Origin of the sequence: Rhizobium sp. K102, from assembly GCF_022385315.1 — a bacterium.
GTDB classification, from domain to species: Bacteria; Pseudomonadota; Alphaproteobacteria; order Rhizobiales; family Rhizobiaceae; genus Rhizobium; species Rhizobium croatiense.
Genome location: NZ_CP092436.1, coordinates 5,001 through 62,671, shown reverse-complemented (window position 1 = coordinate 62,671; position 57,671 = coordinate 5,001). Strand labels below are relative to the sequence as shown.

The 57,671-nt window shown below is 58.7% G+C and carries 46 protein-coding genes, 1 tRNA gene, 2 rRNA genes and 4 pseudogenes (2 of these 53 cut by a window edge); 26 read left to right on the top strand and 27 right to left on the bottom strand.

Annotated elements, in window-relative coordinates:
- The 3 genes from MHI61_RS06305 to MHI61_RS06295 form a co-directional block, all read right to left on the bottom strand.
- Nucleotides 1-382, bottom strand: the 5' portion of a protein-coding gene (locus MHI61_RS06305; protein ID WP_239791349.1) for a fumarylacetoacetate hydrolase family protein. The gene continues 314 nt to the left of window position 1, outside the view; the window shows 382 of its 696 coding nt (coding positions 1-382); the start codon lies at nt 380-382; the stop codon falls past the left edge of the window.
- Between the two features lie 78 nt (nt 383-460).
- A complete protein-coding gene (locus tag MHI61_RS06300) occupies nt 461-1,186 on the bottom strand; it encodes an alpha/beta hydrolase (protein WP_239791348.1) in 726 nt (241 codons plus the stop codon).
- Nucleotides 1,187-1,212: 26 nt separating this feature from the next.
- A complete protein-coding gene (locus MHI61_RS06295; protein ID WP_239792792.1) occupies nt 1,213-3,966 on the bottom strand; it encodes a benzoate-CoA ligase family protein in 2,754 nt (917 codons plus the stop codon).
- A 100-nt stretch (nt 3,967-4,066) separates the two neighbouring features.
- Here MHI61_RS06295 and MHI61_RS06290 point away from each other — a divergent pair, with 100 nt between their 5' ends.
- Complete coding sequence (locus MHI61_RS06290) at nt 4,067-4,462, top strand: acyl-CoA thioesterase (protein WP_239791347.1); 396 nt, start codon at nt 4,067-4,069, stop codon at nt 4,460-4,462.
- Nucleotides 4,455-5,255 (top strand): IclR family transcriptional regulator, encoded by an 801-nt coding sequence (locus tag MHI61_RS06285; protein WP_239791346.1) that lies wholly within the window; start codon nt 4,455-4,457, stop codon nt 5,253-5,255. Before MHI61_RS06290 ends, MHI61_RS06285 begins: the two co-directional genes overlap by 8 nt.
- Before the next feature lie 989 nt (nt 5,256-6,244).
- Here MHI61_RS06285 and MHI61_RS06280 read toward each other — a convergent pair.
- The gene (locus tag MHI61_RS06280) at nt 6,245-7,159 is read right to left on the bottom strand and encodes a LysR family transcriptional regulator (RefSeq protein WP_239791345.1); all 915 of its coding nucleotides are present in this window, start codon (nt 7,157-7,159) and stop codon (nt 6,245-6,247) included.
- Between the two features lie 139 nt (nt 7,160-7,298).
- Here MHI61_RS06280 and MHI61_RS06275 point away from each other — a divergent pair, with 139 nt between their 5' ends.
- The 3 genes and pseudogenes from MHI61_RS06275 to MHI61_RS06265 all read left to right on the top strand — a co-directional run bounded on the left by MHI61_RS06275 (nt 7,299) and on the right by MHI61_RS06265 (nt 9,456).
- A complete protein-coding gene (locus MHI61_RS06275) occupies nt 7,299-8,372 on the top strand; it encodes a tartrate dehydrogenase (protein ID WP_239791344.1) in 1,074 nt (357 codons plus the stop codon).
- A 205-nt stretch (nt 8,373-8,577) separates the two neighbouring features.
- Nucleotides 8,578-8,694 (top strand): annotated as a pseudogene (locus MHI61_RS06270) (winged helix-turn-helix transcriptional regulator); the annotation flags it as partial.
- A gap of 195 nt (nt 8,695-8,889) precedes the next feature.
- Nucleotides 8,890-9,456, top strand: a complete 567-nt coding sequence (locus MHI61_RS06265; RefSeq protein WP_239791343.1) for an Lrp/AsnC family transcriptional regulator — start codon at nt 8,890-8,892, stop codon at nt 9,454-9,456.
- Nucleotides 9,457-9,655: 199 nt separating this feature from the next.
- Here MHI61_RS06265 and MHI61_RS06260 read toward each other — a convergent pair whose 3' ends face one another.
- Nucleotides 9,656-10,492: a GNAT family N-acetyltransferase gene (locus MHI61_RS06260; RefSeq protein ID WP_239791342.1), complete on the bottom strand. Its 837-nt coding sequence runs from the start codon at nt 10,490-10,492 to the stop codon at nt 9,656-9,658.
- A gap of 505 nt (nt 10,493-10,997) precedes the next feature.
- Nucleotides 10,998-12,187 (bottom strand): annotated as a pseudogene (locus MHI61_RS06255) (FAD-binding oxidoreductase).
- Between the two features lie 787 nt (nt 12,188-12,974).
- Here MHI61_RS06255 and MHI61_RS06250 point away from each other — a divergent pair.
- Nucleotides 12,975-13,850 (top strand): GNAT family N-acetyltransferase, encoded by an 876-nt coding sequence (locus MHI61_RS06250; protein WP_239791341.1) that lies wholly within the window; start codon nt 12,975-12,977, stop codon nt 13,848-13,850.
- 397 nt (nt 13,851-14,247) lie between these two features.
- Here MHI61_RS06250 and acs read toward each other — a convergent pair whose 3' ends face one another.
- The 6 genes from acs to MHI61_RS06220 all read right to left on the bottom strand — a co-directional run bounded on the left by acs (nt 14,248) and on the right by MHI61_RS06220 (nt 23,205).
- On the bottom strand, nt 14,248-16,227 hold the full coding sequence (acs, locus tag MHI61_RS06245) for an acetate--CoA ligase (protein WP_239791340.1): 1,980 nt from the start codon (nt 16,225-16,227) through the stop codon (nt 14,248-14,250).
- Nucleotides 16,228-16,379: 152 nt separating this feature from the next.
- On the bottom strand, nt 16,380-17,714 hold the full coding sequence (locus MHI61_RS06240) for an FAD-binding oxidoreductase (RefSeq protein WP_239791339.1): 1,335 nt from the start codon (nt 17,712-17,714) through the stop codon (nt 16,380-16,382).
- A 188-nt stretch (nt 17,715-17,902) separates the two neighbouring features.
- On the bottom strand, nt 17,903-18,781 hold the full coding sequence (locus tag MHI61_RS06235; RefSeq protein WP_239792791.1) for an ABC transporter permease: 879 nt from the start codon (nt 18,779-18,781) through the stop codon (nt 17,903-17,905).
- 32 nt (nt 18,782-18,813) lie between these two features.
- Complete coding sequence (locus MHI61_RS06230; RefSeq protein ID WP_239791338.1) at nt 18,814-19,764, bottom strand: ABC transporter permease; 951 nt, start codon at nt 19,762-19,764, stop codon at nt 18,814-18,816.
- Between the two features lie 68 nt (nt 19,765-19,832).
- Nucleotides 19,833-21,503 (bottom strand): peptide ABC transporter substrate-binding protein, encoded by a 1,671-nt coding sequence (locus MHI61_RS06225; protein WP_239791337.1) that lies wholly within the window; start codon nt 21,501-21,503, stop codon nt 19,833-19,835.
- Between the two features lie 58 nt (nt 21,504-21,561).
- Nucleotides 21,562-23,205, bottom strand: a complete 1,644-nt coding sequence (locus MHI61_RS06220; RefSeq protein ID WP_239791336.1) for an ABC transporter ATP-binding protein — start codon at nt 23,203-23,205, stop codon at nt 21,562-21,564.
- A gap of 215 nt (nt 23,206-23,420) precedes the next feature.
- Between MHI61_RS06220 and MHI61_RS06215 the strand changes: the two genes are divergently transcribed.
- Nucleotides 23,421-24,089 (top strand): FCD domain-containing protein, encoded by a 669-nt coding sequence (locus tag MHI61_RS06215; protein ID WP_183925617.1) that lies wholly within the window; start codon nt 23,421-23,423, stop codon nt 24,087-24,089.
- Between the two features lie 135 nt (nt 24,090-24,224).
- Here MHI61_RS06215 and MHI61_RS06210 read toward each other — a convergent pair whose 3' ends face one another.
- Complete coding sequence (locus MHI61_RS06210; protein ID WP_239791335.1) at nt 24,225-25,133, bottom strand: LysR substrate-binding domain-containing protein; 909 nt, start codon at nt 25,131-25,133, stop codon at nt 24,225-24,227.
- Between the two features lie 70 nt (nt 25,134-25,203).
- On the opposite strand from MHI61_RS06210, the gene MHI61_RS06205 reads away from it, so the two are divergent.
- The 6 genes from MHI61_RS06205 to MHI61_RS06180 all read left to right on the top strand — a co-directional run bounded on the left by MHI61_RS06205 (nt 25,204) and on the right by MHI61_RS06180 (nt 31,150).
- Nucleotides 25,204-26,415, top strand: a complete 1,212-nt coding sequence (locus tag MHI61_RS06205) for a four-carbon acid sugar kinase family protein (protein WP_239791334.1) — start codon at nt 25,204-25,206, stop codon at nt 26,413-26,415.
- A complete protein-coding gene (gene pdxA / locus MHI61_RS06200) occupies nt 26,412-27,386 on the top strand; it encodes a 4-hydroxythreonine-4-phosphate dehydrogenase PdxA (RefSeq protein ID WP_275593081.1) in 975 nt (324 codons plus the stop codon). Before MHI61_RS06205 ends, pdxA begins: the two co-directional genes overlap by 4 nt.
- A gap of 11 nt (nt 27,387-27,397) precedes the next feature.
- On the top strand, nt 27,398-28,126 hold the full coding sequence (locus MHI61_RS06195) for a 4-hydroxythreonine-4-phosphate dehydrogenase (RefSeq protein WP_239791332.1): 729 nt from the start codon (nt 27,398-27,400) through the stop codon (nt 28,124-28,126).
- A 78-nt stretch (nt 28,127-28,204) separates the two neighbouring features.
- Nucleotides 28,205-29,383 carry a DSD1 family PLP-dependent enzyme gene (locus tag MHI61_RS06190; RefSeq protein ID WP_239791331.1) on the top strand — a complete coding sequence of 393 codons (1,179 nt, stop codon included), beginning with the start codon at nt 28,205-28,207 and terminating at the stop codon, nt 29,381-29,383.
- Nucleotides 29,383-29,808 (top strand): RidA family protein, encoded by a 426-nt coding sequence (locus MHI61_RS06185; protein ID WP_239791330.1) that lies wholly within the window; start codon nt 29,383-29,385, stop codon nt 29,806-29,808. The genes MHI61_RS06190 and MHI61_RS06185 overlap by 1 nt, the downstream gene beginning before the upstream one ends.
- A gap of 19 nt (nt 29,809-29,827) precedes the next feature.
- Nucleotides 29,828-31,150, top strand: coding sequence for an FAD-binding oxidoreductase (locus MHI61_RS06180; RefSeq protein WP_239791329.1), 1,323 nt, complete (start codon nt 29,828-29,830; stop codon nt 31,148-31,150).
- Nucleotides 31,151-31,236: 86 nt separating this feature from the next.
- Here MHI61_RS06180 and MHI61_RS06175 read toward each other — a convergent pair.
- The 5 genes and pseudogenes from MHI61_RS06175 to MHI61_RS06160 form a co-directional block, all read right to left on the bottom strand.
- Nucleotides 31,237-31,720 (bottom strand): annotated as a pseudogene (locus MHI61_RS06175) (Lrp/AsnC family transcriptional regulator).
- Nucleotides 31,721-31,779: 59 nt separating this feature from the next.
- Nucleotides 31,780-32,388 carry an aminotransferase class III-fold pyridoxal phosphate-dependent enzyme gene (locus tag MHI61_RS32610; protein ID WP_275593080.1) on the bottom strand — a complete coding sequence of 203 codons (609 nt, stop codon included), beginning with the start codon at nt 32,386-32,388 and terminating at the stop codon, nt 31,780-31,782.
- On the bottom strand, nt 32,354-32,962 hold the full coding sequence (locus tag MHI61_RS32605; protein ID WP_275593079.1) for an aminotransferase class III-fold pyridoxal phosphate-dependent enzyme: 609 nt from the start codon (nt 32,960-32,962) through the stop codon (nt 32,354-32,356). The genes MHI61_RS32610 and MHI61_RS32605 overlap by 35 nt, the downstream gene beginning before the upstream one ends.
- 252 nt (nt 32,963-33,214) lie before the next feature.
- On the bottom strand, nt 33,215-34,312 hold the full coding sequence (locus MHI61_RS06165) for a phosphotransferase (RefSeq protein WP_239791328.1): 1,098 nt from the start codon (nt 34,310-34,312) through the stop codon (nt 33,215-33,217).
- Nucleotides 34,313-34,605: 293 nt separating this feature from the next.
- On the bottom strand, nt 34,606-35,274 hold the full coding sequence (locus tag MHI61_RS06160) for a haloacid dehalogenase type II (RefSeq protein ID WP_239791327.1): 669 nt from the start codon (nt 35,272-35,274) through the stop codon (nt 34,606-34,608).
- 406 nt (nt 35,275-35,680) lie between these two features.
- Here MHI61_RS06160 and MHI61_RS06155 point away from each other — a divergent pair, with 406 nt between their 5' ends.
- The 3 genes from MHI61_RS06155 (at nt 35,681) to MHI61_RS06145 (ending at nt 38,114) form a co-directional block, all read left to right on the top strand.
- On the top strand, nt 35,681-36,676 hold the full coding sequence (locus tag MHI61_RS06155; protein ID WP_239791326.1) for an ornithine cyclodeaminase family protein: 996 nt from the start codon (nt 35,681-35,683) through the stop codon (nt 36,674-36,676).
- A complete protein-coding gene (locus tag MHI61_RS06150; protein ID WP_239791325.1) occupies nt 36,673-37,650 on the top strand; it encodes a threonine/serine dehydratase in 978 nt (325 codons plus the stop codon). Before MHI61_RS06155 ends, MHI61_RS06150 begins: the two co-directional genes overlap by 4 nt.
- Nucleotides 37,651-37,832: 182 nt before the next feature.
- Nucleotides 37,833-38,114: a hypothetical protein gene (locus tag MHI61_RS06145; protein ID WP_345774861.1), complete on the top strand. Its 282-nt coding sequence runs from the start codon at nt 37,833-37,835 to the stop codon at nt 38,112-38,114.
- Nucleotides 38,115-38,558: 444 nt separating this feature from the next.
- Here the strand turns inward: MHI61_RS06145 and MHI61_RS06140 are convergent, their stop codons facing one another.
- Nucleotides 38,559-39,248, bottom strand: coding sequence for a haloacid dehalogenase type II (locus tag MHI61_RS06140; RefSeq protein WP_239791324.1), 690 nt, complete (start codon nt 39,246-39,248; stop codon nt 38,559-38,561).
- A 526-nt stretch (nt 39,249-39,774) separates the two neighbouring features.
- Between MHI61_RS06140 and MHI61_RS06135 the strand changes: the two genes are divergently transcribed.
- The 3 genes from MHI61_RS06135 (at nt 39,775) to MHI61_RS06125 (ending at nt 43,016) form a co-directional block, all read left to right on the top strand.
- Nucleotides 39,775-40,851 carry a phosphotransferase gene (locus tag MHI61_RS06135; RefSeq protein WP_239791323.1) on the top strand — a complete coding sequence of 359 codons (1,077 nt, stop codon included), beginning with the start codon at nt 39,775-39,777 and terminating at the stop codon, nt 40,849-40,851.
- 8 nt (nt 40,852-40,859) lie between these two features.
- Complete coding sequence (locus MHI61_RS06130) at nt 40,860-42,230, top strand: aspartate aminotransferase family protein (RefSeq protein ID WP_239791322.1); 1,371 nt, start codon at nt 40,860-40,862, stop codon at nt 42,228-42,230.
- A gap of 255 nt (nt 42,231-42,485) precedes the next feature.
- The gene (locus MHI61_RS06125) at nt 42,486-43,016 is read left to right on the top strand and encodes a GntR family transcriptional regulator (protein ID WP_239791321.1); all 531 of its coding nucleotides are present in this window, start codon (nt 42,486-42,488) and stop codon (nt 43,014-43,016) included.
- Nucleotides 43,017-43,056: 40 nt separating this feature from the next.
- Here the strand turns inward: MHI61_RS06125 and MHI61_RS06120 are convergent, their stop codons facing one another.
- From MHI61_RS06120 to MHI61_RS06110, 3 genes are all read right to left on the bottom strand, one after another.
- Nucleotides 43,057-43,905 carry a GNAT family N-acetyltransferase gene (locus tag MHI61_RS06120; RefSeq protein ID WP_239791320.1) on the bottom strand — a complete coding sequence of 283 codons (849 nt, stop codon included), beginning with the start codon at nt 43,903-43,905 and terminating at the stop codon, nt 43,057-43,059.
- A 145-nt stretch (nt 43,906-44,050) separates the two neighbouring features.
- On the bottom strand, nt 44,051-44,404 hold the full coding sequence (locus MHI61_RS06115; protein WP_239791319.1) for a cupin domain-containing protein: 354 nt from the start codon (nt 44,402-44,404) through the stop codon (nt 44,051-44,053).
- Between the two features lie 38 nt (nt 44,405-44,442).
- Nucleotides 44,443-45,951, bottom strand: coding sequence for an NAD-dependent succinate-semialdehyde dehydrogenase (locus MHI61_RS06110; RefSeq protein WP_239791318.1), 1,509 nt, complete (start codon nt 45,949-45,951; stop codon nt 44,443-44,445).
- Nucleotides 45,952-46,438: 487 nt separating this feature from the next.
- On the opposite strand from MHI61_RS06110, the gene MHI61_RS06105 reads away from it, so the two are divergent.
- From MHI61_RS06105 to MHI61_RS06080, 6 genes are read left to right on the top strand one after another with little or no spacing between them, the layout of a single operon-like run.
- Nucleotides 46,439-47,500 carry a homoserine dehydrogenase gene (locus MHI61_RS06105; RefSeq protein WP_239791317.1) on the top strand — a complete coding sequence of 354 codons (1,062 nt, stop codon included), beginning with the start codon at nt 46,439-46,441 and terminating at the stop codon, nt 47,498-47,500.
- Nucleotides 47,500-48,912 (top strand): aldehyde dehydrogenase family protein, encoded by a 1,413-nt coding sequence (locus MHI61_RS06100; protein ID WP_239791316.1) that lies wholly within the window; start codon nt 47,500-47,502, stop codon nt 48,910-48,912. Before MHI61_RS06105 ends, MHI61_RS06100 begins: the two co-directional genes overlap by 1 nt.
- 50 nt (nt 48,913-48,962) lie before the next feature.
- Nucleotides 48,963-49,841 carry a 4-hydroxy-tetrahydrodipicolinate synthase gene (gene dapA, locus MHI61_RS06095; RefSeq protein WP_239791315.1) on the top strand — a complete coding sequence of 293 codons (879 nt, stop codon included), beginning with the start codon at nt 48,963-48,965 and terminating at the stop codon, nt 49,839-49,841.
- Between the two features lie 11 nt (nt 49,842-49,852).
- Nucleotides 49,853-51,253, top strand: coding sequence for an aspartate ammonia-lyase (locus MHI61_RS06090; protein WP_239791314.1), 1,401 nt, complete (start codon nt 49,853-49,855; stop codon nt 51,251-51,253).
- A gap of 27 nt (nt 51,254-51,280) precedes the next feature.
- A complete protein-coding gene (locus MHI61_RS06085) occupies nt 51,281-52,066 on the top strand; it encodes a homoserine kinase (protein WP_239791313.1) in 786 nt (261 codons plus the stop codon).
- 16 nt (nt 52,067-52,082) lie between these two features.
- Nucleotides 52,083-52,526, top strand: coding sequence for an Lrp/AsnC family transcriptional regulator (locus MHI61_RS06080; protein WP_184315367.1), 444 nt, complete (start codon nt 52,083-52,085; stop codon nt 52,524-52,526).
- Between the two features lie 35 nt (nt 52,527-52,561).
- On the opposite strand, the pseudogene MHI61_RS06075 reads toward MHI61_RS06080, so the two are convergent.
- Nucleotides 52,562-52,708 (bottom strand): annotated as a pseudogene (locus MHI61_RS06075) (NAD(P)-dependent oxidoreductase); the annotation flags it as partial.
- A gap of 126 nt (nt 52,709-52,834) precedes the next feature.
- Here MHI61_RS06075 and MHI61_RS06070 point away from each other — a divergent pair.
- Nucleotides 52,835-53,764 (top strand): LysR family transcriptional regulator, encoded by a 930-nt coding sequence (locus MHI61_RS06070; RefSeq protein WP_239791312.1) that lies wholly within the window; start codon nt 52,835-52,837, stop codon nt 53,762-53,764.
- Here MHI61_RS06070 and MHI61_RS06065 read toward each other — a convergent pair.
- The 4 genes from MHI61_RS06065 to MHI61_RS06050 form a co-directional block, all read right to left on the bottom strand.
- The gene (locus MHI61_RS06065; RefSeq protein ID WP_239791311.1) at nt 53,758-55,182 is read right to left on the bottom strand and encodes an aldehyde dehydrogenase family protein; all 1,425 of its coding nucleotides are present in this window, start codon (nt 55,180-55,182) and stop codon (nt 53,758-53,760) included. The two genes, MHI61_RS06070 and MHI61_RS06065, sit on opposite strands and share 7 nt — an antisense overlap.
- A 1,222-nt stretch (nt 55,183-56,404) precedes the next feature.
- Nucleotides 56,405-56,481 (bottom strand) — tRNA-Met (locus MHI61_RS06060).
- 98 nt (nt 56,482-56,579) lie between these two features.
- Nucleotides 56,580-56,694 (bottom strand): 5S ribosomal RNA (gene rrf / locus MHI61_RS06055).
- Between the two features lie 207 nt (nt 56,695-56,901).
- Nucleotides 56,902-57,671, bottom strand: a 23S ribosomal RNA gene (locus MHI61_RS06050) (it continues 2,028 nt past the right edge of the window).

Below are 57,671 nucleotides of genomic sequence, written 5' to 3'. Positions count from 1 at the left end.
CCCAGGGCCGGCCCACGTCACGCGCGGCCAATTGTAGGTCGCGCCGCGTCAGATCATTGCCGACAGCATAGCCCCAGATGTGATCGAGCGCGTCCGCCTCCGCTATGGTGCATCCACCCTTGCCGATCGCCACGACCAGTTCGGCCTCGTAGTGGAAATTCTCGGTCTGGGGCGGATAGGCCACGGTTTCACCGGAATCGACCACGGCATCCGCCGGCTTGCTGAAGAAGAATGGCGGCTCCCGGTCAGGGTCCTTGCCCATTTCGCGCGCATGTGCCGCATAATTGCGGCCGACGCAGAATATCCTGCGTACCGGAAATCTAGCATCCGATCCGGCGACGGCGACGGTGGGGGTGGCAGGAGCGGGTAGGACCAGGGTCATCTATCTTTCCTTGTTGGTTGTAGTTCTGGCTGCGCGGTGATCCGCGGAGCGTTTGGGCTTTCGCCTAAGTTTGCGGCTTCAATCCCGCCCGGCTTCCATGATCTTCTCGCCGAGCAGCGCGGGCGCCGTTACATGCGTCGAATGACTGCCGGGCATGCTGATCAGACGGTAGAGCCCGAGCTTTTCCGAAAGACGCGGATGGAAGGGTAGCGACTGCGGCAGCGACGTATCTTCCGTGCAGTGCAGGAAGGACTTGCCGATCATGAGCTCCGCCGGGTTTTTCGAGAGCCTGATCCTGTCGTTCATCGTGTTGAAGGGCTGGGCGTTGAGGCTGTTGAAGAGCGACCGCGCCTGCTCCTCCGTTCCGTCGTTGATGAAGGTTTCACGCAGGATCGGATAGGGAAACAAAACTTCGCCGGTCTCGCCGGCAAGCTGCGGAAACAGCGCCTGATAATGCGGCGGGCACATATCGATCAGGCTTTCGCCATTGTTGGGCACGAAGGCGCTGAAATAGACGAGACGACGCACACGTCCCGGACCCAACCGGTCGGCTGCCCCGGTGATGGCCATGCCGCCCCAGCTGTGGCCGACCAGAACCGCGTCCTGAATGTCGTTTTCCTCGAAGAACGCCACGAGGGAGTCGATCGCATCGTCCAGTGTCACGGCCTTGCGGTCGTCTCCCGGCCGGTTGCCCTTCAGCGTCGGGCAGTGGACGGTATGCCCGGCTGCGCGAATGGGCGCGGCGCAAGCTTCAAAATGGCTGCCATCATGACATGCGCCATGGACAAGTACATAAGTTCCCATGGTTTCCCCTCCTCTGGTCATGCGCTTCAAAGTCCGATTGCAGTATCTTGCCGCACCGGCATCGCGGCCAGTGCCTGGCGATCGATCTTCCCCGTTCCGGTCTTCGGCAGGTCGGCGACATAATCCACGATGCGCGGATATTTGTAGGGCTGCAGCCGCGTCTTCACATAGGCGCGCAACGCATCCGACTGCACTTCAGTCGCGGCGCGCCCCTCCCTCAGCCTGATTACGGCCCGCAGCGTCATTCGGCGGTCCTCGAGTTGATGGGCCATGACCGCGCATTCATGGACATCGGGATGCTCGTTGAGACAGCGTTCAACCTCAAGCGGCCAGACCCATTGGCCCGAAACCTTGATAAGCTCGTCGGCGCGGCCCTGGAAATAATAGTAACCGTCAACCTCGATGAAGCGGTCGCCGGTATAGATCCAGTCGCCCCGCATCGTCTCCTTCGTCTTGTCGGACCGATTCCAGTAAGACGGAGCGGAAGAATCGCCTCGCACGAACATGACACCTTCCTCTCCGGGCTCCGGCACCCTGCCATCCGGCGTCTCCAGCCGGATTTCGTAACCCGGCACCCGCGCGCCGGCCGAACCGATGCGGTGATCGGAAAGGCTGTTCGAGAGGTAGATGTGAAGCAGTTCGGTCGACCCCAGTCCCTCGGTCGGACCATGGCCAGTCAGACTTTTCCAGGCGTCGTAAATATCCTGCGACAGGATTTCCGCCGCCGACATCGATTGCCGGAGCGAACTCAGATCGCGCGACCCGACATTTTCCGTCCGCGCCAGCGCCGTATAAAGCGTCGGCAATCCGAAGAGCACCGTCGGCCGGTATTTTTCGATCATGTCGAGCACCGCATCGGGCCTCGGCTGGCCCGGCATCAGAAGCGTCGTCGCGCCGATGGAAAACGGGAACGTGAGAGCGTTGCCGAAACCATAGGCAAAGAAGATCTTCGGGACGGAGAAGCAAATGTCATCCTCGGCCAGCTTGAGCGCGTGCTTGCCAAAGGAAGCCTGCGTATAGGCCATGTCATGGTGGAGGTGGACGATCCCCTTGGGCCGCCCCGTCGAACCCGAGGAATACATCCAGAAGGCCATGTCCTCTGGCCCGGTATCGGCGCAATCGAGCGTGTCGGGCTGCCCAGCAAGAAAGTCCGCCGCCGCGATGCGCCCTTCGCCATCCGCCGCGCCATTGACGATCACCACCCGCTCGAGCGTCGTGCCGCGTAGCGCCTCGCCCTCAAAGCGCCTCGCAAGCGCTGCTTCGCACAGCGCGATCTTCGCGCCCGTGTCCTGAAGGAAGAAATTCAGCACATCGGCCGTGGTCTGGGTGTTGAGCAGGACCGGCACGAAGCCAGCGCGGACTGCTCCGAAGAAGGCAGCCGGATAGACAGGCGTGTCGTCGAGGAAGAACGGAATCCGGTCGCCACGCTTAAGCCCAGCGGCGATGAAGGCATTCCCCCAGCGTGCCGCCTCGGTCGCCAACTCGGCATAGGTCAGCGATCCCGCCGGGCCGATCAGCGCAAGCTTGTCCGGATTGCGGAAGAGATTGTCCCAGAGGATTGAAGAACAATTCGGATGGTCCTCCCGCCTGAAGCCAACCTCCGTAGCACCCGCATTATCGTGGCCGACGGGATCGGCGATATTGCCGCCGCCCTTCTCCGCATCGTATCTTGCCATGAAGCCGGGAGCCATCCGGCGCAGCCTGTCCATATCGACACGGCCCGAGCGCATCAGATAGTCGAGCCCGAAATCGACCGGCGACAGATCCATCTTGGCGGCAAAATTCTCATACCATGTGGCGGACGTGTTGGCGGCATCGACGATCTTCCTAGCGATCGGTTGGCGCTCCGCCTGATAGGCAGTCAATGCCTGTTCGACATCGTCGTGAGACGAGAGTGCCCGGACAAGCGCGATGGCATCCTCCATGGCAAGCCGCGTGCCGGAGCCGATGGAGAAGTGGGCGGTATGAGCGGCATCCCCGAGAAGCACGTGACGACCGACTACCCAGTTTTCGCACCAGAGACGAGGAAACTGCCGCCACGTGGACTTATTGGTGATCAGCGGCGCGCCATCAAGAAGATCGGCGAAGATCGACTCGCAGACCCGCGCGCTCTCGGCCTCGTCCATGGCCGCAAAGCCATAGGCCTGGAATGTGGCGTCGTCGCATTCGACAATGAAAGTACTGCGATCAGGCTGGTAGCGGTAGTGATGCGCATTGAACGCACCCCTCTGCATTTTCACGAAAGTCTGGGTCAGGGTGTCGAAAGGCCGTTCCGTGCCGAACCAGGCAAAATGATTGCTGAAATGCTCGATCGTCGGCGCAAAGTCCGCCTGGTTGGACCGCCGCACGAGCGAGTTCAGCCCGTCGGCGCCGATGATCAGGTCGGCCTGCACTTCGTCCAGCGATTCGATCAGATGCGAAAAACGGATTTCGACGCCGAGGGCTTCTGCGCGCTTGCGCAGGACCTCGATCAGTTCCAGCCGCCCGATGGCCGAGAAACCGACGCCATCGAGGACGGCCTGCCCACCGGGAAGGTTCAAGGTCATGTTGCGCCAGCGCTCCATGGCGGGCGTGATGAGATCATGCGTTTCCGGATCATCCGCCCTCAGGAAATCCAGCGCTTGATCGGAAAAGACTACACCGAATCCGAAGGTCGCACCTTTGGGATTCTGTTCCGTCACGCGCAGGCGCAGATGCGGCATGGCACGCCGCAAGAGGATTGCGGTGTAGAGCCCCGCAGGGCCTCCCCCGAGTATCTCCACGCTGGACAGTTGCGACATGTTTCCTCCCAAGTCACTCGACAGTTCCCGGTCCTGATGATAGATATTTTTCCACACAGTGCAACTAGTTTCATATGGTGCAAAATTGAGAGCCACACATGTGCTCGAATATTCGGTGAGTTTTGGCGACTGCGATCCGGCGGGGATCGTTTTCTACCCCCGGACCTACGCTTGGTTTGATCGCGCCTTCCACGACTGGTTGCGTAACTTTGGGGGCCATGGAAAAATCTGCCAAACCCTCGGCGCGGTCGGCATCGGCCTCCTGGAAGCAAAGGCACAGTTCCGCAGGCCTATGCGCGACGGCGACCGGCTTCGCATCGCGCTTTCGATCGAGGAGTGGGGCCGCAAAACCCTGCGGCTCGGCTATGAGATCACGGTAGCAGGCGAGGTCGCGGCTGTGGGCGGCGAGCTCCGGGGCCTGTTCAAGCCGGCGGGCGATGCTATTGTCGCCAGCGAAATAGAGGTACTGCGCAAATTACTGGGTGAAGATGGATAAGGACGACGAAAGCGATCGCCAGTCCGGCGGCATCCAGTCGCTGGACGCGGCGTTGAAGCTCTTGAGCGCGATGGGCGGCTATCTGCGTCCGATGTCGCTGTCGGAACTGGCGCGCGACTGCGGCATGCCACCGAGCAAGGTGCACCGCTATCTGACGTCATTCCTAAACGCGGGCCTGGTCGTCCAGGCTGGCAAGTCCGGCAAATACGATCTCGGTGAAGGCGCGATCGCGCTCGGTCTTGCGGCGCTCGCCCGGCATGACTTCGTCAATCGTGCGTCCGACGCTCTTCCGGAGCTCTGCCTCGAATCCGGCCTGACCGTGCTTCTGTCGGTCTGGGGCACGCATGGTGCGACCGTCGTCCGCTGGGAGCGAGCCGCCACGCCCACGGTCACGTCGATGGGCCTCGGCACCATCCTGCCGCTTCTTAACTCCGCGACCGGACGGGCCTTTCTCACCTGGGCTCCGCCGGCGCCGCTTCAGGCGATCCGCGAAGCGGAACTACGCGCCGCACGCAAGGCATCATCCACCGTGAACAGCCAATTGCGAACGGAGCAGGACATCGAGAGAATGACCGAGACGGTCCGAATGCGTGGATTCTCATCAGTGGAAGGACGCTTCATCCCCGGCCTCGTTGCGATTGCCGCACCCATCCTCGATTGGCAGGGTAGAGCCCAATGCGTGATCACCCTCATAGGCACGGACCCCGCAGTGACGGAGCCGGGTTCCGATGCTGTGCGGAAGCTCATAGGATTCTGCGAGAAGCTATCCTTTTCGCCGATAATCACCGGCTAACGCCGCCCCAAATACGCCTTCCGGGCCGTGACGGCGATCCAGACCCCTGGCGCCGGCACACATCGTCGAAGGCGGTCTGTCGGCAGAACGACTGCTTGCCCAATTGCAGTCTCCAAATGACGGTTATGAAGCAACCCCGCGATACTCCAAGACCTGGGAAGAACCGGCGAACCGTGACGGCAGAAGCCTATATGCTCCTCTATTGCACGCGGCATTTACCACAATATGAAACGGCGGATCGACGTTTCTGCAGATGTGCAGCCATTCTCTCGTTCATCCCGCTGCCTGCACACCATGACCCGCCGGCAGGCGTCACGCCATCGCGCAACTGAAGGCCGTGACGAGCTGAGCTATTCTCGTGTCAGCCACCCCGGGCTCCAGACACACAAAAGCCCCGGCCGCTTTCGCGATCCGGGGCTTCTGATTTATTGGTGTGAAGTTTTAGGCAAATACGACAAAGCCCGCCGGTGGCGGGTGTATGTATGCTGGTTTGGTCTATGCGTATTTGGTTGCGGGTGCCTGAATGCGCGGAGACTTGTAACATCCACCGCTTTGCCGGATAGGAACAGAAGCCTCCGCAAAAATCGCTAAATACGCGGAAATCAACCTGTTGCGGCGATTCTGAGCGAAAAGCATATTTATGGAACCAGCGCAGTTTTTCGGAGCTAGATCGTCGACGACGGCCGGATCGGCAAGCGTCCAGATGTCGCCGAGAGGGCCGAAAACGTCCTCGGCAATCTCGTGCAGGATGCCCCGCATGATCTGGAGCGGATCTTCCGCAGACGGGGGGCAAACTCGGAACAACCCAGCGCCGATAGCGAAGCTCCCGCGTATTCAATAGATTCGGTCGGGAGAACGACCGCCTTGGATCTAAAGGGTCGCCGACTCTCCGGCGCCAAACACCTTCCTCCGGAATCGCATCACGATAGCGTCTGCTTTTCGTCCTACCTTCAAGGCATTAGACAAAGCTAATGTCGACAACAATTCGATCATGCCTGTGCGGAATATCTCGCGAGATTCTGCCTTAGGAGATCAAGCAGAGCATCTCTTTCTGGATCTCGAACTGCTTTCATCCAGGCAGCCGCCAACGGCAGTGTCTGCACCGGCTGACCGGTCCCGTTGTCCACGGGCAGAAAGCGGACGCCAGCTGAAGCAAGCGATGTCGTCCACCTTGGGACGACGGCGAGACCCAACCCGGCCGCGACCATACTGACGATCGTTTGTTTTTCATCAGCGACCTGGGCAATGTGTGGGTGCAGGCCTGCCGCCGCAAACATATTCAGCGTCAAATCATAGCTGTGGGGTCTGGATCGTCTGTCCGGTACGATCAGCGGCGCGTCCGCCAGATCAAGGGTGGAGACGCTCATATTGTCGGCGAGTGCGTGCGCGGCTGGCACTGCCACGACGGGTGTTTCGGAAAACAGATCCTCGACTGCAAGGTTTCGGCTCATTTCAGAGCGCGGCCTGATGAACGCCAGGTCCAGTCCGCCGGCCAAGAGCTTCGGCACAAGCCGAATGGATTTGTCCTCTATCAGTTGGGTTTTGACGTCGGGGGCGATTGCTCGGAAGTCCTGGATCAGCGTGGGGAGGAGGCCGGCGGCCGCGCTGTCGATTGCGCCTATGCGCAAGACATGACTGCGTTGCCGCTGGTTCGCGCGAAACCGTTGTTCAAGCTCATTCAGCCGGGCCAGAAGCGGCCTGACCTCTTCCAAGAGAGCGACCCCGTCCTCGGTCAGCGAGACGCTTCGGGTCGTGCGGTACAGCAACTGGCTCCCGACCGACTCTTCGAGCAAGCGGACGTGGCGTCCAAGCGATGCGGGAAGCAATCCTATCCTTTGAGCCGCCCGGCCGAAATGAAGCTCTTCCGCAACGGCAATGAAGCAGCGCAACTGTTCAAGCTCCATGTGCCATCTCCCATTATATCGATATTTTATATAATTTTTTGATGATTGAGTAAACCGAGCTCCAGGACCTACGCTTTGGTTGAGTGCAGAGAGCCTTTCCTTCCTGCGGTGAATGCAACGGCGCTACTGGAGAAGATTGATGCGTGAATACTCTATTGCAGCCATCCCCGCGGACGGGATAGGCCCCGAGGTCATTGCTGCCGGACGGAGCGTACTCGCAACTCTGGAAGAACGTCTGGGCGACGTGAAATTCACCATCGAAAACTTCGACTGGGGTTCCGACTATTACAAGAAACACGGCGTGATGATGCCCTGCGACGGGCTTGAGCGGTTGAAGAAGTTCGACGCAATCTATTTCGGCGCCGTCGGAGCGCCGGATGTTCCTGACCACATTACCCTCTGGGGGCTCAGGCTGCCGATCTGCCAGGGCTTCGACCAATATGCCAATGTCCGGCCGACCAAGATCCTTCCAGGTATCACCCCTCCGCTACGCAATTGCGGCGTCGGCGATCTCGACTGGGTGATCGTCCGCGAGAATTCCGAAGGCGAGTATTCCGGCAATGGCGGCCGTGCCCATCGCGGCCTGCCGGAGGAAGTTGGAACCGAAGTCGCTATCTTCACGCGCGTCGGCGTCACTCGCATCATGCGCTATGCTTTCAAGCTGGCGCAGGCGCGGCCGCGCAAGTTGCTGACGGTGGTGACCAAATCAAATGCCCAGCGCCACGGCATGGTCATGTGGGACGAGATCGCCGCCGAGGTGGCTGAAGAATTTCCTGACGTCACCTGGGACAAGATGCTGGTCGATGCCATGACCGTCAGGATGACGCTGAGGCCGCAGAGCCTTGATACCATTGTCGCGACCAATCTGCACGCGGACATCCTCTCCGATCTGGCCGGCGCGCTCGCCGGCAGCATCGGAGTTGCCCCCACGGCCAATATCGATCCGCAGCGCCGCTTCCCCTCGATGTTCGAACCGATCCACGGCTCGGCATTCGACATTACCGGCAAAGCCATTGCTAACCCTGTCGCCTCCTTCTGGACTGCGGCCCAGATGTTGGAGCATCTCGGCGAGCAGGAGGCTGCGGCCCGCCTCATGCGCGCTGTCGAGACGGTCACCGGCGCGGGCATCCTCACCCCGGATGTCGGCGGGACGGCCACCACCAAGGAAGTCACGGACGCCGTCTGCGACGCGATCCACTCCTCCAACACCTAAAGGAGGAACGAACCGTGACTTCGGACGATCAGAAGGCGCGAGGGGCATTGCGTCGGGTATTTGACGTTGCCATCGCCAGCCCCGATCCAGCCAAGATCGTCCCGCGGCATCTGCCACTTCTACCACAGGGGCGTCGCATCGTCGTCGACGCTGGAAAGGACGCCGATGACATTCGCGCCATTCTCATTAGCGGAGGCCAAAGGCCATGAAACTCAACCGCACCGACATCAAGATCCTTCATGAACTGCAGAAGAATGGACGCATCACCAATGTCGAGCTCTCCGAACTAGTCAACCTGTCGCCCAGTCCATGTCTTATACGGTCTGTTTCAGCTATAAGTCACAGGATCGGCGACGGCAGCATAAAATGCCGTCCCTGCGATTTGCCGCAGTTGTTCGTTCCTCTCAAAACCTCGAAACGCAATCGACATGTTGATCCAACGTGTTAGTCTGACGGTCCGAGACACGGCGGCACACCATGCTGCGCCTCTTTGCAGCTCGACAGGCGGAGTGACGCGATGAAACTCGACCGGATCGATATAAAGATTTTACATGAGTTGCAGAAGAATGGGCGCGTGACCAACGTAGAACTCGCCGAGCTCGTCAACCTTTCCCCGAGCCCCTGCCTGATGCGAGTGAAAAAGTTGCAGTCGGAAGGTTTTATCGAAGGCTATTCCGCGCAGATCAACGTCGCCAAGCTCGGCCAGACGCTAACGGTTTTCACCGAGATTACCCTGAAGAACCACCGGCAGGTCGACTTCGCCCGTTTCCTGGCGACGGTCGAAAAGGTTGACCAGGTCATTGAATGCCATCTCGTCTCCGGTGGCTATGACTATCTCTTGAAATTCGTTACAGCCGGGATCAGCGAGTATCAGACGATCATGGAGCGACTCTCCGATATGGAGATCGGCATCGACAAATATTTCAGTTTCGTGGTGCTGAAATCGCCCATCGTCAAAGCCCATATGCCGTTAACGAGTTCTGTTTCCTCTGTAGGTTGGCCACGCGCTTTCAATGCCACGGGGGCAGATCCTTGCCGAAATAAGCTCTCCGACCGTTCAGAATGGCGTAGAGCAATCCTCTGACCTCACGGTTGTCGGCTATGTAAACGCGAGCGGAGGTGCTCAGCCTTTCAATGCTGCGCGCACATCGGAACCGGCCAGAGTGTCTTCGAGCCTCTGCGGCTGCGCTCGATGATCGCGATGTCATCGTCGTGCAGCAGAGTGGCGGCGCGCAACCGAGGACACCATTGGCGAAGGCCCGGATGCCCAAGCCACTGCCGGATCACCCGAGCGCCTGGTTGGTGAGAGCAAAGATGGTGGGACCGGAAACTCCAATCGCGATTGGCGGTTTCATCATGGCAATGGCACCGCTCACATGAGGGAGGCCCTGCTCGGAGAGCCATTGGGAAAGGCCGGCCGCGGCAGCGGTGGTATCGACCCTGAGGAACTTGCCGGGCCGCGCGGCAATAAAATAGGAGATGAGTGCCTTGGCGTCGTCGAGGTTCGCGGCGATGACAGGACCGATAACCTCGCCACGGCCAAAAGTGCGAAGGAAGGAGAAACCGGTGACCTTGCCGTCATGGCGTACCACAGCTAATTCACCGGTTTTCGCAAGATATGAAATCAGATCGCTGCGATCAGCTCCGAAAGCCTTTCGATCGAGTTCTTCGATGACAGCGACATCGGTCAGCGTTGCGGCCATCGCGGCCGGTGGCGCGGCTACTCTCACTGCAATGCCCTGGTGCTGCAAAATACGGCCGGTCTCACGGAAACCAAACTTTTCGTAAAGCGGAAGACCTTCAGCCGTCGCCACGAGCCGCAACGACCGCTCACCGGCAATGCCTATTGCGGCCTCCATTAGTCTGCGGCCGAGGCCGCGCCCCCGCATGGCCTCGTCGACAATGACCATATTGATCGTAGCGCAGTCTTCCCGATACCGCGTAACTAGGACGGTGCCGACCACCCGGCCGTCCTCGATGGCGACGACGCCCTCACTTAATGCAAGCGCCATCTGCCAATCCTCGGGGCGATGGGGCCAGCCTGCCTGCCGGGAGAGGTTCACGGCGGCACTCAGATGTTCGGGGCTAAAAGCGGCAATATCGATCTGACTTGTCTGCACGACACTTCCTCGGATTTCTTGTGTAAATTGTGAATGAGTGTGAGTAGGCAAATCGACTAAAGGCTGCACTCTCAGTGATATCTTATCGTTTTCCCCCCATCGTCCGCGGCATCTTATGCTGGCCCCGAATGACCCACGCGTCCGCTATCAGCTTCTTGCTCGGTGCCTACCTGGGCACACTCGCGCCCGAGGCCGGATTGTTTAAAACACCAAAGGAGGCCACCTCGGTGAGATCGCGCCGGTGTTAAGTCCGGCCAAGCCGAATTCGAGCGCTGCGCGTCAACACGCCAGGCTCAGCTTTCGGCGTAGACGTGAGCGGCGCGACCAAGAGGCTGGGTCGCCATTAGATCTTCTAATTTGGACGGATCAGCGCTGGCGCTGGTGATGCCGAATTGCGCGACGATGCCCCCTCGCCAGGGTTCATCGCATCGAAGCTGCCACAGAACGTCCCTGGCGCGCCGGCACCAGCCCGGCAGAAAGGCGCTATACGCCGTGCGAAAATCGGTCAGGGCATCAAGTCCTTCATTCGGTAATAGGTGCCCACAATAGGCAGGAACCAGGGATTCCCGGCATTCAGCGGAACCGCGGGCCAGGCGAAACCGTCAAGCGGGTTGGCGTCCTTGCGCCCCATGGCCATATCGGCAAGCGCGTTACCCATGAAAGTCGACAACTGGGCTCCGTGGCCGGAATAACCCATGCTGTAAATCACCCCTTCGGCGCTGCCCGCCCGAGGATAACGATCCTGCGTGCAACCGACGAGCCCGCCCCAGCAGTAGTCGATCTCGACATTTGCGAGCTGCGGGAATATGCCAACCATCTGCTGGCGTAGAAGCTGACCGGAGCTGACGTTGGTTTTCTGATTCGATACCGCCGAAAATCTGGCCCGCCCTCCGAACAGCATGCGGTTGTCGGGTGTGAGGCGGAAATAATTGGCGATGTTGAGGGAGTTCGTGAAGTTGCGGTTGCCCGGAACCGCCGCGGCAATCTCCTGCGGGGTGAGCGGCCGTGTCACAATGATGAAGGAAGCGATCGGCATGAGCCTTCGTCGGAAATAGTTGAAGGTGCTCGGCGTATAGGCGTCTGTCGCCAGAATGACCTGGCGCGCGGTTAGCGTGCCTGTGGGCGTGTTGAGCCGCCAGCCATTCCCCACGCGTTCGCGCGCGGTGACGGGGTTACGTTCCCAGATCTCGGCACCATGGCGGTGAGCCGCCTGCGCCAGGCCGTTGGCGTAGCGTCCCATGTGCATCATCGCGGATTTCGGAGAGAGAATTCCGCCATGGAAGGCATCCGATATCACCTCCTTGCGAAGGTCCTCACGCGTCAGCCATTCGGCTGACGGGTCGACCTCCCGGCGGATTTCTGCGCACATCGATTGGAGCTTGGCCACGTGGGACGGCTTTGAGGCCAGCTTGATTTTGCCGCCCCGGCGGAAGTCGCACGCGATCTTTTCATCCTCGATGATCCGCTCAATCATGTCGATCGAGTCATCATAGGCTCGCCACAAGCGGCGTGCCCGGTCTTCCCGAGATGCCGTTTTGCGGCGCCGAAACTTGCGAAATGGCCGCTGTTGAGGTGCCCTCCATTGCGACCGGACGCACCATACCCGACGTGCTCCGCTTCCAGCAGGGCGACCTTCACCCCGGATTGCGCCAGTTTGCGCGCAGCGCTCAGGCCCGTGAAGCCCGCACCGATCACCGCCACCTCGAAATCTCCCGAGACCGGGCCAGCGGTGCCGCTTGCAAATGGGATGGAAGTTTCATGCCAGTAGGAAGCAAATCTCATCACCCCAAGCCCTTATGCTCGTCTGATCGAATGCAACAAGTATAGGCCTGCTTGCGCTCAATAGTGCGGGGCGATCGGCTGCGTTCCGCAATTATTGGCTTTCTTATGAGGGGCAAACCACAGGATATTCTGTTTGGTGCCATGCGCCCTAGGTGCCGCAGATTTGAACGTGCTCGCTGCCTTCCGCCGCGCCCATCGCGATGATCGCTCAGTCATAAACGCAAACATGGATCTTGCGCACCGTTTCGATGGAGCATCCGAGTTCCACTCTGCGTCGGCGGCAGGAACGACGTGCCAGGTGAGTAGGTAGGCCCGATTGTCGCGCAGATTGAAGCAGCCCCTTCCGGCCCGGGATAGAGCGTCACCTGGCCCGCCATCCGGCGACAATTTACCGATCCAAATCCGCGATAGCTCCGCTGGAGGATTCACGACGGAGGAAATGCGACCAGTCTGGCGAGAATATCTTTGGCGTTCTTGCGCGAACATGGAGGCGGCTCGGATGACACCACTCTAAGCGGAGCTGAGTGCTATTCCTGCCAAATCGCGGCTTTGTTAGGTAAGAAATTGCGGATAATGCCTAAAAGCAAACCGAACCTGCCGCTCTCTGTATGTAAATATTCTAACAAGATTGCAACCTAAGCCGGGATCAGAGACACTGCCAGCGCGGTGGGCGATCCGGAGAACGGAGCGGATAGCTGAAATGCAAAAATCGGTGCGCCTGAAATCGTTCGAACTAGTCGCCCAGGATATCCAAAGCGTTGACGTAAGCCTGCTTCATGCCTTGTCGACTGGCGTGGGCTGGCCGCACCGTCTCAAGGATTGGGAGTTCCTGCGCCGCGCCGGCCGGGGCATCGTCGCCGTGGATGGAATTGGACGCGTCTTCGGAAGTGCAATGTGGTTTCCTCATGGAGAGGATTTTGCCACCATCGGGCTCGTGATCACATCGCCTCGCACGCAGGCTGAAGGAAACGGCCGCTGGTTGATGCAACAAGTGTTCGAGCAGTGCGGCGACCGCAATCTAGCTCTGAACTCGACCGATGCGGCTTATAAACTCTATCTATCGCTCGGTTTCACAAAGGAAGCGACGGTTTACCAGTATCAGGGAGACGTCGCTTCCACGCTTCCCGCGCTGCCAGCTTTGAATGGCGAGTTGAGTGCGCTGTCGATCGATAGGATAGAGGAGATTACCGCTCTGGACACATCTGCCTTCGGGACGAACCGAGAGCGATTGCTTGCCCTTCTTGCAGAAGGTGCTGCAATTTGCGTGCTTCGGCGCGGCGGCGAACCTGTCGGCTATTCCATGTGTCGCGAGTTCGGGCGCGGTCACGTGGTCGGCCCTATCGTGGCAAGCAATGATCACGATGCGATGCATCTCGCGGCCGTGCATCTTAAAGATCTGGCTGGTCAATTTGCCCGCGTCGATACACGGGAGAAAGGTCCATTTGCGGACTTTCTTCAACAAAGCCGGCTGGCTATATCCGAGACCGTTACGACCATGTCTAAAGGCCGTCGCTTCCTGAATCGACAAGCGAACGAACCGGCGGTATATGGCCTCGCTGGCCATGCCTTGAGTTAGGCCAGACGAGCGAAAATCCAAAGCTGCGACCATCTAGCACGATGGTATCCCGCTGATTTGCCGCGCGAGACACGCAGACTATCGTGCAGTCAGCTGCCTCTCTCCGGCGGGCGGTCAGCAAGATATCACAATGATTGATCCGGCCCCATAGCAATTTGACCTTGCAAGTCCCGCAGTTTCCTTCCTGGCAGTATCTGTAGACGTTTAACCGTGGTCCTCCAGCACCTGCGTGAGGGTTTTGTCGGCGGGCGCAAAAAGGTTTTGCCCGACTGGGCGAGTTTCGACCTTGAAGGCAATATCACCCACACGTCACTGGCTCCAAAACGGTCCGAACAGACAGTTACGCCGAAAATGAACGTCGTGCGCCTCTTCGCATCATGTCGGGCGAGTGGCATAATTAGGAGCCATCGGTGCGTGATGGCCGAGCCGTTTCCCTATTCTGCCGGTTGGCGATCAGATCGTCGACCACGGCCGGATCGGCAAGTGTCGACGTATCGCCGAGCGCGCCGAAATCGTCTTCGGCGATCTTGCGCAGGATGCGGCGCATGATCTTGCCCGAGCGGGTCTTCGGCAGGCCGGGCGCAAACTGGATCTTGTCCGGCGCGGCGATCGGCCCGATTTCGGCGCGCACATGTTTGACCAGATCCTGGCGTAGCGTGTCCGTCCCTTCGTGGCCGGCCATCAGCGTCACATAGCAATAAATGCCCTGGCCCTTGATCGAATGCGGATAGCCGACGACCGCCGCTTCCGAAACCAGATTGTGCGAGACCAGCGCCGATTCCACCTCCGCCGTGCCGAGCCGGTGGCCGGAGACGTTGAGCACGTCGTCGACGCGGCCGGTGATCCAGTAATAGCCGTCCTCGTCGCGCCGGCAGCCATCGCCGGTGAAGTACTTGCCCTTGTAGGTCGAGAAATAGGTCTGGATGAAGCGCTCGTGATCGCCGTAGACGGTGCGCATCTGGCCCGGCCAGCTGTCGGTGATGCAGAGATTGCCATCGGCGGCCCCTTCCAGCACCTTGCCCTCATTGTCGACCAGCTCAGGCTTGACGCCGAAGAACGGCGTCGTCGCCGAACCGGGTTTCAGGTCGGTCGCACCGGGCAGCGGCGTGATCATGTGGCCGCCAGTTTCCGTCTGCCACCAGGTATCGATCACAGGGCAGCGTTTGTCGCCGACGACATTGTAGTACCACTCCCAGGCCTCCGGATTGATCGGTTCGCCGACCGTGCCGAGCAGGCGCAGCGACGAGCGCGACGAGCGCGTGACGAATTCATCGCCGGCGCCCATCAGCGAGCGGATCGCCGTCGGCGCGGTGTAGAAGATATTGACCTTGTGTTTGTCGATGACTTCCCAGAAACGCCCCTGATCCGGGAAGTTCGGCACGCCTTCGAACATCAGCGTCGTCGCGCAGTTCGAAAGCGGCCCATAGACGATATAGGAATGGCCGGTGACCCAGCCGACATCGGCGGTGCACCAGTAGATGTCGCCATGATGATAGTCGAAGACATATTCATGCGTCATCGAGGCGTAGACGAGATAGCCGCCCGTCGTGTGCAGCACGCCCTTCGGCTTGCCGGTCGAGCCGGACGTATAGAGAATGAACAGCGGATCTTCCGCCTTCATCTTCACCGGCGGGCATTCGGCCTTCACCGTGGCGACTTCCTGGTGATACCAGAGGTCGCGGCCCGGCGCCCAGCCAGTCTTGCCGCCGGTGCGGCGCACGACCAGCACTTTGCTGACATTGACGTGCTGACGGGCGGCGATGTGGATCGCCGTATCGGTATTGTCCTTCAGCGGCACCGGCTTGCCGCCGCGCAGACCTTCGTCGCAGGTGATGACGAAGGTGGATTCGCAGTCGACGATGCGCCCGGCCAGCGCCTCGGGCGAGAAACCGCCGAAGACGACCGAATGCACCGCACCGATGCGGGCGCAGGCGAGCATCGCATAAGCCGCTTCCGGGATCATCGGCATATAGATGGTGACGCGATCGCCCTTCTTGACGCCGTGCTTCTTTAGGACGTTCGCCATCCGGCAGACGTGCTCGTAGAGCTCGTTATAGGTGATCTTCTTGTCGATATAGGGATTGTCGCCTTCCCAGATGATCGCCACCTGGTCGCCATTCGTCTTCAGATGGCGGTCGATGCAATTGTAGGAAACGTTGGTCTGGCCGTCCTCGAACCACTTGATCGAGACCTTGCCGGTAAAGGAGGTGTTCTTGACCTTGGTATAGGGCTTGAACCAGTCGATCCGCTTGCCGTGTTTGCCCCAGAACTTGTCCGGATCCTCGACGCTCTCCTCGTACCATTTTTCGTATCTTTCGCGGTCGATGAAGGCGCCCGCCCGAATGGCGCGAGGAACGGCATAAGCTTCGATAGCCACGGTTTAAGCTCCTTGATATCGGCTCCGGTAAGTGGATTTCCGTCCGGTCGACGCGAATCCCGAAGCCGTTCCGTCTGAATTCCATTGTCCGTTTGAGGCCCGTCTACGGGCACACTGACAGTAGGCCCTTGGACTGCAACCAACTTGGACCGCTACATCATTTCCGGCCGCCTGATTGCGGAACCATCAAGGAACCGGCTCAGCCTGTAGGGCGAGATGTCCGTGATCGGGGTCTCGTTCATCACGATTTCGCTGACCAGACGACCTGCCCCGGGCCCGATAGCAAAGCCATGACCGCTGAACCCCGCGGCAATCACGTAGCCGGGCAATCGTTCCACTCTTGAAATCACCGGAACGAGATCCGGCGACGTATCGATGAGCCCTCCCCAGGCGCGCTCGACCCCGATTCCCTTGAGCGCTGGGTATTCGCTTTCAAGGTTCCTCAATGCGAGCGTCACGAGCTCCCCGTCGGGCGCAGGATCCAGAATGCGGTTTTTTTCGAATGGTGAGATTTCATCGTTCTCCCAGCTGCTGAGAGCATCGGGCCCATTCCAGAAGCTGCTGTTCAGACGGTACTTCAGCTTTTTGCCGATCTTGCTGCGGTACATCTGATAGAATTTGAACGCATATCGCATCCCTCGCGGCGTGATGTCGAGCGTACCACGTCCCGGGACGGCAATCGTGTAGGCGCCGTCTGTCCGACGTCGCAACACGAAGTTTGAAGCCGAAAGACATCCTGCTTGAATGATTTCGGGCGCCCGGGTCGTCTTGATTGCGGTCCCGGCGATGTTTGCGACGGGTAGCTCTATGCCATATCGATGAGAAAAGCGGGACGCCCATGCTCCGCCAGCGCAAACAACAGTACTGGCTTTCACGAGCCCTCGCTCTGTCCACACGCCTGCCACCCGGCCATTGACAATGTCGAGGCCCCGAACGGCGCAGTTTTGATGGAGCGACACGCCCTTTTCCTTCGCGGCCTCGGCGATGGCAGGGACAGCAAGACTGGGCTCGGCTCGCCCATCCGTCGGAGACCACACACCTCCAACCCAGGAGGACGTGCCGCCCGAAGCCCGCTCATTTGCTTCGGAAGCACTGAGGATTTGGCTATGAAATCCTTGAACGCGTGCAGCCTGGCCCCATTTTTCCCAACGAGCGACATCGGCTTCGTTTTTGGTGCAGTAAAGTATCCCGGTTCGACGAAAGCCAAGATCACGGCCTATTTCCGCGCCCAATTCCTCCCAGCGCCGCAGACTGTACATGGCTAGCGCAAGTTCATACAGGTCGCGGTTCTGCTGGCGAACCCATCCCCAGTTGCGGCTCGACTGCTCGCCACCGACGATGCCTTTTTCGAGCAGGGCGACTGATACCCCTTTACGGGCGAGCTCATAGGCCGTGCAGGTACCCACGATCCCTGCCCCGATAACGACGACGTCGACCTCGGTTGGAAAAGAGGCGCTATCACTTACTTTTTGAACCTGGACCGGCATAGTCACTATTCCTTTGGCACCGTGCTCCAGTCATCGCCGACAGGAACGATAAAGCTCAACAATCAGTCGTCGCGAAATACGGAACATTCCAGATACTCGGGGCGGCGATGGCCCCTCCTCTGTTCCGCCGATATCACGTGCGCGTCAGTGGCGGATGTCTCTTTTGGTGGCACCCGACATGCTGTTTCTCAACTGTGATCACCGCGAACATCAAGCGCATCGCGCAACCCGTCGCCGATGAAGTTGAAGCTTGTTACAGCGATCGTTATGGCCGCGCCGGGAATGATCGCCAGCCACGGCGCCGTCCCAAGATATTGCTGTGCGCCGTTCAGCATATTGCCCCAACTGGGCAGCGGCGGCTGAATTCCATAGCCGAGGAAGCTGATATAGGCTTCCATCAGGATCGCCCGGGCGACAGTCAGGGTGGCCGCCACGATGATCGGACCCATCGCGTTGGGAAGGATCTCGCGGAACATGATATGCGTTGCGCTCAGTCCCAGCATGCGGCCGGCAAGCACGAATTCACGCTCGCGCAGCGAGCGGACCTCCGCCTCGACAATGCGGGCAACTTCCATCCAGCTCGTCGCAGCAATGACCACGGTAATCATGATCGGGCTTGGCTTCAGCGCAGCGGCAAGAGCAAGCACGAGGAAGATGGACGGGAAGGAAAGGAAGCCATCCACGGCACGCATCAGCACCGTGCCGACGAGGCCACCCCGATATCCCGCCACAACGCCGACAAAGGTTCCGATCAGTGTCGACAACAGCATCGCCGAGAAACCGACCAGGAGCGAAATACGGCCCGCCATGAACAACCGGGCCGCCAGGTCTCGTCCCAGCGGGTCGGTGCCCAGATAATGTTGGCCGGTCAGCGGCGGCGCGAAGCGGGCGCGCAGATCAATATAGAGTGAATCGTACGGCAACAGATGGGGGCCCAAGACGCATGCCAGCGTCAGGAGAGAGATCATCACTATGCCGATGAGGGCCAGATGGTGGTTCATGAAACGATGCGCAGTTCGGCTGTTCCACCAGCGCTCCCGGCGCGAATTTGCAGCAATGGCAGTCATGATGGCTGACTCCTGATGAGCGTTCATGGCGCTTAACTCAGACGGATGCGGGGGTCTATGATGGCGACAACGATGTCGGCGGCGAGGTTGCTCACCACGACAAGGATTGCCGAGAACATGAGCAATCCCATCACCACCGGGTAGTCACTATAGCCGAGGCTGTCGAGGAACAGGCGCCCCATGCCCGGCCAGGTAAACACCGTCTCGGTGACCAAAGCACCCGTTAGGACACTGGGAAGCTGCATCCCAAGGAGCGTGATCATCGGTAGGAGTGCATTGCCGATAACATGTTTCATCAGGATGCGGCGCTCACTTAGTCCTTTGGCGCGGGCTGTCTTGATGAATTCCTGATTGATAACGTCGAGAGTAGCCGTTCGCATATAGCGGCTCCAGATGGCGACATGCACGAGCGCGAGCACGATGCTGGGCAGAATAAGATGGTGGAGATAGTTCAGAACGGACTCGTCGCCGATCGTGTACATGTTGCCGGCTGGCAGCCAGCCAAGTCTGAGCGAGAATACGTAAATGCCGATCAGGCCGAACCAGAAAGTCGGGATCGAAAGGGCCACCATCGCACCGACCGTCGCCATGTAGTCGAAAATCGAATAACGCTTTGTGGCGCCGCGGACACCGATCCACGTGCCGATAGCGATCGCGATAACCGTGGACGATCCCATCAGCAACAGCGTTGCCATGAGGTGCCGTCCAATCACCTCGAGAACTGGCGCCCCGTCGCGGAAGGAGTGGCCCCAGTCTCCTCTTAGAAGGCGCCAGGCCCAATCCAGATACTGGATCCACAGAGGACGGTTCAGGCCTAACTGCTCCGTAAGTCGGTTCAAGTCATCCTGCGTCATACTCGCATCGAGCCCAAATTGCGCCAGAGGCCCGCCGGGAATGAGGTTGAGCACCGCGAAGCCAATGACGGAAACGATCAGAAGCAGTACTAGGCTCTGAGCGAAGCGGTTAAGTAGGAAGCTACGCATTCAGCTCTCCCTGTGATAGCGCCTATAGGGGTCGCAGCCGCGGCGCGCGGCGGCGACGTGAGGTTTACTCAGCTCTTCCAGTGCCAGCCGGCGGCATGCCATGATGCCGTGCGCGTGTTTGTATTCGGTTCCCAGCCTTCAAGGCCTTCCTTTGTGCCAACCACATAGGTGGCGGCAAACAGGGGAAGAAAAGGAAGGTCCTGACGCACGATTTCCTGAATACGAAAATAGATTTCGCGACGCGCTTCCCGATCGAACGTTTGGGCACCCTTCTTGAGCAGCGCATCCACCTCCGGATTCGAATACTGGCCGACGTTCGATCCCTTTCCACCCTTCGCGGCAATCGCGCTGCTCGCAAGACGGTTGGTGGCGTCGGGGTCCGCGGCAATCAGATGCGTGACGCCCGAGATTGCCGTGTCGAACTGTGACTTTAGCCAGAATTCGCCAAACATGACGGCAGCCGGCAAATTCGAGATGGTCATCTGGACGCCAATTTCCGCGAATGTCTGCTGCAGGAACTGCTGCACCTGCTCGCGGAGATTGTTGCCTGATGTCGTCGAGTTGTTGAACGCAAGCCTTACCCCATTCTTCTCACGTATTCCGTCCGACCCCGGTACCCAGCCGGCGTCGTCGAGGAGCTTACGTGCGGCGTCGAGATTGAATTCCTGCGTCGGAAGGTTCGGATTGAAATAGTACGACTTCTTTGGCATGAAGGTTTCGGTCGTTGTGACCACGCCAAAATAGAGCGCGTCGATGATCGCCTTTCTGTCCATTGCGGCATAGAGTGCCTGGCGCACCGCCAATTCCTTGAACTGCGGCCGCTCGAGATTGAGATAGAACGACTCGACGGAGGAACCGGGCACCAGGCTCACCACGCGGCCCTGCAGTTTGCTGGCTTCCTCGTAGTGGTCGGGCGTGATGTAGGCTTGGTCTGTGAGGTCGATGTCACCGCTCTTGAACTGGGTGTAGAGCACCACCTGGTCAGGAATGTACTTGAATACGACCTGTTCGACATACGGGCCATCTCCAAAATAATCCGGGTTGGCCGCCAGTTCGAGATGGTCGCCGGCGACTCGCTGGCTCCACTTGAAGGCGCCGGTGCCAACGGGCGCCTGATTGAAGGCTGCTGCATTCGGATCAGCTTCCTTCTCGAGAAGATGTTTTGGCACGATGAAGGTTTCGGTGAGAAACGACAGGTAAGGAGCGAAAACCTGCTCCATGCGCCAGGTGATTTCCGTTGGGGAGACCACCTTGATATCACGCACAAGCGAATGGCCGCCTGTGCGCCAGGCGCGGAACTTCGGATTTGTGATCAGTTCAAGGGTGAACTTCACATCCTCGGCCGTAAAGGGCTTGCCATCATGCCAGCGAACATCGTCACGCAGACGGACGCGCCAATTCAGGCCATCCTCGGAGATGCCGCCGTTCTTCTGCGTGGGCACTTCTGCCGCAAGATTGGGCTGGACCTCGCCGTTGGGATCCATGCGAAATAGGGCGTCGAAGAGCGAGAAGTGTACCGCATCGTCCACTTCGATATGTGCCATGAGCGGATTGAAAACGGTCGGCTCCTGCGAAAGCCCGACCACGACGCGACCCGCAGGTTTCTTGTCGGCGGCCCGGGCAATGTCTGGCTTGCCGATCAGGTTAGCAGCGGCAAAGCACGCGATGCCGCCTGCTGCCATCAGGCGCAGTGCGTCGCGCCGAGAATAGTTCGTTTTGGTTGTGGATTCTTCCGTCATTTTTATTCCCTCTCTTTTGCTCATTAGGAAGCTACTGCCAGGAGCTAATTGAACTTTCTCAAGCGTCTCTCCGTCGTTCTCCCGGGATTGCAGCCACAAGTTCACGCGTGTAGTCGGATTGCGGTTTCAGGAAGATTTGTGACGGGGGGCCGCGCTCGACGACCCGGCCCTTTTGCATCACGGCAATTTCGTCGCAGATCTGGCTGGCGACACGAAGATCATGGGTAATGAAGACCATTGATACGCCCGTCTCGCGCTGGATCTGGTCAAGCAGCTTGAGGATCTGGGCCTGGATCGACACGTCAAGTGCGGAGACAGCTTCGTCGGCAATCAGCAGCTTAGGCTTGAACATCAGCGCCCGGGCGATGCCGATGCGCTGGCGCTGACCACCCGAGAATTCGTGCGGGTAGCGGCCGAAGGCGCCAGCATCGAGACCGACGTGGGAAAGCAAAGCGCGGGCCTCTTCGCGCGCCTGTGCGTAGGGCATACCATGTGCGACAGGCCCGACGGTCAGTATCTGACCGATAGTGGAGCGCGGATTGAGCGAGGCAAAGGGGTCTTGAAAGATCATCTGAATTCGAGGGCGCAACGGCCGGAACTCGGACTCCGTGAGCTTGACGATGTCCCTGCCCTCAAACAGGATCTGACCGCTGTCGCTGTCCTGAAGCTTGATCAGGAGCCGTCCCAACGATGATTTTCCGGAGCCGCTCTCACCGACAATGCCAAGGGTGCGGCCTGCAGCCAAGGTGAATGAGGCCTCCTGCACCGCAGGCACGATACGCTGGCTGCCGAACAGCGCGCTGCCGCTGCGATAGGTCTTGCACAAACCGTTGACCGCCAGAATCGTCTCGTCGCTCGTGCGCGATTCAAGCTTTCTGTCTTCGCCCGTGAGGTGCGGAACGGCGGCGATTAGACGCTGGGTGTAAGGGTGGCTAGGGGAATTGAGAACCTGATCGGCGGTGCCCTGTTCGACGATCCGCCCTTTCTCCATAACCACGACGCTGTCGGCAATTTCAGCCACGACGCCGAAGTCGTGGGTGATGAACATGACGCTCATGTCCTTGCGGCGCTGAATGTCACGGATGAGCTTCAGGATCTGCGCCTGCGTGGTTACGTCAAGGGCTGTCGTCGGTTCGTCTGCGATCAGGACGGTCGGCTCAAGGGCGAGCGCCATCGCGATCATGACGCGCTGGCGCTGACCACCGGAAAGCCTGAAAGGATACTGGTGGTACATCAGTTCCGGATCGGGCAGGCCGACTTCGGTCAGCAATTCGAGCGCGCGGTCACGGCGCGAGGCCTTGGTGCCCACTCCATGAGCTGCCATCACTTCAGTAACCTGCTCCCCGACCGTCATCAGCGGGTTGAGCGCCGAAAGCGGATCCTGAAAGATCATGGACACGACGCGGCCGCGCAACTGGCGCAGCTTTTTTGCCGGCGCGCCGACTATGGTCGTTCCATCGAGATTGATCGCACCGGAAGAGACTGGGATAATCTTCGGCAAGAGTCCCATGATCGTGTTCGCCGTTACCGACTTGCCCGATCCAGACTCCCCGATGATACAAAGGATCTGACCACGCTTCAGGTCGAACGAGACGTTTTCGACGGCATGAGCCCTTTCCATGCCCTTCGGCAGGTCGACTGTCAGAGCTCGAACCGAAAGCGCTGCGTCGTCTGCTGTAACAGCTTCAGTCGTAACGGCCATCGATATATCTCCCTTGTTACGCAGCTTCTTGATTGAGGTTCTTGTCGCGGCCCACGCGTGCCGCTCATACCTCTCGAGCGGTGCACAGCTGGTCCCTGGGCTTCAGCGCCATTCGCTACCAATCTGCGTTGGTTCTGCGATTAATATAAGATTGGTCTTGCCATTGGTGTCAATATAGATCAAATTGGTTTCGCGAAATATTTATCGGAGGGCACATGAGCGTGGTGCTGAAGGATTTCATTGAAGCGGAAGGTTTGGAGCCAGGGGATCGACTGCCTCCTGAGCGCGACTTGGCGCTGAAACTCGGGCTGCCGCGTACCGCCCTCCGAAGGATGCTCGGCTCGCTAGAGAAGGAAGGCCGCCTCATCAGGCATGTTGGCAGAGGGACCTTTATCGCCGGAAGCGGCGTAAGTTCCAGCGCTCTCCGCCGCCCGGCAATCAGTGAGGGAGACACATTGCGCACCTATCCGGCGGAAGTCTTTGAGGCGAGGTTGATCATCGAGCCGAAGATCGCGGCGTTGGCAGCCTTGCGCGCGACCAGGCAGGAAGTCGAAGAAATGCAGAAATCAATCGCCCGAGGCAGCGCGTCGGAATCTCTAGGCGAATTCGAGAAATGGGATGCCGTCTTTCACCGCATCATCGTCCAAGCTGCACGTAATGGTCTTCTTGCCTCCCTCTATGAAGGCATTCACGCAGTGCGAGCGGGAAACCTGTGGGGAAAAATGAAAGAACAATCGCTGACCGCTGAGCGCATGACGGCCTATATCGTCAGCCATCAGGCGATCCTCGACGCAATAAAGGATCGTGACAGTAGAGAGGCCGAGCGCAACATGTACGACCACATCATTGACGCGAAAACCAACATACTCGGTCCGAGTATATGAGGCTTTGGTCTGAGCAAATTGGTATCCCTGTTGTCGCGTGTCCACCGTCTCGGCTACGATCCTCGCCATGTCGCCCATCCAGCCGACAATCTACGTTACAGAGCACCGACCTCAAGGTTTGCTACTCTGCGTCCTTCAAGGACCAAACTGTCGTCGAAGCCAGGAGAGAAAGTTTCGTTTCCTTGAATCGTCTTCGAAAGGAAGACGGCTCAATAGGATGTAATTGTAGCCGTTGCTGGAAAACCCCCGCGGCGCCACCAACTGCCCGCTTTCCACGGCGTCGGCGACCAGCGGCTCTGGACCGATCGCGGCGCCTAGCCCAGCGATTGCCGCTTCGATGCTCAGATAAAAGTGTTCGAACATCTGGCTGCTGGGTGGATTCGGATCTTCGACCTGGTTGTCCGCGATATATCGTGTCCAGGCATCTCGACGCGTAGCCGAATGAATGCGAGGTAGGGAGAGGATGTCATTGCCGCCAGATGCCAACAGGCCTGGCGCGCATATGGGGCCGACACGTTCTTCGACCACCGTTTCCATAAACAGGTCCGGCGACCAGCTAAAATCGTTTCTCCGGAGCGCCAGATCAATATGACTCCGGTCGAAGCTTACAGGTCCGCCAGCGGCCAATACATGAACTTCAATGTCCGGATGAAGTGCATTAAATTGCGGGAGGCGCGGGATTAGCCATCGCTGCGTGAATGTCGGTTCACATGAGAGCACCAGCGGTGCCGAACCGTTACCTTTGATTTCGTCGCAACAATCGCTGATCTGGCGAAACACCGCACTCATCGTAACAAGCAGACGCCGACCTGGGTCGGTTAGGAAAACGGCCCTGTTTCTTCGCTCAAAAAGGGCCACTCCCAGGTCTTCCTCAAGCAAGCGGATTTGCTTGCTGACGGCGCTGTGCGTGACGAACAATTCATCGCCGGCACGCCCGAAATTCAAATGTCGTGCAGCTGATTCAAAGACTCTGAGCGCGGATAAAGAGGGAAATCGTGCGGCCATATCTGTGAGATAAAGTGACGAATTTCGGTCAGAATTCATCATTTTTTCGGCAAAAGCAATAGCGCTAATATCCTCGTCGTTACATTGGAAAACCGACAGGACCGCGATTTTGAAGGTAGGAATCTTAGCCGATGATTTGACGAGTGCAACCGATGGCGCCGGCCCATTCGTGAGCATGGGGCACAGATGCATTGTCTTCACAGACTACCGGCGATGGTCGCCTGAACAAGTTGCGATCGTCTCTGTCAACAAGGCAAGTCGCACTGTATCCGCTGAGGGCGCTGTCGATCGGGCGACGCAGGCGGCAAAAAGCCTGGCATCCGCGGATATCCTTTACAACACCGTTGATTCCACCATCCGCGGCCACGTTGGAGCTGAGATAACAGCCGCGCTCGCGGCTTCCGGTCGGACAATCGCAATCGTCGCTCCGGCTTTCCCCGCCGGTGGAAGAACCACTGAAGGCGGGCGGCAGCTTCTTCGTGGCGTGCCGTTGGAGCAAACCGAATTCGTCAAGGATCCGCTTCACCCCATAACGGACTCCCACCTTCGCGCCCTGTTTCGAGACATTCCGGAGGCAGAAGTGCGTTATCTCACGCTTGCGGACGTGCGGGCATTGAGATCCGGTGAACTTGTCGCCGATGGCAGAAAGTTGCTGATCGCCGATGCGACTATGCAAGAAGACTTGGCACTGCTGGTGAAATCGGCGGCCGATCCAAAGTCCATCCTGTGGTGTGGATCTCCGGGCCTGGCGATCGCGCTGGCGGATTATGTGGGCCGGGCTGGTGAAATCGCACCGTTCACGGTCACGACGTCTGTCAACCTCTTTGTCATCGGCAGCGTGAATCCGCAGAGCCGCGAGCAATGCTCAAGACTGATAAGAACCGGCAACATCCGGCAGATCATTATCGACTCGGAGGTGGCGTCTCGCTCCCCCGCTCTCGCCGCCGAACGGGCCGCTGCGGAGTACAACCGATTTGGATCCGGCGGAGACATTATTCTAACCACCTCCGAAGGAAGTGCGTCCGCCAATCCTCGGGCCATCGCAACCGCTCTTGGCCAGGCTGTGCGGGCATTTATGGGGAGTTATCCCGTTACCGGGCTTTTCCTGACGGGCGGTGACACTGCCGAATCCGTGTTGAGCGAACTTGAGATCAGTTCACTTGAACTCCTGAGCGAGGTCGAGCCTGGAATTCCGGTCGGCCGCACCACGGGGCCGCATCCCATTCACATTATCACAAAGGCGGGCGGCTTCGGTTCGCCGCGTATCCTGCTGAAATCAGCCGAGTTGCTTCGGGGCCTCTGGCTTGGAGATAAGAAATGAAGAAGCCTATTGGAATAACGATGGGCGATCCCTGCGGGATCGGCCCGGAAATTATCGCCCGTGTTTTCGCGGATGGGCTGCCGGAACAAGCGGTGGTGATCGGTGACGCCAAGGTAATGGAGCGCGCGGTCCGCGCCCTTAATCTTCCCCTGCAGGTGCAGCCCATCGCGTCAGTCGATGACGCTCTGCCAGACAGCGGACTCATAGCGGTTCTCAACGTCTCGCATCTGCCGGACGATTTGCCCATCGGTCAGGTGGACGCTCGTGCCGGGCGAGCCAGCTACGACTATGTCGCACGGGCGATCGACGAAGCGCTGGCAGGAAACATCGGAGCAATCGTCACCGCGCCGATCAACAAGGAGGCGATGAAGCAGGGTGGGCTCCATTATCCCGGCCATACGGAAATCCTTGCTGAGCGGACGGGGACCGACAAGTTTGCAATGATGCTCGCGAACGACGAACTGCGCGTCATTCTGGTCACGATTCACGTATCATTGCGCGATGCCATCGACCTCGTGACAGAGGATTCAGTTTTCCGAACGATCGAATTGGCGCACCGGGCAGGTAAGGCTTATGGGATTGCATCGCCGCGCGTTGCGGTGGCCGGCCTCAATCCCCATGCCGGTGAAAACGGTATGTTCGGACGCGAAGATCTCGACATCATCGCGCCGGCAATCAGCCGGGCTCAGGAAGTCGGAATAAACGCGTCCGGTCCCTGGCCCGGAGACACGATTTTCATGCGGGCTCGCAGGGGCGAGTTCGATATCGTCATCGCGCAATATCACGACCAGGGCCTCATCCCGGTCAAGTATCTCGGTATCGACAACGGCGTCAACGTCACCATCGGTTTGCCTTTCATCCGTACCAGCGTCGATCACGGTACGGCATTCGACATCGCCGGCCAGGGTAAGGCCGATCATTCCTCTCTTCGCTACGCCTTCGATCAGGCGCTGCTTCTCAACGCAATCTAGGAGCGCTTTCGATGCCCCAAACTTCTCCCGACTTCATTTTCATGCTCACCAATCAGGATCGCACCGTTGCCGACGCGGCCGAGCGCCTCAAGGATGTGCTTGCCGCCGGCATCACGCATGTGGGGTTCAAGGATATTGGGTTGCCGTTCGATGAACTTTTGGTCATCGCTTCAGCAATCAAAGCGGCGGGTGCGACTCTCTATCTCGAGGTTGTAAGCCTTGACGAGGAGAGCGAGCGGCGATCCGCGCAAGCCGCGGTGGACCTTGGCGTCGACATCCTGATGGGTGGAACCCGGCCGAATGTCGTTCTGCCAGTTATCGCCGGGAAGAACATCCGGTACTATCCGTTCCCCGGCAAGATCGTCGGCCATCCGAGCAAGCTCGAAGGGACGATCGAAACGATCGTCGACAGTGGCCGACAGTTGACGGCGATCGAGGGTGTCAGCGGTCTCGATTTGCTCGCTTATCGCTTCGACGGCGATGTCGAGGCGCTCATAACGCGCGTGTGTGAGGCCATCGGCAAGCCCGTGGTGGTTGCCGGCTCGATCGACAGCCCGCAAAGGATGGCGGCCGTGGTGCGATCTGGCGCGGCAGGGTTTACCATCGGAACCGCTGCTTTCAACGGCTCATTTTCCGGCAGTTCCAATCTGCGGCTGGAAATCGAGACGGAAATCGACGTGCTCAAGCGAATTCAGGCTGATGCGGGTGATGTCGCACGATCGGCATTAATATCGAACTAAATCGAACCTTCATCGATCATTAATTGCGATCTTTACGGATTGGCGACAAGGTGAATTTCGAATTTGGAGACCAGACACATGGATCTAGCGACGTTCGACCCCTCCGCTCGCTTGGCGGCCGCGACTACTCTTGAGGCGTTAGAAACGCCATGCCTGGTTCTGGATGCGGACCGCATGGACCGAAATATCACGCGGCTTAGGAACCGGCTCGATGGTCTGGGCGTGTCGCTACGACCGCATCTGAAGACGGCAAAGTCGATTGACGTGGCGCGGCGGGTCATGATCGCGCCTGAAGGACCTGCGACCATCTCCACGCTGAAGGAAGCTGAGCAATTCGCGGCCGATGGTCTTCGCGACATGATCTATGCGGTCGGCATCGCCCCGGCGAAGCTCGCGCGCGTCGTCGAACTGCGCGCCAAGGGCGTCGATCTCGTCGTCATACTGGACACCGTCGAGCAGGCGCTGGCGGTTGCCGAGGCATCCAGAAAGTCCGGAATGCGGATCCCAGCCATGATCGAGATCGATTGCGACGGCCACCGCTCGGGTGTTGTGCCCGCCAATCACGCCCAGTTGCTGGAGATCGGGCAGGCGCTGGCGGCAGGTGCGGAGTTGCGTGGCGTTCTGACTCATGCCGGCGACAGCTACAAGGGTGGGGGGCCCGAGGCACAGCAGCGCCATGCGGAAGCCGAGCGAGCGGCCGTTGTGGGAGCGGCCCAACTTCTGCGCGGTGTCGGACTGCCCTGCGCCGTCGTCAGCGTCGGCTCGACGCCGACGGCCCATCACACGCAGGATCTTACTGGAGTCACCGAGGTCCGCGCAGGCGTATTCGTGTTCTTCGATCTAGTGATGGCAGGGATCGGTGTCTGCCAGGTCGACGATATTGCACTCAGCGTTCTTGCAACTGTGATCGGTCACCAGCGCGAGAAAGGCTGGGTCATAACTGATGCGGGATGGATGTCGCTGTCGCGGGATCGTGGCACGAGCAAGCAAGCCGTCGACCAGGGATATGGCCTCGTCTGTGACATTCAAGGCAACGCCTATCGTGACATCATCGTTGCCGATGCAAACCAGGAGCATGGCATTATCGCCGTGCGGCCGGGTTCGGACGCTCGTCTGCCCCATCTGAGGGTCGGAGACCGCGTGCGGATTCTGCCGAACCATGCCTGCGCGACGGCGGCGCAGCACGAAGCCTATCATGTTGTTCGAGGTCAATCGCACGCCATTGAGGCCGTCTGGCCGCGCTTCGGAGGTTGGTGATGTCCCACGTTATAGCTGTAAGTACCGTTAGTGCGCCCAGCCCTGCTGGTCATTATGTCCAGGCGAAGCTGGCGGGCCAGCATCTCTACATATCAGGGCAGCTCCCAATTCGACCGGATGGAGCGCCGCTTCCCGACGATAGATTTGCGACGCAGGCGGGGCAGGCCATCGACAACATGCTCGCAGTTCTGGAGGCCGCAGGCGGAACCCCGAGCGATCTCGTCAGGGTGACGGCCTATATCGTCGGGGTCGTCAATTGGCCAGGTTTCAACCAGGTCTATGCGACGCGACTTGGGGAGGCGCGCCCGGCGCGCACCGTGGTTCCGGTGCCCGAGCTCCACTACGGCTATCTGGTCGAAGTCGACGCGATCGCCGTGCTTCCGCCTGACGCCCCTGCCCGGCAATCAGAAAACAGCTCCAACTAACCAGTTCAGGTCAGCCTCGATGTCACCACTCGTCAAACGCATACAGAGCGATCAAGAGCTTCCCGCCAAGGCGGACGTCGTCGTCATCGGCGGCGGCATTGTTGGTGCCTCGGCGGCATTTTTTCTCGCAGAGCGAGGGCGCTCCGTTGCTTTGGTGGAAAAGGGCTATGTCGGCGGTGAACAATCCAGCCGAAACTGGGGCTGGTGCCGCCGGCAGAACCGGGATGAGCGCGAACTGCCGCTCTCAGGAATTTCCATGCAGGCGTGGGACCAGTTTGCCGCCAAAATCGACGAGGACGTCGGCTTCCGCCGATGCGGGCTGTTCTACGCCACGGACAACCCTCAGCAGCTGGCTGAATGGGAACAATGGCTTGATATCGCCCGGCAATTCGACGTCAACACTAAGATGCTAACTGCCCACGAAGCGCACGACCGAATTCCGGCACAAGGCCGCCGCTGGCTCGGCGGCGTCCATTCGGTCGATGATGGCAAAGGCGAACCGGCCATTGCCGCGCCGACGATCGCGAACGGCGCCCGCAAATTTGGCGCGACCATCCACCAGGAATGCGCAGCACGAGGCCTTGATATCGTCAATGGTGCAGTTGCTGGGGTGGTCACCGAAAAAGGCATCATCAGGTCGCAGACCGTTCTGAACGCCGGCGGTGCGTGGGCTTCCATGTTCTGCCGCCAGTACGGCGTGCAGTTCCCGCAGGCAAGCGTGCGCCAGACTGCAATTCGCACGCGCCCCACAGCCAATCTCGGCGAGGCAATCTATACGCCAGAGTGTTCATTGACCCGCAGGTTGGATGGCAGTTACACCCTTGCTATTAGCGGCAGGGCAACCTTGGATATCACGCCCCAAGGCATCCGCTATGCGCGCTGGTTCATGCCGATGTTTCTGAAGCGGCTGACAGCGGTCCAGATCGGCGTCGGCAGATCCATGTTCCATGGACCGGAGGCGCTGGCGAGCTGGAAAACTGATACAATTTCGCCTTTCGAGCGGATCCGGGTTCTCGACCCGACGCCGAGTTGCCGGACGATCACGTCTATTCTAAAAGGCGTCACCGAGCAGTTCCCGGCGCTTAAGGGTATCGAAATCGCCGACAGTTGGGGCGCCTATGTGGATTGCACACCGGACGCGGTGCCGGTCATCTCGGCGTCCGATCACGTCAAAGGCCTTTATCTGGCGGCCGGCGGCTCCGGCCATGGCTTCGGCATTGGCCCTGGCATTGGTCGCTTGGCCGCTGACCTTGTTGCTAATGATAAACCCTGCGTTGATCCGAGGCCTTTCCGCCTGTCGCGCTTCTTTGACGGCTCCAGAGTTGAGGTAGGCGGTCTCTGATTGTGCCGGAAGGTACGCAACGTCGCACCAGGAACTTCCGAGGACGCTGTCCGGCACCTTGTAATCGGAGAACGGCGAGGAGTTTTTTAGAGCCTGTGGCTGAATAGCTTCGTCAGCGGCATGTGCGCCTTGCGGATCGGCGATTTCAGCACGACGTAGGTGAAATACTTGTCAATGCCGACGTCCAACTCGATCAGCTGCTCCATGATCTCCTGATATTCGCCGACACCGGTAGTCACGAATTTCAGGAGATAGTCGTAGCCGCCCGAGATCACATAGCACTCGATGAGTTCCTCGATTTTCTCGATAGCGGCGATGAAGCGAGCAAAGTCGGTCTGCCGGTGGTTCTTCAGCGTCACCTCGGTGAAGACCGTTACTGTCTGTCCCAATTTGGCGACATTGACCTGAGCGGTATAGCCCTCGATGTACCCCTCCGACTGCAGCCTCTTCATGCGCATCAGGCACGGGCTCGGTGAAAGATTTCACCACCTCCGAGAGCTCCACGTTTGTCATTCGCCCATTCTGCTGCAGCACGTTCAGTATCTTGATGTCGATCCGATCGAGTTTCATGGACTTAGCTTTCGCTGATGAGCGTAGCGCGAGCCTATTCGACCATGCGCGCCACTATGTTACACCTGTGCAACAGCCTTCTTGAGCGCGCATTCGATGCTTTCGAGGAAGCGATCCACATGCTCCGACTGGCAAATCAATGGGGGCCGCACTTTCAACGTATCCTCGTTGGCGCCGGTCGTGCTGATAAGCACGCCATCGTCCCGCATCAAGTTTACGATCTCCAATGCCATAGCGCGCCGGCTGGCCCCGCCCATTCCATCCAACCCGATGTCGATGCCGCAGAACAGCCCGGCATTTCGAATGCCCCGGATACCATCGTGCAGCTTGGCAAGATGCTCCAACCCCACCTTGAGGCGCTCGCCCATGGCATGCGCATGCTCGAGCATTCGATCTCTATGCAAAATGGTCAGGACCGCGTCAGCTGCCGCGATCCCGACTGTATTGCCGCCGAAGGTGTTCGAGTACCGAGCAGTAGCGCCAAAGCGATCCATTGGCGCCTTGCGGCCAACGACCGCGCCTATGGGAAATCCATTGCCCATTGGCTTGCCGAGAGTGACGAGATCCGGGACGACCTGGTGCCGTTCGAAACCCCACATGTGTGTGCCGGTCCGTCCAAATCCCGGCTGAACTTCATCGGCAATGATAAGGCCACCCGCCTCGCGCACCGCCTTGACTCCGTCGGCGATGAAACCCGGCGGGTTCCACCCAAACGCCGTCGCTCGAGAAAATACTGTCGAAGAGCAGCGCCGCAATGCCAATGCCTCGCCGGTTCAGGTCGGCGATAGCGGAGCGAACCTGTTGTTCAAAGAATGCCGCGGCTTTCTCCTCGGGTATGCCCGCGGGGCCGTGCAGCGACACCATGCGAACGGCGGGACTGAGATTGACGGCGTCGCCCAGATTGGGTGACACCATCGCCGTCGCTGCGCTGGTGCCATGATAGGCATGAGAAGAGACGATCACACCTTCGCGACCACTGGTCAGCCGGGCGATCCGCAGCGCCAGATCATTGGATTCACTACCTGTGCAGGTAAAGACAACGCGGTTCAGTTGTTCGGGGAAAGTTGTTACGAGCCGTTCGGCATAGTCGACAAGCCGCGGTTCAAGATAGCGGGTATTTGCGCTGATCCGGCTGGCTTGTTCCGCCATGGCAGCATTGATCTCTGGATTGCAATGCCCGAGAGACGGCACATTGTTATAGAAATCCAGATAGCGACGTCCGTCGGGGTCGTAGAGCCACATGCCTTCGCCGCGCACGAAATGTACCGGCCGGCGATATTGGAGCCTGTAGGAAGCTCCCAATACGCTGTCGCGCCGGGCGATCAGTTCAGATTCGCGGGGGAAATTGTGGCTTCCCCGGGGTAAAGCGGTTGGGCATGAGATCTGTTGACATGTCTTTAATCCTGCTTGAGTTTCCATTCGCGAGAAGATCGCGGGGGACCGTGCTGATGACCAATGTGAGGGGCAACGCGCGTGTAGGGATACGGGTACGGGTTACGGCAACGCGCGCCTCACAGCCCTCTCGCCATCCCCGGGGCCTAATGCCGACAGGATGGACAGCCCGTGTTCGGCTCGGCCCACGTTCTTCTTGATATATGCTGCTTCGGCCGGAAAGAGGTCTGCTCGCCAGTAATTGATTAGGATAAGGGCGCTTTGGCGCGCCTTTATCAGTCCGACGAGCAGTTTTGCTTCGAGCGGGCGGAGCGGAATCACCGACGCGTAGCCAGCGATCAGATGTTCTGCGCCGCCCAGAGCCAGAGACGGGTCCGTCACGAAGTGGCTTGCCGCAATCGCCAGATCCTGAATCCGTGGCCCCCAGCAGCCGTCGCCGAAATCAATGAAGGCGATACCACCATCGGTCAGGAGTGTATTGAACGGGCTAGGGTCATTGTGCGTGACCTGCCAGGCTACATCGCTCAATTGCGGCTCGATCAGCTCGACATAGTTGTTCATGGCAAGACGCACGGATGCCGCAACGGGTCCCGATGGCAGATGCTCCTCCAGTTCCATCAGGTTTGACCAGCATCCTACGTGCCAAAGAACCGGGCGGTGCATGGCGGAGAGGTTCAGTGGCTCGAGAGCCAAACTGAGCCTGCCGAGCGCCCGGCCGACCCGGTAGAGGATTTCCGGAGTTGGGTTCGCCTGATGCAGCGGCGCCCCTGAAAGTCGCGTCTGAAGGTAGCCGCAAATCTCATGCTCTTCGAACATCAGCATAGCGTCAGCGGTACGCACAATCCGAGGTGCTGCGAAACCGATAGCGCCTTCGAGCCCGGCGAGGGCTTCAACCTGGAAGCGGAAACTGTCTCTTCCTTCGGGCCGTGCCGAAGTTTTGAGGATTAACTGATCGCCGTTCAGCAGGGTGACCTCCGTGGTACACTCGACCTCAGAGGATAGAACTCTCATCGCTCCCTTCAGGCCGTAGTGCCGCAGTAGCAACTCACCCGACAGCTCGGCTTCTGCTGGGCTCGACTTTGTGGCCAAAATAGCGGCAGCGGCCCTAAAATATGCTTTGGTGAACGGCTCGTGGACTGACTGTTTCCCGCCGGGATGACGGGCGTTGTCGTCTGAAACCGGATCGCTACAATCATTCACGACTGAGATCCTCTCGCACTGTTGGAGTCGGCGGCATGCGCATCGATCAGCGACTGTCGGGATGCATCGCGGCCGCCGCGCCCGGCCCTGAAAGCGTCGGGCGTTTATGGCTGAGGGCAATACCCGGTTCCCGCCTTCGGACTGTCGCTCGGGCCCGGGCTTTTATCGTCTCCTCGCCGGCGCCGCCATCCATGATTGCGCCGCCGGAAACTGCGGTACTGTGACGTTTCCCGGCCTCTCGACACTCCGGTAAACCGAAGTGGAGAGAGATATTCAGACGTATTCAGGTTTCCTCAGAGCCCGACAACGCCCGGCAAATCCGAGATCCCGGAGATTTCTGTATAGCCGTAATAGGGATTGGCCGGCTCGTGACCGCGATTGACCCAAACCTTGTTCTTGATCCCGAGGTCATGTGCGGACATCAGATCGTAACGGAACGAGGAGGAGCAATGCAGTATCTCCTCCGGACCGCAACCCAGCATATCGAGCATATATTCGAAGGCGCGGAAGTGTGGCTTATAGGCGCCGGCCTCTTCGGCCGTGTAAACGGCGTGGAACGGCGCGCCGAGCTTCTCGACGTTGGACATGATCTGCGAGTTCATCGCATTTGACAGAATGACCAGAGGAATTTCCTTGGCGACCTTGGCAAGACCCGCCGGAACGTCGGGATGCGGCCCCCAGGTGGGGACCCGTTCGTAAACCATCTGCGCGTCTTCATCCTTGAACTCGATGGCGTTGCGTTTGCAGGTCCTCGCCAATGCGTTATGGACGACCTCCGCATAGGGTTTCCAGTCGGCCATGACTTCATCAAGCCGGTATGCAGAGAAGTCGGCGATGAACTGCAGCATTTTCTGCTCGCTCATGCGCTCGGAATAGAGATCGCGTGCCGCCTCCGCCATCTGAAAGTTGATAAGTGTACCATGGCAGTCGAAGGTGATGTATTTCGGGCGGAAAGGAGTCATGTGCTTCGTCCTTGCTTTGCGGGGAGTTGTTCAAGTCATGATCAATCATAGCTCGGCGGGCGCTTTTGAATTACCCGGACATGTCGGATCATCAGCAGAAAATGCTGGAGGGCGACGTCATTTGCCCTTGTGATTGCGGGTCGAGAGTGATCCGCGATCGCTTCAGGCATCGACTGACACCAATTAGCCAACCGGTCTCTGTGGAAACAACCGGGGACTTGGTCGGCAAAACCTCCGGAACGGTGGGCGTCGAAACTCTCTGCCAAACCCTCCCGCGAAAACAAAACAATCTGCTCAAAGCCGCCCGGATTGCGGCCAATAGACTCACCGCTCACCTATTATAGTGATTGCACTTCAGCTCGTGCTGCACCGATGCACCCGATGAATCGAAATGGAGGGATCACGCATGAGAACGCTGCTGCTCAAGAAGGACGAAGTCAGAAGGCTCGTCAGCAAGACGGATGTCATCGGCGCGGTCGAAGAGGCTTACAAGGCGTACAGCAGTGGGCAGGTGGAGCAACCTCCCTATCTCGGAATACATCTCCCCTCTCACCGTGGGGAAATCGACTTCAAGCTTGGCTACTATAACGTCAACGAAACTATCTCCATGAAAGCGCACTCCGGAGGGTTCAAGAACAACCCCGCAGAACATGGCGTGCCCAACAGCATGGGCACTATTCTCTTGTTTGATGCCAGGAGCTGCGCATTAATTTGCATCATGGATGGAAGCTTGATCACTGGCATCAGAACGGGGGCTGCGGGGGCCGTCTCCGTCAAAGCACTGGCGAGAAAGAACGCCAGGACAATCGCATCGATCGGCACCGGCAATCAGGCAAGGATGCAAATCCGGGCGATCAACGAGATCATGAAGATCGAAAAGATCCACGCCTGGGACAGCACCCCGGAAACGTGTGGCAAGTACAAGGCTGACATCGAGCGTGAATTGGGTATTCCCGTCATCGTCGCGAGCTCTAAGAAGGAGGCGGTCGAGCAGGCCGACATCCTGGTTACGACGACACGGGGGACGGGGTCGCTGGTGGAAGCGGATTGGGTGAAGCCCGGCACACACATTGTCGCAATCGGCACAGACCAACGCGGCAAACAGGAGCTGGATCCGGAGCTTTTCAGGAACGCGAAAATTATCGTCGACTCCTTCTCACAATGTACGGAGAAGGGCGAGACTTGGCACCCTCTGAACAAGAACATCATCGCAAAAGACGACATCCATGGCGAAATCGGCGAGGTATTGCTGGGAAGGAAGCCGGGACGAGAAAGTGATTATGAAATCACCATCTTCGATTCCACAGGGATGGCCATACAAGACAATACGACCGCCAGCAAAATCTATCAGAACGCCATAGCCAATAACGTCGGCACTTTCTTCCAGTTTTTTGAGGAATGACCATGCGCAACTATCCAACCATTCAGGACATCCGCGAAGCTCAGCAACGACTAAAGCCGCATGTCAGGCACACGCCGCTATTGCGTGCCGACAAAATCGAGAAAGCGGCTGGTTGTCAGCTTTACCTCAAGCCGGAAACCCTGCAGATCACGGGCGCATTCAAGATCCGCGGCGCCCTGAACAAGGCTCTCTCGCTCCCCCGAGAGGAGATCGCAAACGGCATCATTGCGACCTCCTCGGGCAACCACGCCCAGGCGCTTGCTTACGCAGCCAAGATGCTCGGCGTAAAAGTGATTTTGGTGCTGCCGGTCACCACACCCAAAATCAAGATCGCCAATACGGAAGCCCTTGGCGCCGAAGTCATTCTTTTTGATGGTGATAATGCCGCTAGATGGAGAAGAGTCTACGAGATCGCCGAAGGAAACAATTATGCGGTCATTCACGGCTTCGAGGACCCCATCGTAATGGCTGGTCAGGGAACGATCGGATGTGAGATCCTCGAAGACTTGGAAGATGTGGACACGGTTATCGTACCCGTGGGCGGTGGAGGGCTGATCTCAGGGATCGCCACTGCGATAAAAGAAACCAAGCCATCGGTGCGCGTTATCGGGGCAGAGCCTGCCTTGACACCGAAGTATTTTCACAGCCGGATAAACAAGGAGCGCACATCGCTTCCGTTAAAGAACACGATCGCGGATGGTTTGAGGTTAAGTGTTCCGGGTCAAAATCCGTACCCGATTATCGAAAAGTATGTCGACGAGATTGTTCTTGTTGAAGACGAGCACATCATTGCCGGAATGCGTGCTCTAGCCAAGGATGCGAAATTGATCGCTGAACCCGCCGCCTCCATAGGAATAGGAGCACTGTTAGCGGGCAGCTTAGACGTAAAGCCTGATGAGAAAGTATGTGCGGTTTTGTCTGGCGGAAATTGGGATCTATCCGACCTTGCCGAGATTTACAATGTAGCGCCGTGATCCGTTTCACCTTCTGTCAGTGCACCAACCCGATCGCCGTTGAACATCTGCGATCCGCATATCCTCTGCGCAAATACAAATGGTCTGCCGCGGGCGAACCGCGGCTTTCATTCGGCAGGGACGACAGACCGAGTATGAGAGCGACCAATGAATCATGCCCACAGGTTTCATTTTGAAGGCGAGTGGGTCGCGCCGTTGTCTTTGCCTCCTTCTCGCAGACGTCCAATGAAGCGCGCATTGAACCGCTGAAGCGCATTGTTGCGATCCACCGCAACGACGAGCCAGGCGATATCATCTCACGGGAAATGGGCGCGCCGCTCACCATGGCCCGGGCCGAGCAGGCGCATTGGCGCTGTCATTTCGAGCAGGCGATCAAGGCCATCGAGAACCTTTGCCTTCGACTTCCCATAGCAGGGTTGTCGAAAGTGGTTACCGAGCATCGGCCTTTCCCCGACAATGGCTGAAGCGATAAAGGTCGCCTCACATCGACAATAAGACGGGAACATGGTCGCCGCTGTTGCTCGGCCGCCAGAGGCTAGGAGAGCACCGGCGCAATTTTCGGGATCGAAGTCGACCACACCTTAACCATTCCAGAGCGAGTTGAAACGGAGTGCTTCTTTCTGCAGGATCCAACCGAAGATCGACTTGAACCAGCCGTCTCTCACGCTTGCGGACGAGCGCTTTGCGCCCAATCAATGGTGAGGAACAGCCGTGGTTATTCGAAAGCGGACATCGATAGAGGCAGCGCACCAAACGCGCTCCGAGCCCGACGTCCGGATCGCACCATAGCCTAACGCCGGCAAGTCACCCGTATGCAAGGGAGGCCATGCTTGCCCCTCCGAACGATAAAGAGAGGGGGCGAAGGGACCGCCCCGGTCTCATCAGCAAAATGGCCTGAGCCCTGATTTTCAGGCACGCTTGAGAGCTGGCTCCAGGCCAACAGCGGCAGCCAACCCGCCGATATCCTTGATCTCAGTGTATTCGTAATAGGGATTGGCCGGCTCATGGCCACGGTTGACCCAGACCTTGCTCTTGATGCCCAGGTCATAAGCGGTCATCAGGTCGTAGCGGAAGGATGAGGACACATGAGTTATGTCTTCCGGTCCGCAGCCGAGCTTGTCGAGCATGTATTCGAAGCCCTTCATCAGGGGTTTGTATGCCCCGACTTCTTCTGCCGTGATTACCATATGGATGGGCGCGCCCAGCTTTTCGACATTCGACATGATCAGGCTGTTCATGGAATTCGACAGGATGACCAGCGGGATTTCCTCGGCCACCCTGGACAGACCAGCCGGGACGTCCGGATGCGGACCCCAGGTTGGCACCTCGTCATAGATGCGTTGCGCGTCTTCGGGTTCGAATGGGATACCGATGCGCTTGCAGCTGCGTTCGATTGAATTGTGCACTACTTCGACAAAGGGTTTCCATGGCCCTAGCACCTCGTCAAGGCGATAGCCCTTGAAAGCCTCGACCAAAGCGGCCATCGCTTGAGGGGAGAGGCGCTCGCCGTAGACGCGCCGAGCAGCGCCGGCCATATCGAAATTGGTGAGCGTGCCGTAGCAGTCGAAGGTCACGTACTTCGGTCGAAATTGGGTCATTGTGTGTATTCCCTCCAATTTTCATGGCACGGTGTGCCGTCCAAGGTCATCGTAGCGGGCATGCCGCCTGTCTAATGAGGTCGCCGTTCCGATAGACCGCGATGCAGCAGCGGCGCAGGAAACTCTGCGAATCCGTAACTGGTCACTTCCGCTGCCTTTGTTGATCCCGGCTAATCCAGCCAACCGGAAGACTCCAACTTGTTTGCTGCATTCCGACCAGTGGATGCACACTGACATAACTTTGTCGCCATTGCAATAGATTGTCCAACAATCTCTGGAATTTTACCTCAGGTCGTTTTTCGACAACTTGTGTGTTGTCGCTCCTCAACCAACAATCGTGCGCCCATTTTCCTTGTTATGATATTGAAATATTTTGCCTATTTTCGAGCAGAATAACTAATTCCCCCGCTCTTTCGTCACCAGCGAATCGACCCGGTCTCTCCATCACAGAAAAAATTGTTGTACAAAAATTGGGGATGTGAAATATTGCGGTCCATCGAGCTCCCACTCTCGAGGCAGGATCTGAATGAGTTTGAAGATGGGTCATAAGCATCAATGCGGGCCAGCACGCGCCGCTGAGCTGTCCGAGGCGTGCCATCCCGTTGGCGCTACGGAAGCTGAAGCAATCGCCGAACGGCTCTATGGTACACGCGGCTCCGCAACGCGCTTTGAAACCGAGAAGGACGACACGTTCCTCCTCGACTGCGCGGCCCAGGGGAAGTTTGTGCTCAAGATCGCTCATCCTTCTGAGCGCATAGAGGAGCTCGATTTCCAGGTTGCGCTGATGCGTCATCTCGAGCAGCGAGCCCCCGATCTACCCATCCCCCGCACACTTCGCGACATCGACGGGGCGGATTTGCCGATCGTCACCACGAGCGCCGGCGAGCGGCGAGTGGTGCGGCTCATTAGCTTCATGGCCGGCACCCCGCTCGACCGAACATTCTGCACAGCCCCACAGCGCGAACGGATCGGGGAAATCCTGGCAAAGCTGCGTCATTCCATGGCCGATTTCTCGCATCCCGCTGACGGTCGGGCGGTGGCATGGGACGTCACCCATCTGCTTGACCTCAGCGATCTGTTGAGCTTTATCCCTAAAGGCAGCAAGCGGGCATGGACAGTCCGCGCTCTCGAGCGGTTTGCCGAAATCAAGCCGAAACTCGATCTGTGCCGGCGGCAAGTGCTCCACAATGATTTCAATACGTCGAACCTGGTCGTCGATCACGCCAGCCCGCGATTCCTGACCGGCGTCATCGACTTCGGGGATGCGGTTCGCACCGCCATCGCCGTCGACGTCTCCACGGCGTTAATGAATCAAATGCCAAAAACATCCGACCATGGGAACCGGTGTGACCTGTTCGACGCACCGCGCGACGTTTTGCGAGGCTATCTCCGCCATGCCGACCTGACGGACGAGGAGTTCCGACTCATCCCGTTCCTGGCAATGGGTCGTCTTGCCGTTCGTGCGCTGCTGACGTGCTGGCGCGCCGAGATCTTCCCCGAGAATAGCCGCTATATCCTGCGCAATACCGAAGCCGGCTGGGCCCACCTCGAGTGGTTCCACTCGATTTCCGCCGTCCAGATTTCCGATCTTCTGACACGATAGGAACCCCAATGTCCAAGCAAGCGACTACTCTGCCTAAGGGCTTCCGTGGCGACATGCCAAATGGCTTCAACCCTCAGGATACGTCTCATCTCACAAGTGAAGATCTGGCGCATGTCGCCAGGCGGCAACGGCTGCTCGGGCCGGCTTATCGGCTCTTCTACAAGTCGCCGGTTGAGATCTCACGTGCCAAGGGTGTTTTCCTCTATGACAAGCACGGCAACGAATATCTCGATGCTTACAACAACGTTGTATCGCTGGGTCACTCTCATCCGCGTGTCGTCGAGGCGATCCAGAAGCAGCTCGAGGTACTCTGTACCCACACGCGTTACATGCAGGAGCCCCTGCTGGACTATGCCGAAGCCCTGATCGCTACGTTCGGTGGCGAACTCGGCCGCGCCGGATGTGCAATGTTCACATGCACGGGCTCGGAAGCCAACGATCTCGCCCTGCGAATCGCGCGTTACCACACACGCAAGACCGGTGTCATCGTCACGGCGGAAGCCTATCACGGCAACAGCGGTGCGGTAGCGGCAATCTCGCCGTCGCTCGGCAGGAAGTCGGCTTTGGATCCCTATCTCCGCACGGTCGCCGCGCCGGATTCCTATCGCCTGCCTGTCGAGGAAATTGGCCGGCGGATGGCGGAGGATGTCGCGCGGCAGATCGCCGACATGGAGCGGCATGGCGGCGGCCTAGCGGCCTTCATCGCCGATTCCGTCTTCTCCTCCGATGGTCTCTACGTCGAACCAACGGACGTATTGGCGCCGGTGGCGGAAGTGGTGCGCAAGGCGGGTGGCCTATTCATCGCCGACGAAGTGCAATCCGGATTCGGGCGGACCGGCACCCAGTTTTGGGGTCACCGCCGTCACAAGATCGATCCGGACATCGTTACTATGGGCAAGCCCATGGGCAACGGCTATCCCGTCGCCGGCGTAGTCCTGCGGCCCGAACTCGTCGCCGATTTCGGATCCAGCATGCGCTATTTCAACACGTTTGGCGGCAACTCCGTTGCTATCGCCGCTGCACGCGCCGTTCTCGACACGATCCTCGAAGAGGGACTGTTAGACAACGCCGTCCAGATCGGCGCCGAAATCCTCGATGGCCTCCGGGACCTGCAGAAAAAATATGAATTCGTCGGCGATGTTCGCGGAGCCGGCCTCTATTTCGCGGTCGAACTCGTCAAGGATAGAGACCGGAAAACGCCGGACATGGACCGTGCGCTTGCAGCCGTCAATGCCTTGCGGGATCGGCGCATTCTCATTTCCGCGACGGGAGCGGACGCGCATATCCTGAAGATCAGGCCCCCGCTCATCTTCACATCGGCCAACGCGGCGCGTCTGCTCGAGGGCGTCGACGAGGCGCTTCGGTCCGTGCAGACATAGGACCCGCCACCATGCGGCCAGGAGGCACAATATGATCTCCCTTGCCCTGCGTCGCCGCATGTGGCGTAGGTATACGAACTGATCAACGAGCAAAGCCAAAGCCATGCCGCCGCTGCCAGCCAAAAATCGAGCCGAAGATCCAGAGATAAACGTCGAGCCCTTGCCCGCCAGCGCGGTTGACATCCTGACCCACGCGTTGCGACGGCGCATCTTGTCGGGGATTTCCGACCGGGCGAGTTTCTCCGCGACGTGAAGATGTGCGAAGAGCATTCGACCTCGCGGCACACATTCCGTACAGCAGCCCAGGTGCTCGTCACCCAGGGCCTGCTGCGTCAGATACCGAACCGAGGCTTTGTAGTGCCCGAATTCGGGCCGGACGACATTGTCGATATCACACGCGTCCGCGGCGCCATTGAGGGCGAGGCCATTCGACTGATCGTACTGACCGGCGTCATCCCGTCTCAGGCGCTGGAAGCGGTCGACGTTATGCACAGGTCGACTCTATCCGCCGACAGATCTCTGTTGGTAGCTGCGGACCGCGACTTCCACCGCGCGATCATCGCCGCTAGCGGCAGCGCTCGCCTGAAGCGGACCTATTCAGACCTCGAGGGCGAGATCGAACTCCTTCTCGCGCAGCGGCAGGATTTCTACGCCACAGCCGAAGAAATGGCGGAAGAACATGAGCGGCTCATCAACAGCTTGAGAAGTCGCCACTATGATACGGCGCGGGATGCCTTCCAGGAGCACTGGGAAGATCTCCAGATTAAATTGCTAGATCAACGCTGACCAGTTCAGCGTTGAATGCCTCGCACTTCAGACCTTCACGTCAGCCAACAGCTTGGCTCGCCAGGCAGAAGGTTTGAACGGCCGGTGTTTGAGGTCGGCCTCCAGCACGCCGGACCATCGCAACGACACCACCTTCATTGCGTAGCCCCCAATCTTCGAGGGGCGATGAAAGGCCGCTGTCTTCGGGAATGTCAATTCGCACGACACGACCTTCCTTGCCGGAGAGGATGAAGGCCAGCAAATCCCTCGCCTGTTCGGCGTTTGCCGCAACAACCGGCCCCACGACTTCGCCCTTGCCGAACAGCCGCGTCGCCGCGAAGGCAACGATACCGTCACCGTTTCGAATGGCGGCAAATGTCCCCTCCTTTGCCAGAACATCATGCAGCGCGTCGCGAGCGGCGCCGAATGCCGCACGATCGAGCGCCTTGATTGCTGGCAGGGCGGCAGACCCGATCCATTCAACATTTGCAGGAGCATGGACGCGACCGGTGACGCCCTGGTGGCGGACGATTCTGTGCGTCGTGACGAAACCCAGCTTTTCATAAAGCGGCAAACCGTCGCTCGTCGCCGACAAACGGCATTCCCGGTCACCTGCGAGTTCCAACACAGCGGTCGTCAGTTTTCTTCCCAATCCCTGGCCGCGCTGGCTTTCGTCGACAATGATCATGTTGATGGCTGAGCAGGTATCGCCGAAGGGAGTCATAAGAGCGGTACCCACGACCCGACCACCCGCAAGGGCAACGCGTCCCTCACTCAGGGACCATATCATTTCCCAGTCTTTTCTCCTGTGCGCCCAGCCAGCGGCACGCGACAGCGCCACGGCACCATCCAGATGGTGAGCCTCAAAGGGCGCAAGAACGATCAATTCCGTTTGCAAGAGTTCATCCATTTCGTGGGTCTTCGTGAAATCGAGGCGAAGATTGCGGTGACCGCGATTACACTGGTGTCTGTAGAACCATTAAGGGCCTGCCGGCCGGATCGCGCCGTTTGCCCCCGAAATTGAGAGGCAATTCGAGGCGCACGGCCTCGAATGATCAGGTGACGGTGACGAAGATCTTCCGCACCGTTTCGATCGTCTTCCAAACGCCAATATAACCCGGTTTCATCACGAAGCTATCGCCCGCGCGATAAATGACCGGCTCTTTCCCCTTCTCGGTCAATTCGATCACGCCATGGACGAGATGGCAGAATTCAAACGTCTCGCCCTTTATGGAGTGCGTTTCACCGGGCGTCGCCTCGAAAACCCCCGTGTTGACTTTGCCGTCCTTTGCAGTGTCCTGCAGCCAGGTCTTGAAAGCGGGGCTGCCAGCGATGAGGCGATCCGGCTCGGCAGCTCGCTGCTTCGGCTCGAATGATGGATTCGGGTCGATAGTTTTCAGCAGGGACATTGATCTCTCCTATTCTGGCTGGCGCCACCCGGGCGCACCTACCACGTGGCCGCGATGTATTTCGTTTCGAGATATTCGAGCATTCCGTGGTGGCTGCCTTCGCGTCCGAGGCCACTCTGTTTCATGCCGCCGAACGGCGCGGCAGCGTCGGAGACGACGCCGCGGTTAATTCCGACCATGCCGCTTTCCAGCCTGCCCGCGACTGCGAGCGCACGCTTGAGGTCCCGGCTAAAGACATAGGATACCAGCCCGTATTCAGTATCATTGGCCAACTCGACGACCTTGTCCTCGGTATCAAATACGATGACGGGCGCAACCGGACCGAAGATTTCTTCGCTAAGGATCTCAGCGTCCGCAGAGACGTCGGCCAGAACGGTTGGTAGATAGTAGAAGCCTTCGCCGCTTGATCTGCTACCGCCGGTCACCAGGCGGGCTCCCTTGGCGATCGCATCGTCGACCAGGCGCTCGACCTTGGTCACCGCGGCATCCGTTATCAGTGGACCAAGCTGCGTATCCGCCAGCAGTCCTGGTCCGACATTGAGCGCCGCCATCTCTTCCGCGAAGCGCCGTGTGAAATCAGCCGCAATCCCTTTTTGAACGTAGAAGCGGTTTGCAGCCGTACAGGCCTCTCCGCCGTTGCGCATCTTGGCGACCATTGCCCCGGCGACAGCCGTCTCCAGGTCGGCATCATCGAATACGATGAAAGGCGCGTTGCCGCCCAGCTCCATTGAGCAACTGACAACCTGGTCCGCAGCCTCGCGCAGCAGTATCCTGCCGACGCCTGTCGAGCCAGTGAACGACAGTTTACGGACCCGCTTGTCATGCAGCATTGCGCTGACCACTGGGCCTGCTTTTTTCGTGGGAACGATATTGACCACTCCGGCAGGAACGCCTGCCTGCCGCATGAGTTCACCGATCGCGAGCGCCGTAAGAGGCGTCTCGGCTGCTGGCTTGAGGATGCAGGTGCAGCCGGCAGCCAAAGCCGGAGCAATTTTTCGGGTCGCCATTGCTGCCGGGAAATTCCATGGCGTTACCAATACCGCGATACCAATCGGCTCGTGGCTCACGATGATCTGGTTTGCGCCCGAAGGTGCTAGCCCAAATTCACCGGGAGCCCTTACCGCTTCCTCGGCATACCAGCGGAAAAACTCCGCCGCGTAGGCGACTTCCGATCTCGCGTCGGGAAGCGCCTTGCCATTCTCCACGGTTATCAGTTGCGCCAGCCATTCTGCCTGTTCGACAAGAAGGTGAAAACACTTCATCAGAATATCCGCGCGCCGGCGCGGCGATGTTGATTTCCAGGCCACAGCCGCCTTTTCTGCCGCGTCGACGGCCGCTATTGCATCCTGGATATCACCGTCACAAACCGTAGCGATCGCATCGGCACTCGAGGGATCGATCACATCGAAGGTCCTGCCAGCTTTCGCCGACACCCATTCGCCGCCGATGAACAGTTGGCTGGGGGCATTGCACGCTACAGCAGCTGCCTGCGAAGGGGCAGCACGGCCTTTTTCTAGTGTCGGAGTTGTTTTCACGTTCACCACCATTAGCTACCAATCAGGAATGTTGTGCGATCAATATAGAATTGGTTTCGCGATTGGTGTCAACATAGATCAAATTGGTCTCGTGGATTATTTGTGACCCTTTGAAACCGCGATGCCGCCGCCAAAGCGAAATAGCGCAAAAAGCCTCGCGTTGTCCCTTCTGGGCCAGAACGGACAACGCTTGCGAAATGGACTTTCCCGGTCAACGCGAAAGAGCCTCAAGCGGGACGTACCAAAGCCGTTGCTCATGTCCCGGCCACAGGCTGTAGGCGACGTCAGCGTGGGGTATTTCTTGCCACATCAAATGGCGGACAATTGGTGTCGTTTGCCATCGTGGCGGCACGTTGTCGCCGACCGTAGCCGAATTGGGGCGCGGCAAGCCGTCAGCGTCATGAGCAAAATGCAAGGTGGATTGGTCTGTTTGTGCCGTTCAAACTGAGCGATCTGTATCCGATGATGCGCACATAAATCGCTTCACCGGAGGAACCGCATGAAAATCTACAATATCGCACTAGTCGGATTTGGTGGCGTCAACCGCGCTTTGGCCGAGCTCATCGCGACGAAGAACCCACTGTGGGAGCGGGATCTTGGTTTTCGCCTGAACATCGTGGCCGTCAGTGATCTCTATCTCGGTTCCGTCATTTCGCCGAACGGCCTGGATGCCAAGACGCTCGTGGAGGCCAATTTCGCGAAGGGTGGGTTCGGCGGGCTCTCCGGCGGCAAAGCGGAAGCGGACAATGAAGCGATCATCAAGACGGCGCCGGCCGACATCGTCGTCGAAGCGACATATACGAACCCAAAGGACGGAGAGCCCGCTGTTTCGCATTGCCGCTGGGCCATCAAGTCCGGCAAGCACGTTGTCACCACAAACAAGGGGCCTGTTGCAATCGCCGCTCAGGAACTAAAGGCTCTTGCCAAGGCGCACGGCGTCCATTTCGAGTATGAGGGCTCGGTCATGAGCGGGACGCCCGTCATACGCATGGCAGAGAAGACCCTTGCCGGCGCAGAGGTGAAAGGGTTCGAAGGGATCCTCAACGGTACCTCGAACTTTGTCCTCGGCCGCATGGAGAATGGTCTCGACTTCGCCAGCGCTGTCGCGGAGGCACAGGCTCTCGGCTATGCCGAAGCCGATCCCACCGCCGACGTCGAAGGTTTCGACGTGCGCCTCAAGGTCGTGATCCTGGCAAACGAGCTGCTGGGAGCGAACCTCAAGCCCGAGGATGTCTCCTGCATTGGCATTTCCAAGCTTTCTCCTACCGATATTCAAGCAGCGGCCAAGGCCGAGAGCCGTTGGAAACTGGTCGGATCGGCAGTTCGCAACGCCGACGGGACTATAAGCTGCAGCGTCGCGCCTCAACAGCTTCTGCTTGGGCATCCGCTCGCCGGCGTCAACGGCGCGACCAATGCAGTTTCACTGAACACCGAACTGCTCGGTTCTGTCACTGTCACTGGCCCAGGCGCCGGGCGGATGGAAACCGCCTACGCTCTGCTGTCCGACATCGTGGCGATACACAATGCCCGCTCTCCAAGCTCCGCGAAGGAGGCTGCGTGATGACCAGTCTGGCCTTGAAAGCCGCCTCTTCGGACGAGATCATTGTCAATAATCCCTTTGATGGCAGCTTTGTCGGAGCCATCCGCGAGACCAGCGCTGACGATGTGGACCTGTTGCTGCAACGGGCCAGACGCGGCGCGCAGATCGCCCGGTCTCTCCCCCGCCACCAGCGCTCTGCGATTCTGGCAAAGGCCGCAGCGACCGTCGAAGAACGCAAGGAGGAATTCGCACTCCTGATCGTGCGGGAAGCGGGGAAGACAATTGCCCAGGCCCGCAAGGAAGCGACACGGTGCGTCAACACGCTGAAACTCTCTGCCGAAGAGGCCAAGCGGAATGCTGGAGAGGTCATTCCCTTCGACGCCTATGCCGGATCGGAATCTCGTCAAGGCTGGTATACTCGGGAGCCGCTCGGCATCATCACGGCGATCACGCCTTACAACGATCCGCTCAATCTCGTGGCGCACAAGCTTGGGCCCGCCATCGCCGGCGCCAATGCAGTACTCCTGAAGCCGTCGGAGCTTACGCCGCTCTCCGCCATCAAGCTGGTGGAGGTGTTGATCGAAAGCGGTTTGCCGGAGGAGGTCATCACGGTCGCTGTCGGCGGCGCCGAGCTGGGCAAGGCGCTCGTTTCGGCAAAGGACGTTCGCATGGTCTCCTTCACAGGCGGTTTTGTCACCGGCGAGGCCATCGCAAAATCTGCCGGCATCAAGAAGCTCGCGATGGACCTCGGTGGCAATGCCCCGGTTATCGTGATGGAAAACAGCGATGTTGACGCTGCCGTGGAAGATTGCGTGTCAGGCGCCTTCTGGGCTGCTGGCCAGAACTGCATCGGAACGCAGCGTATTCTGGTACAGCGCTCGATCTATGAACGGTTCAAGACCGAGTTCGTCGCTCAGACCGCCAGAATGAAAACCGGCGACCCGATGAACTCTGACACTGACATGGGCCCGATGATCTCCGAAATCGCCGTGAACCGCGCGGCCGCCATGGTGGAGCGAGCAATCGCTGCTGGCGCGACGCTGCTTTGCGGTCACAAGCCAACCGGCGCCCTCTATCCCCCCACCGTCCTGGAAAATGTGCCGGCGACTTGCGACGTATTGAACGACGAAGTCTTCGCTCCCGTGGTCATACTGCAGCCGTTCGATGAGTTCGATGAGGCAATACGACTGGCGAACGAGCCGGAATACAGCCTGCATGCCGGAATTTTTACGAACGATCTTGCCAACGCACTTGAGGCCGCCAAGCGGATCGATGCCGGCGGTGTCATGATCAACCAGTCGTCCGACTATCGGTTCGACGCAATGCCGTTTGGCGGGTTCAAATACGGCAGCATGGGGCGCGAAGGCGTTCGCTTTGCTTATGAGGATATGACCCAGCCGAAGGTCGTCTGTATCACGTCACTACAACACTGATCGGCGGCGCCGGCGCCAGTCTGAACATACGGTCGATTTTGGAAGTCAAAATGTTCAAAGGATCCATTACAGCGCTTGTCACCCCATTTGCCGATGGGAAAGTCGATGAGGCTGCACTTGTCGGCCTCATCGAATGGCAGATCGACGAGGGCACTTCAGCCATTGTTCCCTGCGGGACAACCGGGGAAAGCCCGACCCTCAGTCATGTCGAGCACAAACGAGTCGTGGAAATCGCGATCGAGGCCGCGAATGGCCGCGTTCCGGTCATTGCCGGGGCCGGCTCCAACAGTACCGAGGAGGCAATCAGCTTCGTGCGGCACGCCCAGGAGGCCGGCGCAGACGGTTTGCTGATCGTCGCACCGTACTACAATAAACCCACCCAAGAAGGGATCTATCAGCACTTTAAGGCAATCGACGCTGAAGCTACGGTTCCGATAATCGTCTACAATATTCCGGGCCGGAGCGTGGTCGATATTCAAGTCGAAACGCTTGCCCGCATCTTCAGGGATTGTCCGAACGTCAAGGGCGTCAAGGACGCGACAGGCAATCTCCTGCGCCCGTCGCTGGAGCGAATGGCCTGCGGCGACGCGTTCAATCTTCTCACCGGTGAAGACGGTACGGTGCTGGGTTACATGGCCCATGGCGGCCACGGTTGCATCTCGGTGACCGCGAATGTTGCCCCGCGGCTGTGTGCAGACTTCCAGCGGGCATGCCTGAAAGGTGACTTCACGACGGCGCTCGCCCTTCAAGATCGGCTGATGCCCCTTCACCACGCGCTGTTTCTCGAAACCAGTCCGGCTGGTGTGAAATTCGCGCTGTCGCAGCTTTCCAAGATTCGCGGAGACCTGCGCCTTCCTCTCGTCGAGGTGAGCCCGCCCGTTAAAGAGGCCATCGTCCATGCGATGCGCCACGCCGGAATTCTGGGCTAGGGGAGCAGACAATGGGAACTGAACGCATAGAGGCCGATTTGATCGGCCCCATTCCTATCCCCGGTGCCGTTCTGTACGGCGTCCATACGCGTCGAGCTGAGCTCAATTTCGACGTTTCAGGCGTTCGGCTGAAAGACTTCCCCGAACTCATTCAATCAATGGCTATGGTCAAGAAAGCGGCAGCATGCGCAAACGCTGACCTTGGGCTTCTTCCGACGGAAAAGGCATCGGCGATCTGCGAGGCTTGCGATGATCTCATCGAGTTGAAGTGCGTTGATGAGAACTTCCCTGTCGATATGATGCAGGGTGGCGCGGGCACGTCCACCAATATGAATCTGAATGAGGTTGTGGCCAACCTGGCGCTGCTGAAGCTTGGGGCGAATGTCGGCGACTACGACAAACTTCATCCAAATGATGACGTGAACCTTTCCCAATCGACAAACGATGTCTATCCGACCGCTCTGCGTCTGACGATTCTTCGCGCTTGCGAAGGGCTTATAGTGTCCCAGGTAGGCCTGCGCGATGCATTCCGTGCGAAGGCGCGTGAGTATTCGACCGCATTGAAGGTCGGCCGCACTCAATTGCAGGATGCCGTCCCTATGACGGCCGGACAGGAATTTGATGCGTTCGGCGAATTGATCGATGAAGATATCAACCAGCTGCAGTCCGCTTCCAGATTGTTGAAAGAGGTTAATCTCGGCGGATCGGCAATCGGAACCTCAATTAACGTTCCCCGCGGCTTCCCCGGCGCGGCTTGCGTTCACCTCACTCGCATTTCCGGCATTCAGCTAATTCCCGCTCGAAATTTTATTGAGGCGACATCCGACACCGGCGGTTTCGTTTCGTTTTCCAGCGTTCTCAAGCGAATTGCCGTGAAGCTAACAAAAATCTGCAACGATCTGCGGCTCTTGAGCAGCGGACCGAGGGGCGGTCTGGGTGAAATCCGACTTCCGCCCGTGCAAGCCGGATCCTCAATCATGCCCGGTAAAGTCAATGCCGTTATTCCGGAAATGATGAACCAGATCGGATTCCAGGTTATTGGAAACGATCTCACTGTCACGCTGGCGGCAAGCGCGGGGCAATTGCAGCTCAATGCGATGGAGCCAGTGATCATCCTCAACATCCTTCAATCCATGCGGATGTTGACGCGGGGGATGGAAATTTTTAAGCAGCGATGCGTCGACGGAATTGAAGTTGATGTCGACCGGTGCAAGGACCTCCTCGATCAGTCTCTCGTCCTCGCAACTCCCTTGGCGATGTTTATCGGGTACAGAAAGGCCGCGCATCTTTCCGAGAAGGCGCTGGCAGAGAAGCGGGGGCTGCGGCAGGTGGTCGAAGAGGAAGGCATCCTAGCGCCCGGTCAAATTGAAGAGCTCTTCAATTGCAGCGCAGAGTTCGCAAATTTCGGATAAGTTCATCAGCTCGATAAGGATAGGGAAATGGCTGTTTTTACCGAGCTTTCTGACGAAGACCGCGAAATCGTCACCGCAGCCTACGGCTTTACGTCGCTTCTATCAGTGATTGGGATTGCGGACGGCGACTGCGAGACGACTTACCTGTTTCGGGCCAGGGAAGGCGAATACATCGTCACGCTTTTCGAGAACGGAGCCCAGCCTTTGGATCTGGAACGGGCTTTCGAAACTATGGAGGCGCTCTATCGACATGGGGTCCCTTGCCCCAAACCGCTGCGTACGACAGACGGCCGCGCCACGTCTGTGGCTGCAGGTCGACTGGTTGCCGTCGTCAGCTTTGTACCAGGCGCCTCACCTTCGTTTGCAGGCCCAGCTAAATGCCTAAGCCTGGGTCGTGTGATGGCTCGAATCCACACTGCCTTGGAACGACGGGCAAAGTGCACATCAACGGATCTTCCGACAGGAGCAGTTCACGGCGCATTGGTCCAGGAGAACGTCTTTTTTCTCGGCGACGAAGTCAGCGGGGTCATCAACTTCAGGCTACGGCACGAGGATGCGCTCGTGTCGGAGCTTGCTGACGTGCTTGTCGGTTGGGCGGGCGAAGCGACCGGGAACCTGAGCATAGAGCGGGCGCGAGCGCTACTGCAGGGTTATCAGGGAGTGCGGTGCCTGACGGATGCGGAAAAGGAGGCGCTGCCAGGTTTCATCATGGCTTCGACCTCGAGGCGATATGCGAGCCGGAAAGAAAGAGCCTTACTGCCGGAGATCGCCGTGTTAGCTTATCGCTCGGTAACGCCCGACATAATAGGTTAGCGACCGTTTAAGTTCCATGAAATATCTTCTCGATCGAACTGACGAACAAATACTTGTCGAATTGAAGGCTAATGCCCGAATCTCGCATGCGGAGTTGTCGGCGAAGGTGAACCTTTCTCGCAATGCCGTGCGGGTGCGGATCGAACGGCTAGAGCGAGAAGGCTTCATCAAGGGATATACGATCGTTACCGGCGATGGAGGCAATAGCCAGCACGTCACCACCGCGTTGATCTTCGTCTATCGTCACGATCGCATGAGGGGCGGCGACGTCATTCAGGCGTTACGGAAGATTCCGGAAGTTGTGGCTTGTGACGTCATGACGGGTGATTTCGACTTGCTCGTTCGGGTCGAGTCACACGAGGCTGACCGCATCCGGCAGATTTGGCAGTTGATCGCCGAGATGCCCGGTGTGCGCGATACGCTGACTGCGTTCGCTCTCTCCTCTGTAATCCGAAAGTAGTCCAGTGTAATCGGTTCGGCGTTCAAGCCCAATCGAGCCGCAATGAGCGCGTCGTGATCGAGTTGCGGGGCGCGGCCCACGTGGTCAAGCGCCGCGCCGGCTGGGAGCGTCTCGAAGCGCCCGGCGTCGAGCAACCCTTCCGTCTCTTGCGTCAGCGTCAGCGGCAGAAGACAGATCAAGATGCCACATGTGGGCTCCGTCTGGGGCTAAAATCCATTAATCCGATTTCCAACCCGAACCTTACCTTGTAGCCAAACCCTAAAGATGCCAATTAACACTCAGTGAACCAGCGCTTCAGGTACAGATTAATGCTCACGTCCGACGATCTTGCCTTCTTTTCGGTTCTCACGGGCTCGAAATCTCTCGCGGAAAGCGCGCGAAAGCTGAACGTCACGCCTCCGGCGGTGACCCAGCGCCTGCGCGCGCTTGAAGAGAAAGTCGGGGTAAGGTTGATCGACCGGTCCGGACGCCATCTGCGCCTTACCGAAGAGGGCTCGCTAGTCGCTTCTCACAGCGTCATTGTCAGCGATGCCATAGATTCCCTTGCCGAAGCCTTGGCTGATCGGAAGGGTGCGGTTCGGGGGCACCTCAGGGTCGCTGCGCCTCACGGATTTGGAAGGATCCATGTGGCCCCGGTCGTGGAGGCGTTTGCTCGAGAGCATCGGAATGCCGCCGCTACGCTGCAACTGTCCGACCATCCCACAGCGCTGATCGTCGACAGCTATGAGGTGGTTGTTCACATCGGGGCATCCGCGCATCTGGACCAGGTGGTGACGACACTGGCGCCGAACCATCGAATTCTTTGCGCAAGTCCAGAATACCTCGCTTCGGCTGCGCCCATTTCTACGCCTGCCGATCTGGCGCGACATCGCTGTCTCGTCGTTCGCGAGAACGAGGAGGATGTAACGCTCTGGCGGTTCAAGGGATCACGGCAGGAAAGTGCGACAGTGCGCGTTAACCCCGTTATGTCGAGCAACGATGGTGCCGTCATTCGGGATTGGGCGCTGACAGGTCAGGGCATCATGATGCGCTCCGAATGGGCCGTTGCAAAAGACCTCGCCGAGGGACGGCTGAGGCAGGTGCTTCCCGACTGGAAGCTTCCGTCGGCCGATATCGTCGCCATCCTCGGATCGCGGCACGGCCGAAGTGCGCGGACTGCCGCTTTCCTGACGATGCTTCGTCAGTCGCTGAAACCACTGCCCTGGCGGACCGACCGCACGGAGGCGCCTGGTCAATAACCGAGGATGGATTTCGTCTCGAGATACTCTTCGAGCCCGTATACGCCATACTCGCGGCCATTTCCGGATCGCTTGTAGCCACCGAAGGCGGCCGCTCCGTCCCATGCGGGATAGTTGATATGAACCTGGCCGGCACGAATGCGCAGCGCCACCCGCCGCGCCCGTTCCGGATCTGAAGACTGGATATGGGCGCCCAATCCATAGACGGTGTCGTTAGCGATAGCGATTGCCTCTTCCTCGTCCTTGTAGGGCATAATCGAAAGTACCGGACCGAAGATCTCCTCACGAGCAATGCGCATGTCGGATTTCACCTGCGAAAAGATCGTCGGCTGTGTGAAAAAGCCGCTGTCGAAACCGGCCGGCCGCCCCAGCCCGCCGCACAGCAGCTTGGCGCCATCATCGATTCCGGCCTGAATCATGACCTGCACGCGCTCGAACTGAGCACGGTTGGCAATCGGGCCCATGTCGGTCGCCGGATCAAGCGGGGCGCCGACTCGAATGGCCCTCGCAGTGGCGCTTGCCAGTTCCTCCACCTCCTCGAGCCGATGTGCGGGGACGAGCATGCGCGTCGGAGCACTGCACGACTGGCCGACATTGCGCATACCGGCAAGCACGCCCTTCGCAACCGCCTCACTGAAGTCGGCATCGTCGAGCAAAATGTTCGGCGACTTCCCGCCAAGTTCCTGAACCACGCGCTTCACGGTCGGTGCGGCTGCCTGGGCGACGAGTACTCCTGCACGGGTGGAACCGGTGATCGAGATCATGTCAATGTCAGGATGGCTCGCGAGTGCTGCTCCGACGCTCTCGCCAGTGCCGTTGACAAGATTGAACACGCCTGGCGGAACGCCGGCATCGTGCATCAACTGGGCGAAGAGCAGAGCGCTAAAAGGTGACAGTTCACTAGGCTTGAGAACGACGGTGCATCCTGCCGCGATCGCCGGAGCGACTTTGGCGGTGATCTGGTAAAGTGGCCAGTTCCAGGGTGTGATTAGCGCGCACACCCCGATCGCTTCCTTGGCGGTCGCGGTGCGCCCGTCAAATGTCACGAACCGATACTTATCGAGTATCTCCATCTGGACACGGATGTGCTCGGCAGCAAATGGCACCTGGGACGCCCGCGCGAAGCTGATCGCTGCTCCCATTTCCATGACGAGCGCTTCTGCGAACGTCTCCGCTCTTTCCATGAGGAGCGAATGCATCTTACCAAGCAGAGCGAGCCTTTCCGGCACAGACGATTGAGAAAAGGCGGGGAAGGCCCTACGCGCCACGGCAACCGCTAAATCGACATGATGAGCATCGCCCGCGGCAATCTTCCCCACGACTTGTTCCGAGGCGGGATCAACGACCGGCAAACGGGCTATGTTGGCAAATTCCTGCCATTTCCCTCCAATATAAAACTGGTTTTCCTCAGTCACCATAGTTTCACCTCGCCTCACAAAATCGCGGCCTTTCGAACTCTGCGAGAAAATGCCGGAAACCACTAAGATGGCAATTTATGTCGCCTAAAGGGTTGCTTAAGACCGGTATTAACAATGTCGCATGTTGCCACCGGCAACATCTCCCATATTTCCACTTCTTAAACAGGAGGGTTCGACACCGGACCTCTCACCCAATCCACCCCCGCATAATTGTTGGCGGACACAGCTAGCAATGCTGTTTCTTGCCCTTGGTCACATGCTGAAGAGCAAGACAGGCTGTCATCAATTCCGTATCGCGGGGCGCTAGCTCAGTCAGATAGGCCGCACCCGCCGCTTCCAGTACCATGATGGGCACAAGCAGAGTGTGGGTGTCGCTGCAGAGACCCCTGCCGCCCACGACAAGAAGCGGCTGGATTTCTGTGCCAGGGCGCATACGCCAGTATGCACGTGCGGCTCGGCAACTTTCGCTTTAGTACGATCACCGAACAAAATAACATGCTTATTGATCGGCAACTTCAGCAGCCTACCGTTTCCTGGGATGCTTAAAGTATCCAGTGTTGGACGGAGACCTGGAGCCAAGCGCAAACCGCCGTCCACGCGCCTTTCCCCTCCCAGGGTAGATTGGCTGCCGTTGAGCAGGTTCGTCGGCAGCAATTTTTTTCCTGCCCGCGCAGTTTGCTCTGCACAGGAGCAGCTCTGCCTGGCAGCTCAGCTGGTGAACCTACGCGCCAGCGATCTTCAGGAACAGCGCCTCAATGGCTATTCACTACCCTCTGTTGACCGACGACGAAGTAGAACCCGTTCGTCGCGCACTCTTCCTGCTTCGCGATCTGGTTTCCAGGGCACCTATTTGCCTCGAACACTGTCCTTCTTTGGGTCCGTGTGAGGCGTTAACTTCTCGACCCGCTACCAACAAAAAAGCCCGCCGGATTGGCGGGCTTTTGTGTATCTGGTTGCGGGGGCAGGATTTGAACCTGCGGCCTTCAGGTTATGGTGAGCTTTGCGAACGACGAGCTAGCATCGCCAGGGAAAGCGAAGCTTTTCCGCCAGCGACAACCAGCGACAACTGGCCTGGGTAAGATAAAGGAAATTGGTTGCGGGGGCAGGATTTGTAGTTTTCTATCCCGCTTCGTCGGCTTTGCCTCCTTGCGGGCCCCTGAAGAGGCGTTAAATCCTCGACCCGTTACCAAACAAAAAGCCCGCACGAGGCGGGCTATTTATTTGGTTGCGGGGGCAGGATTTGAACCTGCGGCCTTCAGGTTATGAGCCTGACGAGCTACCGGGCTGCTCCACCCCGCGGTATATTGTAACACGAAAGGCCGCTTTGTGGGCGGCCCTTTGATCGGCTTTGGGCCGTAGAGTTTTGTGATTGAGAAGATTTTAGTTGCGCTTTGCAGACCTGGCAGCGACCTACTCTCCCGCGTCTTAAGACGAAGTACCATGGGCGCAGGGGCGTTTCACGGCCGTGTTCGGAAAGGGAACGGGTGCAGCCACCCCGCCATAACCACCAGGTCGGCAAAGCGCAACTTTTGATTTGAGAAGCTGGTACACGAGTGACTAGTGATTAGTGACTAGTCGGTAGTGTTTTGTTTTGAACACGTCTTTGGCCTTCAACCGGACGAACACTTCGTGTTCGCCGGGACCGGGCAAAGGCTGGCGCCTTCGCCTTGTCAGGACGACCGCTTTGCGGTCGCCTTGAGATGAGCACAGTCAATGAGAACGATCAAGCCGATCGAGCTATTAGTACCGGTAAGCTTCATGCGTTGCCGCACTTCCACACCCGGCCTATCAACGTGGTCGTCTTCCACGGCTCTGATAGGGAACACTCGTTTTCAGGTGGGTTTCCCGCTTAGATGCCTTCAGCGGTTATCCCGTCCATATATAGCTACCCTGCTATGCCCTTGGCAGGACAACAGGTCCACCAGAGATATGTCCATCCCGGTCCTCTCGTACTAGGGACAGATCCTGTCAATATTCCTACACCCACGGCAGATAGGGACCGAACTGTCTCACGACGTTCTGAACCCAGCTCACGTACCGCTTTAATTGGCGAACAGCCAAACCCTTGGGACCTGCTCCAGCCCCAGGATGCGATGAGCCGACATCGAGGTGCCAAACAACCCCGTCGATATGGACTCTTGGGGGTCATCAGCCTGTTATCCCCGGCGTACCTTTTATCCGTTGAGCGATGGCCCTTCCACGCGGGACCACCGGATCACTATGACCGACTTTCGTCTCTGCTCGACTTGTCAGTCTCGCAGTCAGGCGGGCTTATGCCATTGCACTCGACGACCGATTTCCGACCGGTCTGAGCCCACCATCGCGCGCCTCCGTTACTCTTTCGGAGGCGACCGCCCCAGTCAAACTACCCACCATACACTGTCCCGGACCCGGATGACGGGCCGCGGTTAGACATCCATGACGATAAGGGTGGTATTTCAAGGATGGCTCCACGGAAACTGGCGTCCCCGCTTCAAAGCCTACCACCT

Coding starts and splice junctions, on each gene's coding strand:
- MHI61_RS06300 (WP_239791348.1), bottom strand. CDS start 1,186: ATGGGAACTTATGTACTTGTCCATGGCGCATGTCATGATGGCAGCCAT.
- MHI61_RS06295 (WP_239792792.1), bottom strand. CDS start 3,966: ATGTCGCAACTGTCCAGCGTGGAGATACTCGGGGGAGGCCCTGCGGGG.
- MHI61_RS06285 (WP_239791346.1), top strand. CDS start 4,455: ATGGATAAGGACGACGAAAGCGATCGCCAGTCCGGCGGCATCCAGTCG.
- MHI61_RS06280 (WP_239791345.1), bottom strand. CDS start 7,159: ATGGAGCTTGAACAGTTGCGCTGCTTCATTGCCGTTGCGGAAGAGCTT.
- MHI61_RS06275 (WP_239791344.1), top strand. CDS start 7,299: ATGCGTGAATACTCTATTGCAGCCATCCCCGCGGACGGGATAGGCCCC.
- MHI61_RS06265 (WP_239791343.1), top strand. CDS start 8,890: ATGAAACTCGACCGGATCGATATAAAGATTTTACATGAGTTGCAGAAG.
- MHI61_RS06250 (WP_239791341.1), top strand. CDS start 12,975: ATGCAAAAATCGGTGCGCCTGAAATCGTTCGAACTAGTCGCCCAGGAT.
- MHI61_RS06240 (WP_239791339.1), bottom strand. CDS start 17,714: ATGCCGGTCCAGGTTCAAAAAGTAAGTGATAGCGCCTCTTTTCCAACC.
- MHI61_RS06235 (WP_239792791.1), bottom strand. CDS start 18,781: ATGACTGCCATTGCTGCAAATTCGCGCCGGGAGCGCTGGTGGAACAGC.
- MHI61_RS06230 (WP_239791338.1), bottom strand. CDS start 19,764: ATGCGTAGCTTCCTACTTAACCGCTTCGCTCAGAGCCTAGTACTGCTT.
- MHI61_RS06225 (WP_239791337.1), bottom strand. CDS start 21,503: ATGACGGAAGAATCCACAACCAAAACGAACTATTCTCGGCGCGACGCA.
- MHI61_RS06220 (WP_239791336.1), bottom strand. CDS start 23,205: ATGGCCGTTACGACTGAAGCTGTTACAGCAGACGACGCAGCGCTTTCG.
- MHI61_RS06215 (WP_183925617.1), top strand. CDS start 23,421: ATGAGCGTGGTGCTGAAGGATTTCATTGAAGCGGAAGGTTTGGAGCCA.
- MHI61_RS06210 (WP_239791335.1), bottom strand. CDS start 25,133: ATGAATTCTGACCGAAATTCGTCACTTTATCTCACAGATATGGCCGCA.
- pdxA (WP_275593081.1), top strand. CDS start 26,412: ATGAAGAAGCCTATTGGAATAACGATGGGCGATCCCTGCGGGATCGGC.
- MHI61_RS06195 (WP_239791332.1), top strand. CDS start 27,398: ATGCCCCAAACTTCTCCCGACTTCATTTTCATGCTCACCAATCAGGAT.
- MHI61_RS06190 (WP_239791331.1), top strand. CDS start 28,205: ATGGATCTAGCGACGTTCGACCCCTCCGCTCGCTTGGCGGCCGCGACT.
- MHI61_RS06185 (WP_239791330.1), top strand. CDS start 29,383: ATGTCCCACGTTATAGCTGTAAGTACCGTTAGTGCGCCCAGCCCTGCT.
- MHI61_RS06180 (WP_239791329.1), top strand. CDS start 29,828: ATGTCACCACTCGTCAAACGCATACAGAGCGATCAAGAGCTTCCCGCC.
- MHI61_RS32605 (WP_275593079.1), bottom strand. CDS start 32,962: ATGTGGCTCTACGACCCCGACGGACGTCGCTATCTGGATTTCTATAAC.
- MHI61_RS06160 (WP_239791327.1), bottom strand. CDS start 35,274: ATGACTCCTTTCCGCCCGAAATACATCACCTTCGACTGCCATGGTACA.
- MHI61_RS06155 (WP_239791326.1), top strand. CDS start 35,681: ATGAGAACGCTGCTGCTCAAGAAGGACGAAGTCAGAAGGCTCGTCAGC.
- MHI61_RS06150 (WP_239791325.1), top strand. CDS start 36,673: ATGACCATGCGCAACTATCCAACCATTCAGGACATCCGCGAAGCTCAG.
- MHI61_RS06140 (WP_239791324.1), bottom strand. CDS start 39,248: ATGACCCAATTTCGACCGAAGTACGTGACCTTCGACTGCTACGGCACG.
- MHI61_RS06135 (WP_239791323.1), top strand. CDS start 39,775: ATGAGTTTGAAGATGGGTCATAAGCATCAATGCGGGCCAGCACGCGCC.
- MHI61_RS06130 (WP_239791322.1), top strand. CDS start 40,860: ATGTCCAAGCAAGCGACTACTCTGCCTAAGGGCTTCCGTGGCGACATG.
- MHI61_RS06125 (WP_239791321.1), top strand. CDS start 42,486: ATGTGCGAAGAGCATTCGACCTCGCGGCACACATTCCGTACAGCAGCC.
- MHI61_RS06120 (WP_239791320.1), bottom strand. CDS start 43,905: ATGGATGAACTCTTGCAAACGGAATTGATCGTTCTTGCGCCCTTTGAG.
- MHI61_RS06115 (WP_239791319.1), bottom strand. CDS start 44,404: ATGTCCCTGCTGAAAACTATCGACCCGAATCCATCATTCGAGCCGAAG.
- MHI61_RS06110 (WP_239791318.1), bottom strand. CDS start 45,951: ATGGTGGTGAACGTGAAAACAACTCCGACACTAGAAAAAGGCCGTGCT.
- MHI61_RS06105 (WP_239791317.1), top strand. CDS start 46,439: ATGAAAATCTACAATATCGCACTAGTCGGATTTGGTGGCGTCAACCGC.
- MHI61_RS06100 (WP_239791316.1), top strand. CDS start 47,500: ATGACCAGTCTGGCCTTGAAAGCCGCCTCTTCGGACGAGATCATTGTC.
- dapA (WP_239791315.1), top strand. CDS start 48,963: ATGTTCAAAGGATCCATTACAGCGCTTGTCACCCCATTTGCCGATGGG.
- MHI61_RS06090 (WP_239791314.1), top strand. CDS start 49,853: ATGGGAACTGAACGCATAGAGGCCGATTTGATCGGCCCCATTCCTATC.
- MHI61_RS06085 (WP_239791313.1), top strand. CDS start 51,281: ATGGCTGTTTTTACCGAGCTTTCTGACGAAGACCGCGAAATCGTCACC.
- MHI61_RS06080 (WP_184315367.1), top strand. CDS start 52,083: ATGAAATATCTTCTCGATCGAACTGACGAACAAATACTTGTCGAATTG.
- MHI61_RS06070 (WP_239791312.1), top strand. CDS start 52,835: ATGCTCACGTCCGACGATCTTGCCTTCTTTTCGGTTCTCACGGGCTCG.
- MHI61_RS06065 (WP_239791311.1), bottom strand. CDS start 55,182: ATGGTGACTGAGGAAAACCAGTTTTATATTGGAGGGAAATGGCAGGAA.